Below are 56383 nucleotides of genomic sequence, written 5' to 3'. Positions count from 1 at the left end.
GGCCTGCCCGAGAACCTCGATTTCAACGGCGCCGAGGCGCACGGTGTCGGTGCCTATCAATTGACCCTGCGCGGCCGCTGGCGCGACAGCGCGGCCACCGCCTTCCTGCGCCCGGCACAAGGGCGGGACAACCTGACCGTGGCCACGCGCGCGTCGGTCACCGGGCTGGAGTTCGACGGCGACCGCGTCTGCGGGGTGCGCTATCGGCAGGGCGGCCAGGACCACACCGCCCACACCGACGGAGAGGTCATACTTTCGGCCGGGTCGGTCCAGACGCCGCAACTGCTGCAACTGGCAGGGATTGGCCCGGCAACGCTCCTGCGCGAACATGGCATCACCGTGCGCCACCACAGCCCCGAAGTGGGCGAGAACCTGCAAGACCATTTGCAGATGCGCACCATCGTCGAACTGTCAGACCACAGAGATTCGCTCAACGATCACGTGCGCAACCCAGTGAAGCTGGCGCAGATGGGACTCGACTGGTTGTTGCGCAGCCGGGGGCCACTGACGGTGGGTGCTGGACAGGTGGGCGGTGCACTTTGCACCAAATATGCCGAGGGCGACCGGCCTGACCTGCAGTTGTTCGTCATGCCGCTGTCAGTGGACAAACCCGGCACACCGCTGCATCGATATTCGGGGTTCACCACCTCACTCTGGCAGTGCCACCCGGAAAGTCGGGGGTCTATCCGCATTCGCGACACCGATCCGACCAGCGATCCGCTGATCCGGCCGAACTACCTGTCAACCCAGCGTGACCGTGACGTGATGGTTGAAGGCGTGCGTATCGTGCGCGACCTCTACCGGCAGGCGCCCTTCGCCAACCGATGGAAGGCGGAGGTCGTGCCGGGCGCGGAACACCAGAGCTACGACGACATCCTTGCCGCGATCCGGCAAATGTCGAGCACGGTTTACCATCTTGTCGGCACCTGTCGCATGGGCAGCGACGAGGCCTCGGTGGTGGATCCGGAATTGCGGGTCCGCGGCACCCGGGGACTGCGGGTGGTCGATGCCTCGATCATGCCAAAGATCACCTCGGCCAATACCAATGCGCCCACCTACATGATTGCAGAAAAGGCCGCCGCCATCATCCTTGGCGCCAGTATCGCCTGAGGCCATCATTAGTGGCGCTGACAGTCACCCCTGCGGGTAACGTGACAGCTCCTGAATTTGGCCTTGGTGTCCAGTCCCGGCATCTGATGGATCGGGTTAAAGATGAATTGTCCCAGCTCTGATATCCAGATCTTGCAGGGCTTTGATGATGTGCCCCCAAACGGCATCGATGCACCAAGGCGGATCTGCGATGATCCACCAAGGAGGACGGTCATTCCGGAGATTATCACGGTCGGGCTCGACCTGGCGAAGAATGTGTTCAGGTGCATGAGGCCGGCAAAGATGGCCGAATGATCTTACGCAAGACGCTGCGTCGGGGACAGGTTCAGGAGGTTTTTGACCGACTGCCGACTTGTCTCATGGCGATGGAGGCCTGCGGCGGCGCGGTAATGTCCGGCGATTGTGCATCGGTCTCTGCCAACGCATCCAGACTCTCAATAACCGCGACTGCGTGCGCGGCGTAAGCCCCGATCCAGCGCTTCTGAACGTCGTGGATCGGAAGGGCGTCGAGATGGTTCCAGCGTTCTCGTCCGCGCCGCTCGACGACCACCAGCCCGGTTTTTTCCAACACCGACAGATGCTGCATCACCGTGCAGCGGTCGAGATCCGTAAGCTTTTCGCACAGGGCGCCGGTGGTTTTCGGACCATCCTTGATCAGATCAAGAATCCGCCGCCGCGCCCGATGACCAAGCGCCTTGAACAGGGCGTCAAATGTATCTTCGATTGACATGTTGTATTTTTATAACATGATTAGATGAAAGCAAAGAGGATTCGCATCATGGAGTTGAAGTTCACCGTGGCGGGGCGCATCGCAAAACCGGTGGAAGAGGTCTTCGAGGCCGTAATCGCCCCCGACCGCCTGTCGAAATACTTCACCACCGGCGGGGCGCGGGGGCGGCTGGAAACCGGGGCCGAGGTGACTTGGGACTTCCACGATTTTCCCGGCGCCTTCCCTGTCTTGGTGCAAGAGGTCGTCCCGAACGAAAAGATCGTGCTGCAATGGGAGGCAGACACAAAAGCCGCCACCTGGACGACCGTCACCATGGAGTTCAGCCCGCTGGACGACGGGCGCACCTTGGTGCGGATCAGCGAATACGGCTGGCCCGAAACAGAGGCCGGCCTGACGTCCTGCCTCGGCAACTGCGAAGGCTGGACCGGGATGCTCTGCGCCATGAAAGCCTGGCTGGAGCACGGGATCAACCTGCGGGACGGTTTCTACAAGTAACCTGAGTGCCCCAAAAGGAGCTGCATGAAATGGAAGCTGGAAAGAACATTGCCATCAAGGTCCCCCGGCATCGCTGGGAGGACACCGTGGCCTTCTACCGCGATAAGGTGGGGTTACCGGTCACTCGAGAGTTAGACAACAGCACAGGGTTCGAGTTCGGCAGCCTGACCCTGTGGATTGACCGCGTCCCGCATCAGAGTCAGGTGGATGTGTGGATCGAACTGTTTGACGACGCCCCCGACGCCGCATTGTCGAGACTCGGCAGTCCCAACCGGGATGAGTTGGAGCCGCTAACCAATGTGACCGGGCACTGGACCTCGGATCCGGCCGGAACGGTGATCCTGTTACGCAAGGAGCAGACGGAATGAGCCATTGGATTGACGTCGCCACCTGACCTTGGATGATGCGGTGGCGTTCCACTGCTATCGCAAGCGCATGTCAGTAGGTTTCACACACTTGAGCTGGACCAGCTGGATCAGGTTGCCGCACGTATCGTCCAGCACAGCCATTCTGACATCGCCCGCATCAACCGGGGCCTGGGTGAAACTGACGCCGCTTTCTGTCAGACGATCATAAGTATCGGCCAGGTCGTCGACCTGAAAAGAAGCAGCGGGAATACCATCCGCAACAATCGCCGCCTGGTAAGGTTTCACAGCAGGATGATCGCTGGGTTCCAGAAGCAACTCGGTGCCAGTCGGCTGATCCGGCGACACGACCGTCAGCCAGCGGTTCTCGCCCAACGGAATGTCGTTCTTCAGCTGGAAGCCCAGCTTTCCGACGTAGAAATCGAGCGCGCGGGCCTGATCGTCGACAAAGACACTGGTGACATGGATTTTTATCATCGTTCGCTCCTAAAGAAACGGGGCCGGGGCCTGTCGCACGGCTGTGCGCAGCGGACCCGGCTCAAGCCTGTGGGTCTTGGTTCGCCCTGGCGCAAGGGGCAGCGATGCGGCAGGCTTATCTGCGATCTCGGGCGACGACAAGTCATCAACCTGCTGCCGCACCGTGAGCCGGCAACCGTCGAGGCATGGTTGAGCAGACGGCCCCGGATTTAGATCGTCGCCTGCGACCGCACTGGAGGTTGCAGAAGGGCCGTCGCGTGCGCCTTTCCGGATTCCGACCCAGGTCGTCGATCGCTGGCACCTGCTGGAAAATGCGAGCGCAGCCTTTCTGGCCCCAGTGCAGCGGAACATGCCCGCCAGCCGCAAGGCGCTCGATCCGAAGCTGCTGTCTGTCGCCGAAAGGTTGCAATCCGTGGGGGTTCGGCGGCGCCAGAAGAACAACCGCATGGTGCGTCGAATGACCGAGGAAGGTGTGCCGGTCCGGTGGATTGTCCGACAGACAGGACTTGGCCGAAAGCTCGTCCGCCAGATCCTGCGGGGCGAACGGAAGGATGTCTGCCGCATTCGCGAGAGCAACCGGACCCCATGGCTGCCGCGTTTGGATCGCGAATGGAAAGGTGGCTGCCGGAACAGTGCCGAACTCTGGCGGCGGTTGCTGGCAGAGGGGGCCCAGGCAGCCTCCGGGTCGTCAGCGAATGGGCAACACGCCCGCGCGCTGGTCGCCTCGCTCGACGAGGTCGAGGACAGCATGCTCGCATCCTTCGTCCGCGGCCTCCGCAACGACCTCGCCGCCGCCATGATCGTCCGGACAGGCAGAACGACCGGCTTAAGGCCCTCAAGCGCCAGATATATGCCCGTGCGAACATCGATCTGCTCAGCGCCCCACGCGTGCAAGCGTCATGACGGAAGAAACGAGAAACTATACCAAAATCAATCCAGACCCGATTTTCGGTGCCGATTGACAGCAGGTCGATCTTGTCGAATGCGGAAATGAGGATGCCCCCGGAATAGATCTGCAAATATCCTAATTATCTGCACTGCAAGCTAGGCCGTCCTACCCTATTGGCCCAGAAACTGCGTGATGTCGGCGCCGACCTGCTGTGGGATTTCCCAGAACATGTTGTGACCGTGGCCCGCATAGGTGCCGTATTTCGCATCGGGCAGGACCGTCTTGATATGGTCCTGGCTGGTGGCGTCGAACAGGCTGTCCTGATCGCCCCAAAGGATCATCGTCGGCGCCTTGATCCGACCTGCGATCCGGCTCCAGTCGGTCAGGCCAAGGCTGCGCAGCACACCCATCCAGGTTACCTCGGGCGCGGCGGCGCTTTCGGTCCGTTCGCGTTTCAGGAAACCCTCGTCCACCGGGGTCGGGTTCCAGTACCAGTTCATCATGAACTCGCCGTCCGGATCGATGGGGCGCTGCAGTGCGGGCACATTGTCCCACAGCCAGTCACCGGCCTCTTTCGGCAGATAAGCCGAGGTCGAGATCAGCACCAGTTCATCCACCTTCTCTGGATGATAGGCCGCAAGCGTCGCCGCGGTCATCGAGCCAAGCGAATGCCCCACGACATCGGCCTGTTCGATCCCCAGCGCCTCCATGAAGGCATTGACGTCGCTTGCAAGGCTGTCGATGCCATAACAGCAGATCGGCGCGTCGCTGTCGCCATGCCCACGCAGGTCCATCGCGATCAGGCGCCGCCCGTCCAGATGCGGCGCCAGCAAGGACCAGCTGCGCGAATTGTCCGTATAGCCGTGCAACAGCAGGATCGGCTGCCCATCGGGCGGACCCATCTCGACATAGCTGACCGTCAACCCGTCGTTCAGGGTGACCTGCCGTTTCGCATCGACCCAATTCTTCTGCGCGGGGATGGGCGCGATTTCCGCAAAGGACGGCGTGGCCGCTGCCATGAACATGGCTGCGATCGCGGGTATGAATTGACGATGCATGGATGCCCCCAAAGCCTGAGATTGATAAGTCGTTTCCCTATCACGAAGCCGGCGGGGCGCACAGCCTTGGCCGCACGCCGCCGCGCGAGGCGCGATTAGAACAGTTGCGATGGCAGCCACAACGCGATCTGCGGCACCGCGACAAGAAGCCCCAGCATGATCAGCATCAGCACCACATAGGGCGCCGACCCTGCCGCGATGCGGCCCATGGGTGCGCCTGTGATCGCCTTCAGGGTGAACAGGTTCATGCCCACTGGCGGGGTGATCATCGCCATTTCCAGATTGACGACCAGAAGCACACCATACCAGATCGGGTCGATGCCAAGATGGATCATCGCAGGCAGGATCACGGGCGCGGTGATCAGGATGATGGCCACGGATTCCAGGAACATCCCCAGGATCAGGATCATCGCCATCATCACCAGAACGAACCCCAGCGCGCCCATATCGGCGGCGACCAGCGTTTCGACCAATTGCTGGGGAACGCGCATCTTGGTCAGGACATGGCTGAACACCGTCGCCCCGGCAAGGATCATGAACAGCATCCCCGACATCCTTGCGGCATCCGCGGCCGAGTTCCAGATATCGCGCAATCCAATCGACCGATAGACGACCACGGTGATCGCCAGGGCCAGCCATGCGCCGCCGGCGGCGGCCTCGGTCGCGGTGAAGATCCCGGCATACATGCCACCCAGCACGAAAACAGGCATGAGGATCGCCCAGAACGATTTGCGCAGGGCGGCCGCCATCTCGGCCGGGCGGGCCATGCGTTCGCGCGTCATCTTGCCCGACATCGCAGTGCGGATCACCGCCCACAGGATGAAGATGCCGGCCAGGGTCGCGCCCGGAACGACGCCTGCCATGAACAACCCCCCGATCGAGGTGTCGGTCGTCACCCCGTACAGGATCATCGGCCCCGATGGCGGGATCAGGATACCCAGTGTGCCCCCTGCGGCCACGACGCCATAGGCAAGCCGTTCGTCATAGCCAAAGCGCAGCATCTGCGGAATCGCCACGGCGCCGATCGTCATTGCCGTCGCAACGGAAGACCCCGAAATGGCGGCAAAGACCGTGCAGGCCAGAATGGTCGCCACCGCCAGACCGCCCGGCAGGTGACGGGTGAAGGTATAGGCGGCATCATACAGGTCATCGACCACCCTGCCCCGGATCATGATATTCGCCATGAAGGCAAACAGCGGGATCGCGACCAGCAGATAGCGGTTCACCTCGTGAAAGATGATGTCCGCAACCGAACCGAAATTGCCCTGCGTGATCAGCAGCAAAGCCCCGCCATACAGCGTCAGCCCGGCAAAGATCGGAACGCCCGTGAACAACAGCACAAGCAATGTGCCCAGAATGGCAATGATGATCACGGGCGGGCTCCTTCGGTGCGAGATGTGGGTGCGCCCGACGCCCGGTGCCACTGCACAAATGTCTGCGCGAGCTGCAACGCGATGACGGGCAACAGCAGCGCACCGCCAAGCGGCAGCAGCAGTTGCAGCATCCACAGGGGCAGTTCCAGATAGCCATCGGTCAGGCTGTTGATCATCCTGGAAAACATGGCCGTGTGCCAGCCGTTGAAGATCAGCAGCAGCGCAACGGCCAGAACGGCAGTCAAACCCCAAAGCCGGATCACCAGCGCCAGCCTGCCCCGCGCCGCCGAGGTCAGGATGTCCACCTCGATATGGCCCCGATCCATCAGCACGCGCGGCGCGGCCAGCATGGTGATCGCGGTCAGTGACAGGGCGACAAGCTCATCGCCCCAGATGATCGGCGCATTCAGCAGATAGCGGGCGGCGACCGACAGGCCCAGCAGGCACAGATCCGCCAGAACCAGGGTGACGGCCAGGGCAAAGGCCACCTGCGTCAAAAGGCCGACGGCGCGTTCCGCCGCCATCAGCCAGCGGGGCGGATCAGCGCCGTCCAGCGCGTCGGCGGGATGCGGGGTGTGCCCTGCCATCAGTCGCTTTCCAGCAGCTTCAGCAGCGTTTCACCATCCTGCCCGCTTTCGTCGACAAAAGCGTCGCGCACCGCCGGCTGCATGACATCGCGTAGCTGCGCGACCTGATCATCGGTCAACACATGCACATCCATCCCGGCATCCGCCAGAACCTTGATCGCGGCCGGATCGATACCGTCATGGGTGATGATCGAACTGTCCACCGCCTTGTCGGCGGCACGCTGGATCCCGGCCCGCAGGTTTTCGGGCAGGCCATCCCACCAGGACGGGTTCACGACCAGATTGTCGAAGGCCAGAAACATCGGCGTCGCGGTGCCAAAGTCCTGAACCTCATAGAATTTCCGGCTGTAGGCGGCGGCAACCCCGGTGACGCCTGCATCAATCACGCCGGTCTGCAAGGCCTGATAGGTTTCCGAGCCGGGCATATTGACCGGCGTCGCGCCAAGCGCTTTCAGGCCCTCGTTGAACAGTGGCGTCAGACCGCGGATCTTGATGCCCTCGAAATCGGCGGGCGCTGCAAGCGGACCTTTGGCCGAGGTGAAGATCAGATCGTTGGTGTCCACCATCCAGGCGATGTTCTGGACGCCGACGGCGCGCATCTTGTCATCCAGCATGTCCGACGCCTGCGAGCCGATAAACGCCTGCTGCGCCTCGGGCGAGGTCATCAGATACGGGATCAGCGTCACCGCCATTTCCGGCACGGTGCCGCCCCATTGCAGGTTCAGGATGATCGCGGATTCGATCTCGCCCGAGGCGACGGCGGCGTGATGCTGGGTCGGGCCGAACAGCTGCGCCGCACCGAAGATCTGCACATCGACCTGACCGCCGGTCTCGGCCTCGACATCCTTTTCGAACTGCACCATGCGCAGGGCGGTATGATGCGTCGGCGGGAACTGATGGCTCAGCCGCATGGTGTAATCCTGCGCATTGGCCGTTCCGGCCAGCAGGACCAGCAGGGCGGGGCCTGACAGGGCTTTCAGCATGGTCATGTTCTCTCCTCCTCGAAATGACCGTGGTTTTTCTTGATCTTACGCGGGCTCGGACACGTTCGGCAGGCCGGCACGGGCCAGGGCACCGTGCACTTCCTCGTGTGGCAAGGCGCTTTCCAGAATTGCCCGTGCCGGTTTCAGCGCGGCGACATCGATGCCGGTGTCGAACCCCATGCTGTCGCACAGAAAGGCCATATCCTCGAACACCGCATTGCCGGTGGCGCCGGGCGCGAAGGGGCAACCGCCCAGCCCCGCAAGGCTGCCGTCCAGAACCCTGATTCCGTGATCCAGCGCCGCCGCGCAATTCGCCAGCGCCAGCCCGCGGGTATCGTGGAAATGCATGGCAACGGGCATATCAGCACCCAGCACGGCATTGATCGCATCGGCCAGCGCCGCCACCTGACGCGGCCCGCCGAAGCCGACCGTATCGGCAAGCGCGATCACATCGACCCCGGCCCGCGCGCAATCCTCGGCCAGCCGCAGAACGGCATCGGGATCGACCTGCCCTTCCAGCGAGCATCCAAAGGCCATCGCGATCCCGGCCATCAACACGGGCGGATCTTCGCGTTCGCGGCGCTGCGCGTCGATGCGCGTCAGCATCTGCACCGCTTCGGCGCGGCTGCGTCTGGTATTCGCCTGACTGTGGCTTTCCGTGGCCGACATCACGTACACGATCTCGTCGACATCCGTGTCCAGGGCGTCGGCAACACCGCGTTCATTCAGCGTCAGCGCCGAGGAATGGCAGCCCGGCACCGGGGCAACCGCCGCGATCAGATCGTGCAGATCCGCGAATTGCGGGAAATGTTTCTGTGACAGGAAAGAGCCCAGCTCGAAATGCCGCACCCCGGCGGCCTGTTCGGCCCGCAACCACGCCAGCTTTTGCGCGGTATCGGGAAAGCCCTTCGTCAGTTGCAAACCATCGCGCAAGCCGACCTCGCGCAGGACAACGCGGTTTTCGGGATAGATCTGGCGAACCTTCATCACGCGGCCTCTGATCTTGCACCCGACAAGGTCAGGATTTCATCGGCGTCAAAGCCAAGCTCGCCAAGGATCCGCGCATTGTCCTGACCGATCGCGGGCACATCCCCGCCACCCGCGATCATCGCGCCGTCGATCTCGAACGGCAGGCCCGGCGCCCGGAACGTCATGTCGCCATAGCCCGAACTGGTAAGGCCGCCGGGCCGCATGACATGGGCATCGTCATACATATCCGATGGTTTCGCGACCGGAGAGAACGGCAGGCCGGCGGCTTCGAATTCGGGGGCCAGATCGTCAAAGCGACGCGCGGCGATCTTTTCGGCGACCAGGGGAATGGTCCAGGCGCGCGCCTCGATCTGTGCCATGCGGGTCTGCAGGGCCGGATCATCCAGCAGCCGATCAAGGCCCAGCAGGCGGCAGATCGTCGCCCACTGACCTTCGGTGACGGCACCCACGAAGATCTGCCGACCATCGCGATCCTTGAAGATGTCATAGACCGGCCAGGAAAATTCGCGTTCGGGCATCGGTGGCGGATTGCGCCCCTCAAGCTCGAACTGAACCATGTGCTGCGCCACCAGAAGCAGGCAGTTTTCAAACAGACCCACGCGGATCTCGCGGCCGTGTCCGGCTTCGCGCCGTTCAAGAAGCGCCGCGACGACGGAAAATGCGGCGAACAGCCCGCCCATGATGTCATTGGCCGACGATCCCACGCGCAGCGGACGACCGGTCGGGCCGGTCATGTAGGCCAGCCCGCTCATCATCTGGACGACCTCGTCCAGCGCGGTGCGATCCTGATAGGGGCCCGACAGAAAGCCCTTGCAGGCCGCGAAGATCAGCCGTGGGAATTTGGCCCGCAGCGTTTCGGCATCGACGCCCGCCTTCACCAGCGCCGAGTCGCGGAAATTCTCGACAAAGACATCCGCGGTGGCCAGCAACCGTTCCAGCGCGGCGCGGCCCGCCTCGGTGCGCACATCGATGGTGACCGAACGCTTGCCGCGATTGAACAGCGGAAACATCGGCTTGCCCATCCCGGTCAGGTGGCGGGTCTTGTCGCCGCGCGGAGGCTCGACCTTGATCACCTCGGCACCCAGATAGCCCAGAAACATGCCGCATGAGGGGCCCATGATCATGTGGCTCATCTCGACCACCCGGATACCGGCAAGGGGCTGGAATTTGTCTGTCATGCTCGTCTCCTCCGTTGGCGACGACCATATGAGGCTTTCGTTTAACGATAAATTATAACGATTGATGGGATGATCTCGATAAATTAGAGATCAGGGATGGATCCGCGTCAGCTTCGCATCTTCAACGCCCTTTACGACACCGGCAGCATCACCGGCGCCAGCGATATCGAACGCTGCGCGCCTTCGGTGGTGGCCCATCACCTGGCCAATCTGGAACACCGGCTGGGGATGGCGCTGTTCGAAAGGTCGCGCCGGGGCGTCGTGCCAACAGCGGCCGGGCAGAAATTTCACCTTCACGCCGTGTCGATCCTGCGTGCGATCGACAGCGCCGAAAGCGATATGCGCGACACGGCGGATCATCTATCGGGACGCATCGTCCTGGGGCTGGCGTTTTCGGCGGTCACCGCCTTCGGCGTTGCGTTGATGCGGCGGGTCGCCGAGGAACATCCCGATCTGCAACTGGAAATGGCCGAAAGCGTATCGGGGGCGACCATAGATGCGCTGCTGGCGGCGGACACCGATCTTGCCGTTGCGTTCAACCCGCCCAGGGACAGCCGCCTGTCCCTGCAACCGCTTCTGGAAGAGGACATGATCTGCATCGGCCGCCACGATATCATCGGCGAGGCCGGAAAGCCGATCACGCTGGATGAGTTTCTGTCGCGCCGCTTCGTTCTGCCACGACGCGGCCCGCGCGGTCGGCCGATGGCGGATGATGTCGATGTGCAGAAGCGCTTGGAACACCATGCCAGCATGTTTTCCCAGAACGTCACCGCCGCCGTCATGTATGTGAATTCCGGTCTGGGCCTTGGTCTGGGCACGCAGGCCAACCTTCACTATGGCGCCTATGCGCCGGGCGTGGTGGGCCGGCCCATCGCGGATCGCACGATCACCAGAACCATGCATCTGTGCCTGCGCAACGACGCGCCGGTATCGCGGGCCATGGCCTATATGCGCGAAACCATCCTGACATGCGTCAGCGCGGAAATCGCCCTTGGTCGCTGGCCCTGCCGCCCTGCAATCTAGACCCCGCGGCGCCCGACGTCATCGCCCGATCAGATCGGGAACCGTGGCAGTCGGCAACGACAAGATCAATCCGGTAAACTGGGCGATTGCCAGCAACAGCTATGTGTCGCCACCGTTTCCCGCCCGACGCGATTCCCCATGTCGTCTGGCTGTATTTCCGATTTCCCTTGAACCTGCGAATGGTCGCAGACCTTCGGGCCAAGCGCGGTATCGCCGTATCCCATCAGATGGTGTGCGACTGGGGCGAAAAGTTTGGACGAAACATACTCGAAAAGCCGCATCGCAAAGCAATCGCCTTGCAATGCAGATATTTTACCGCTCGACGCTATTGGCGAGTGGCTGGGTGTCAATCAGGTCGTCATAGCTTGGCAGGACCGTGGACAACGAGCCCATCTCGAAGAACAGATTGGCGACCCCATCGAGGTAATTGGCGACCCCGCCCCCAAGCCAGTTTTCCGAAAGCTGCTGTTCAGCCGTCAGGAACGCAAAGTTGTCGATCACAGCACCCGCGCCTGTTTCATCCATGCCGGCATCATTGGCGATCAACGGCAACATCTGATCGCGCTTGTCGCCCGCGCTCCACATGTCGTTAACCTCCTCGGTCACGGCCATGAACTCGGCCAGAAGTTCCGGGTTCTGGGCCGCGAAACGAGAGGTTGTGGAAATCACATCCGAAGACAGAACGCCGATCTCTTCCTTTTCATCGCCCGTCAGCAGGACATTGCCATGTTCCAGCATCCGCGTCAGTGCGCCGCCCCAGCCGCAGGCCATGTCGACGCTGCCCTGTTCGAAGGCGGCGGCGCCTTCCGCGGGGGCCATGTCGACGACAGTCATGGTCCCGACATCGACGCCGAAATGTTCCATCTGTTGCAAGAAACCATAATGGGCGCCCGATCCGGCCGGCAAGGCCACGCGCAGGCCTTCCAGCTCGTTGGCGCTGTCCTTGTCGATTTCAAGCCGTGCGGCGACAACACAGTTCTCGTTTTCAGGGTAGGAAGCCGCGACGCCGATAATGCGAAGATCCTGCCCTGCCGAGGCGGCAGAGATAAAGGGCGGCACACCCTGACTGACCGCGATCTGGACATCGCCCGCCGCCATCGCCGCCGACATTGCCGTACCGGTGTCAAACGCCACCCAGTTCACCGGGACGCCCAGCCGCTCATCATAGATGCCTTCGGCCTTCGCGTATTGAAACGGCAGGGGCCACTCCATGAAATAGGCCACCGTCAGGGAATCCTGAGCGAAGGCCGCCTGCCCCCCGGCAAGCATGCAAAGGGTCAGAGGTGCGATTCCATAGGCAAGTTTCATAGGCATCTCCTGCTGGTCGGAGGCGGCAGCGTTGCGCGCCCCATTTGTTTATTTTTTGGTTCCCGACCGGGGTCGCGATCGGGACAAAGTTGGTATTGCGGGGTCCGTATTTCGTTTGTGACACCGATATCGATCAGGCGATCCGCGACCCTGAATGCTTGCCCTTTCGGTCACATCAGATCCGTCCTAGGAAAGCTTGCCAAAGCCGGATATCGCCAAGCAAATGATTCCGCCCCATGTTCAGGAAAACAGAACGCCGGCTTTATTTCTGATGAATGGCCGCTGTGATTACCTGCGCTTTGAGCGCGCGCGGGCCGGTGTGATGCCATATTCGCGGGCATAAAGCCGCGCAAAGATCGAACTGCTGGAAAAGCCCAGACTGATCGCGATATCCGCGATCGGCATGTTGGTCTGTTCAACGAGGGCGCGCCCGCGTTTAAGCCGCAAGGCGCGGTAAAACGCCTTGGGGCTGCAACCAAGCGCGGTCTGGAAGCGCCGCTCCATCTGCCTGACCGACACACCCGCAAGTCGGGCCAGTTCGGCGATGCTGAGGGGAACTTCGACATTCTCCTCCATCAGCTTGATCGCCTGTTCGAGCCGGGCATGGCGGAAGAACGCGATGTCGTTTTCGCTGCGCGGCTGGTCCATATCGGGGGCCCGGATCGCATGCATCAACAGGACCTGACTGACCGAATGCGCCAGACCCAGCGATTTCGGCGCGACGATGGCATTCAGGATCACATCGGCCGTCGCCATCATCCCCGCCGCGCTGATGATGCGGTTGCTGCGCGAGTAAAGCGGCAGCGACCGACCCGATTGCATGGTGACATCGCGCAGCAGCTGGTGATTTTCCCAATGCGTCGTCACATCGCGATTGTCCGGGTCCAGACGCTTCCATTCATGCGCCGCATCCGACAGCAGGATGACCTCTGTGCCGCGCCGCTCAAGTCGGCGGATCCATGGATGAAGCTTCTTGAAATCACGCTCGATATTTGCGCCACCAAGGACGACCAGATGATCGGGGCGCGGATCGTCCGGACCAGGCAGCCGCACCGCACGCACAAGGATGCCGCCAAGCCCCTCGACCAGCTCCGTGCCGCTGACGGTGCAGAGCCTCGTGTCGAAAACCATCTGCTTGTTCAGCCGGTTGGCAATCCGCAAAACGTCCTTGACCAGAGCCAGCTCTGTCGCAACGAACCCCGGCTGAACCAGAATTGTGACATCCACCCTGTCCATCGTCGCGCGATCACGAATGACAGGACAGGGACAGGGTGATCTTCATGTCGAAAGACGGGTATCGGCGCATGGTTGACCAACCTTGGCTGCAGGGTGACTGCCAAGGACAGTATTCAAGCGCGTGGCTTTTTCAATAGATCGCCGCACAAGAAGAATCCCGCCATGTCAGCGGCTTGCGTTACAGGTCGAGCGAAATCTTGCCTCGCGGGTGCGAACAGCAGGCAAGAATGTAACCGGCCTCGATATCCTCGGCCAGAATGCCGCCATTATGAACCATATGCACTTCGCCGGACAGTTTCCGGACCTTGCAGCTTCCGCAGACCCCGAAGGTGCAGCCCGAGGGGATGGTCACGCCCGCCGCGCGCGCGGCCAGCAGAACCGTTTCATCCGGGGCACAATCGTAATGGCGATCCGAACAGGCGAAATGGATTGCCGGGTCTTCGCCCTGATCGGCGTCTGCCAGCAGATCCACCGGCGCTTGCTGCTGCGGCGCGACAAAGCTTTCCTGATGATATCCCTGCATGTCAAAGCCGAATCCGGCCAAGGCCTCGCGCACGGATTGCATGAACGGCTCGGGACCGCAGCAATAAACCTGTCGCTCCAGAAAATCGGGGGCCATCAGCCCCAGCATCAGCTGGTTGAACCGCCCCTGATAGCCCGTCCACGGGCTGAAAGGATCGGGCCCGCTGACAACGAATTTCAGATCGAGCCCCGGCGCTCGGCTGGCCATTTCTTCCAGCCTCTGACGAAAGATCAGTTCCGAAGGACGCCGGGCGCAATTGATGAAGACGACATCCAGCGTGCGCCCGGAATCCCAAAGGTCCATCGTCATGGACATCATCGGGGTAACACCGACACCGGCCGAGATCAGCAGGAACTTTTCGGCCCTGCTGTCGGCCATCGTGAACTGGCCTGATGGACCCATGGCCTTGATCCGCATGCCCGGAGTCAGATTATGCATCATCCACCTTGTGCCGAAACTGTCGGTCTGCGCCTTGGCTGTGATCGAGATCAGGTTCGGGCGCGTGGGCGAGGACGAGATGGTATAGGTCCGGTGAACCGTCTCGGGCGGGACCGGAATTTCCAGCGTCAGGAACTGGCCCGCCCGGAAATCGAACATTCGCCCGGAAGGTGCGCGAAATGTGAAGCTGGTCACACCCGGCGCTTCGGGCACCACCGAGACGCATTCCAAGGGCTCTTCGTCGGTCCAGCAATCGGCGCCGGTTACGGGCGAAAGATAGGTCATGTCGCAAACTTCCTTTTGCCTCGGGACATGTCCGGCGCCATCGAGACGGCGCCGGAGCGAGCAGGCCTTGCCCTATTCAGCGGCCTGCAAGGCGGCAGGCAGGCGCGCGCTCAGCTTGGCACAATACCAATCGACAAAGGCATCGACGCTGACCTCGTGGGCGGGCGAATAAGGGCCGGGGACAAACGCAGGAGAATTCACGCCAAGCTGGTTATCCTCGACCACGCGGCGATCTTCGTCATTCGTCGCCTCCCAGACCTCGGTCAAATGCCGCAGGTCGTAATCGACACCTTCCTTGGCGTCCTTGTGCACCAGCCAGCTGGTCACCAGTTCGGTCTCGGTCGGGCTGACCGGGGTCACGCGGAAGGTCAGGCAGTGATCGGGCAGGAAATAGGCCCAGGTGCTGGGATAGTGGAATTTGTTGCACACGCCGGCATGATCCAGTGTCACATTGCCCAGACGTTTGCCGGGGACCGCGAAAGCGCCATCCATCGTGAAGCTTTTCGTGCCCGGCACCAACGGCATGCGCGACACGCGATATTGCCCGTCCTCGGGCACGCGAAACGCCGCCGGCAGCCCCGCCGCCTCGCATTCGGCGAAATGCGTCGCAATGTAGTCAGGCACCGCACCCTCGCCCAGAAACGAGACCCGCGGATCTTCGGGGAAGGTCCGGATCAGGCTGGGATGGTTCGCCGAACAATGATAGCACTCGCGGTTGTTTTCCCAGACCAGCTTCCAGTTGCCGTTTTCGATGATCCGCGATTCATGGGCGACGCGCGCATTCTCAAGATCATGGGGCACCAGATAGGGGCGAAGCACATCGGCAAAACTGTCAAAATCCGGGGCCTGATCGGCCAGACAGATATAGACCAGACCTGCAAGATTGCGGCAATGCACCTGATGCAATCCGTGATCTCCGGGGTTGAAATCGGCCCCCATGTCGCGCGCCCACAACAGCGATCCGTCCAGGTCATAGGTCCATTGATGATAAGGGCAGACCAGCTTGGGCGCGGTCCCTTTCGCCGCCTTGCAGATGATCGAGCCGCGATGGCGGCAGGTGTTGTGGAAGGCCCGGATTTCCTGATCTGCACCACGCACGATGACGATCTGATACTCGCCAACCTTATAGGTCACATAGCTGCCCGGTTTCGGCAGCTCGCAGGCAGGGGCGACGAACAGCCATTCCTGATAATAGAAAGCCTCCAGATCGTCCTTGTATATCTGCGGATCGGTATAGAATTCCCGCTCCAGGGCGTATCCCGGCTTGCGGCGGGCCAAGAGGTCACGGGTCATCTGATGCATGATCTTTCTCCTGCCGCAACGCGCGGCATACTGGCGTGACGGCGCCTTGGCCGGCACTGCTGGTGGAATTTCTCAAACCGCCGCCATCCTGATGCCGGGCCAGAATCGCACGCCCGTCTTCCAGATTCGAAGGGGCGAAACACTGTCGCAGGACAACAGGCCTGCCCGGACCGAAAGACATCGGCTTGCGATTCAAAGCCTAGCGGTCGGCGGTCTTGCCAATGGACCCGAATGCGACAAAGTTTGTCCTGAATTGGTCAACCGGCATCATCAAGTTACCGCCCGTTCGTCCGATCATCGCCAGCAGAACTTTTGCAAAAAAGGGCTGGCTACAAGTTCCAGAACCGTTTCGGTATATAACCCAAGGGAATACCGGGGATAGGTTTATCTATTTGACAAAATGGGTGGTTGGCTTGCCCGATAAGGTCAGTCACAGCCAACAGGGAACGCAATGACACACCTTACAAAAGCGGCAACAATAACCGCGACACTTCTGTCCGGATTTGCCTTGTCCGCACCAGCGCTGGCCCAGGACAAGGTTCTTAGGGTCGGCATCAACACGCCAGAAATCAAAACGCTTGATCCACACCGTGCTTCGGCTACGGCGGAAAAGGGGCCGATGTCATGGATCTTCAACGGGCTGGTGCGGTTTCCGCCGGGCAGCGCCGATCCGGATGCGCTAGAGCCCGACCTGGCCGAAAGCTGGACCGCCTCTGAAGACGGCACCGAATGGATCTTCACCTTGAAGCAGGGCATCTCGTTCCACGGCGACTGGGGGGTGCTGACAGCCGAGGATGTGGTCTATTCGCTGCAGCGTGCAAAGGACCCAGAACGGTCCAGCTTCGCTGCCGCCTATTCCGCCTTTGAAACGATCGAGGCGCTGGACGACCACACGGTGCGAATCGTACTGGCGCACCCGGTGCCCGGACTGCTGGGATTGGTATCGAACTACCACGGCGGCCAGATCATCAGCAAGGCTGCGGCGGAAGCCAGTGGCGATGATTTCAGCAAAGCGCCGGTGGGCACGGGCCCATTCGAATTCGAACGCTACGACACCCAGCAACAAGTGGTGTTTGTCGCACATGAAGAGTATTTTCGCGGCGCACCTAAAATCGATCAAATCGACTATCGCTTGATTCAGGCGGATGCCAGCCGTGAACTGGCCTTTGCCTCGGAAGAGCTGGACCTGATCTATGGCAAGCGTGAACAACGATGGGTTGGCCGCTGGCAGAACGAGGAAAACACCAAGGTCGATCTTTTCTGGCCGGCAGAGTTCCGCACGCTGCACCTGAATACCGCAATGGCGCCGCTGGATGATAAACGCGTGCGTCAAGCGGTGGCCCATGCGATCAACGTTGATGAGATCGTCGCTTTCGTCGGGGCTGATGTCGGACCGCGGGGATGTTCAGTGGTGCCTACTGGGTATCTGGGCGAGGACTGCAGCGCGGGGACCTATGAATATGATCCCGAAGCTGCCAAGGCATTGCTGACCGAGGCGGGCCATCCGGATGGCGTGACGATCAACGCTGTGGTGTCCAGCAACAACGCGCAGCTGCCAATCATGGAAGTGATCCAGGCGCAATTGGCGCAATCGGGCATCACGTTGGACATGCAAGTCGTCGACCACCCGACCTATCACGAAATGATCCGCGACGACCTGAGCGGTGCGACCTTTTATGGTGCTGCGAGATTCCCGGTTGCCGATAGCTACCTGACCGAGTTCTATCATTCGGATGCGATTGTCGGGACGCCGACCGCGATCACCAATTTCTCGCATTGCGATGTGGCGGATGCAGCCATTGACGCCGCCAAGGTCGAAGGTGATCCAGAGGTGCAGAAGGCACATTGGGCTGAAGCGCAGCGGCTGATCCATGAACAAGTCTGTTCGGTGCCGTTGTTCAATCTGCGCCAGGTCTGGCTGCGCAGTGCCGATGTCGACTACGGATATGAGTTGGAGGGTGAGATGAACCTTGCCCCCCGAATCACTGAGATGACCGATCTGACCAGATAAAGCTATGGTCGCGGGCAAAGGCGTCGGCCGTTGCCCGCACCTGATCCACGAATGTGGTAACAAGCTGCCTGTTACGTCCGTGGCGCAGCCGGCAAAGCTGGAAATCAAGATAGCTTTCCGGCACAAAGGGGCGCACTGCAACGCGCCCCTCGACCGTTTCGACATAGGCCGGATGCACCAACCCCACGCCTATGCCGGCGGCCACCAGTTCACAGACATTCTGCGCCGTTGTCGCCTCGGTCACGATCCGCGGGCGGCGGTCTTCGGCGTCAAATATACGTTCAAGCTGATGGCGCGTATAACTTGAGTGCATGAAGGCAACCAGCGGCGCATCCGCGAGGTCCGCGACACACAGATGATCCAGCGCGGTCAACGGGTGATCAAGCGGTATCATACAGACCATGGGCATGTTCAACAGCGGCTCGGCGCGAATATGCGGATCGTCGACCCGGCCGGCCACGATGCAGACATCCACCTTGCCCGAGCGCATCCAGTCAACCAGATAAGATGATGATCGCGCATGAAGCGAAATGAAAACATCCGGTTGAACGTCGGAAAAACTTCTGATCGCGCTGGAGATAAAGCGCCCCGACAACGCCGGCAGGACGCCAATGGTCAGCCGCCCGCGTTCCTCGTTGCGCAGGTTGTCGATGGCAAGCCCGATTTGGTCCAGTCCGGTAAAGATCCGGTCCACCTCTTCATAGAACCGTTGCCCCCGCTCGGTCGGCACCAGCAATCCGCGCCGACGCTCGAACAGTTCCAGCCCGGAATCGGCCTCTAGATTCGACAACAGCTTGCTTGCGGCGGGCTGTGACATGTGAAGCGTTTCGGCCGCCCGGCTGACCGTGCCGGTTTCGATCACCGCCTTGAAAACCTCGATCTGCCGCAGAGTGGGTTGCCGAAAGTTGCGCATGTTCGATACCTCATAACCTATAGGAATACCGATTATGTAAATCGGTCTTTGTTACGATACCGATGCAGGGGGTAACGTGGCAACAGCTCAATAGGAGGCAGAATGGCAGACTTCGATGCAATCGTGATCGGTGCGGGTACCGTCGGGGCTGCCATTGGCTATGGCCTTGGACAACGCAAATGGCGGGTGTTGGTGCTGGATGGCGCCGATACGGATTTCCGCGCAGCGCGCGCCAATTTCGGGCTGGTCTGGTCACAGGGCAAGGGCCGCGGAATGCCGGCCTATCAGGACCTGACCAAGCGCAGCAGTGATATGTGGCGCGAATTTCACCGTGAACTATGCGCCAGCGCCGGGGGGGCGCAGATTGACTATCAGCATGCTGGTGGGATTGCCTTTTGTCAGGGCGATGACGGTTTTGAAGAGCGAAAGGCCCTGATCGAGGCCCTGGATGATGAGTATCGGTCAGCATTCGCCGACGCCGGTGAACCGGATGTCGAAATGCTGAGCCGGGATCAGGTGCAAGATTTGATGCCGGATCTGCGGCTGGGCAACAGTGTTAGCGGCGCCAGTTTTGGCCGGCGCGACGGTCACGTGAACCCGCTGCAACTGCTGTCCGCACTCCACAAGGCGATTCAGGCACAGGGCAACGAAATCCGAGGGCGCACCACGGTCGATAAAATTCGTCCAAAGGCGGGCGGGTGCGAGGTGAGCAGCGGCGACCTGCGCTGGCAAGCAGGGCGCGTGATCATCGCGGCCGGCATCGCCAGTGGCGCGCTGGGGCGTTCATTGGGGCTGGATGTGCCGATCCGGGCACAGCGCGGGCAGGTGCTTGTGACCCAGCGGCTGGCGCCCGTTCTTCCCCTGCCATGCAGCGGGCTGCGACAAACGGCGGAAGGCACGATCATGATTGGCGCCACCAAGGAAGAGGTCGGCGCGGATGTGTCGGTCACCGCGCGGGCCTCGGCCTGGCTGTCGCGCAAGACGATCAAGATCGCGCCCGATCTGGCACGGGCGCAGCTGGTGCGGCATTGGTCGGGGCTGCGCATCATGACGCCGGACGGCCACCCCGTCTATGCCCAATCCGAGGAACACCCCGGTATCTTCGTGGCCAGTTGCCATTCCGGTGTCACGCTGGCTGCGGTTCACGCAGATGAACTGGCCGGACATATCGCGGCGGGTGCATTACCCGCAAGTTACAATCCATTTCATCACAGGCGTTTCGATGTTCAAACAGCTCACTGATCCTAAAGAACCGGGGTTTCAGGTCTTTGTCGATGGCATGGCAGTGTCGGCCCGCCCGGGTGATACGGTTGCGGCGGTGCTGCTGCGCACGCCGCCCCATCTGGCGCGCCACACCCCGGTCAGGGAAAGCCCACGGGCGCCTTTTTGTTTGATGGGCGTCTGTTTCGACTGTCTGGCGACAGTGGATGACCAAACATCGGTACAGACCTGTCTGGTCGAGGCCCGCCCGGGCATGCGGATCGAACGCCCGCGCGGCAAGCTGAAGGTGGCACAATGAAGACCGAACATGACATCCTGATCGTCGGCGCTGGTCCAGCGGGTATGGCGGCTGCCGTGCAGCTGGCAGATCTTGGATTCGCGCCGCTTGTGATTGATGAGCAGGCGATGCCCGGCGGACAGATATGGCGCGCCAGTGAAGGGCCGCGCAGCGACGCGGTTCGCCGCGCATTGGGCCCCGAATATGCCGAAGGCGCGGATCGCGTGGCGCGGTTCCGCTTATCCGGGGTGGATTACATGCCCGGCACACGGCTTTGGCATATCGAGCCGGGGTTCCAGGTTTTCATGTCGCGCGACGAGACGGCTTTCTCTCGCCGCTATCGCGCCGTGCTGCTGGCAACGGGCGCGCAGGAACGTCCGGTGCCGGTGCCGGGGTGGACACTTCCGGGTGTGATGACGGTTGGGGCGGCGCAGATCCTGCTGAAAACCTCGGCTCAGATACCAGAGGCGCCTGTCTGGATCGCGGGGTCAGGGCCTTTGCCGTTGCTCTACATGCGCCAGTTGTTGGCTCTGGGCGGACAGGTTGCCGGTTTTCTTGATACGACTCCCAAGGGTCAGGCGTCGCGCGTCCTGCCTCATGCGATGGCGGCACTCCGCGGGCGCGGCGACCTGATCAAGGGGGTTAAATGGCTGCGCCAGCTACGCGCGACTGGTTTGCCTTGGCTGCGCGGGGTGCGCGATGTGCAGGCGCTGGGACAGGACCGGATCGAGGCGGTTCGATATACCGCAGCCGATGGGCGGGTGCATGAGCAGTCTGCGCAGGTGCTGCTGCTGCATGAAGGGGTGGTTCCGTCGATCCACACCACGCTTGCGATGAATTGCGAACACGACTGGTCCGAAGCGCAGGGCTGTTTTATTCCGCGCACCGATGAACGTGGCATGACCAGTGTCGACGGGCTGTTTTTGGCCGGCGACGGTGCCGGTATTGGCGGGGCTTTGGCAGCGGAAGAGCGGGGCCGAATTGCCGCGCTTGGGATTGCCGGCAGGCTGGGGCAGGATGCACCGGCGGCGCATTTGCATGCTGCGCACGCCGGGCTTGCGCGGCGGCTGGCCTCGCGTCCAGTGATCGATGCGCTATATCCGCCGTCCGAGGCGCAGATTCCCGATGAGACTGTCATCTGCCGGTGCGAGGAACTGACCGCCGGCGACATCCGCGTCGCCGCCCGGTTGCATCGCGGCGGGCCGAACCAGGTCAAAGCCTATACGCGCTGTGGTATGGGGCCGTGCCAAGGGCGGCAGTGCGGCTACAGCGTCAATCGCATCCTCTCCGAAGAATACGGCCAGAGCCGCGCCGAAACTGGGTTTTTCCGCATCCGCCCACCGTTGAAGCCTGTGACGCTTGGTGAACTCGCGGCGCTGGAGGAAGGGCGCGAAGCACCATGAGCACGGCGGATGTTCTTGTTATTGGCGGTGGCCTGCACGGGCTGTCTTCAGCGCTGCATCTGGCACGGGACGGGGCGGATGTAACCGTGCTGGAAGGCGAGTTCGTCGGGCGGCATGCTTCGGGGGCATCGGCCGCCGGGGTGCGGACGCTGGGGCGCGATCCGCGGGAGATGCCGCTGGCGCTGCGATCGATGGAGATGTGGCACCAGATTGGCGATCTTGTTAGTGATGACTGCGGCTTTCATGCCCATGGGCAGCTAAGGGTGTTCGAAACCGAAGCGCAGATTGCTGCGGAAACTCGCCGCATCGCGGAATTGGAAGCGCACGGCCATACAAACGAGCAGATCATCGGGCAGGATACACTGCGCCAACTGGTCCCCGGGATCAATCCAAAGTTCATCGGCGCCGCCTATGCCGACAGGGATGGCGCGGCGGATCCGCACCGCACGCTGGTGGCCTTTCGCGCCGCAGCCGAGCGGGCCGGCGTGCGCATTGTCGAGGGCGCGCCGGTTTGCAGGCTGTCAGAGCAGCGCGGTGCATGGCGGGTTGAAACCGCGCAAGGCGCTTTCGCCGCACCCACAGTGATCAATGCAGCAGGGGCCTGGGGTGCGCGGGTCGCGGCCATGACCGGGGAAAGCATTCCCCTGTCGGCCAAGGCATCGATGATGATGGTCACGGAACGGCTGACCCAGACGATCCGCCCGGTGGTCAGCATCGTTGGCCGGTCTTTGTCATTCAAACAATCCTCTCAGGGCACACTGGTCTTGGGGGGCGGCATCCAGGGCCGCTATGATCTGGACAGCGGGCGCACGGCGATGGATTTCCATGCGCTGGCCCGTGGGGCCGCGGCGGCAGAAGAATTGATGCCCGCCGTCAAGGGCGCCCGCATTGCCCGGTGCTGGTCGGGTATCGAAGGCAAGACAAGTGATCTTCTGCCGGTCATCTGCCCCGGCAAGGCTGCGGGAATTTTTCACATTTTCGGCTTTTCGGGCCATGGATTCCAGCTTGTGCCTGCGGCCGGGGAAGCCATGGCCGGGATGGTGACAACGGGTGTGGTGCCCGAAATCTTCCTGCCGTTCAACGCCGAACGACTGACAACCAAAGGAGCCGCCGCATGATTCAATTTGTGATCCGGCGCATCCTGTTGGCGATACCGACGCTGTTGCTGATGCTGACCGTCGTATTCGTGCTGGTCCGGCTGGTGCCGGGCGATGCCGCGATTGCGATCCTCGGCGATCAGGCGAGTGCGGAATCGCTGGCGGCCATGCGCAGCCAGTTGGGATTGGATCAGCCGATCCACGTCCAATACCTCGACTTTCTTGCCAAGGCCGCCACGGGCGATTTCGGGCAATCCCTGTCTACCGGACGTGGCGTGTTGCAAGAGGTCGCCACCGTCCTTCCCTATACGCTGGAATTGACTGCGGCGGCATTGGTGATCGGGGCCATGGTGGGCATCCCACTGGGCACCTATGCCGCGCTGAACCGCAACCTCTGGCCGGATTACTTCAGCCGCGTGCTGTCTTTGGTCGGGCTTTCCTTTCCGGCTTTCGTCTCGGGTATCCTGATGCTGCTGGCCTTCGCGGTCCAACTGCGCTGGTTCCCGGTGATTGGCAGTGGTGGCGACGGTCTCTGGGATCATTTGCGCAACCTGGCACTGCCGGCGCTGAATCTGGGTCTGATCATGACGGCCTATATCACCCGCGTCACGCGATCATCGATGCTTGGCGTATTGAACGAGGATTACATCCGCACTGCGCGCGCCAAGGGCGTGCGACCCGGTCGCCTGATCCGCCGGCACGCGCTGCGCAATGCCCTGATACCCGTGGTCACGATCGTCGGGCTCTATTTCGGCACGCTGATCGGCAATTCGGTGCTGACCGAGATCGTGTTCTCGCGGCCCGGTCTTGGGCGGCTGATCCTGGGGGCGCTGAACGCCCGCGACTATACCTTGCTGCAAGGGTTGATGGTGGTCTTCGCGACCTTCGTGATCCTTGTGAACATGTTAACTGACATTGCCTATGGGCTGGTCGATCCGAGGGTGAAATACAACTGATGTCCGCTATTTCCGAAACCTCCGTTCGAGAAAGCGCCCTTTGGCTGGCGTTCCGTCGTAATCGCCTGTCATGGGTCGGGCTGGCGTTATTGACCGTCATCGTCTGCGCGGCGGTCTTTGCTCCGCTGCTGGCACCCTATGACCCATTGGAACAACACATCATTCACAGGCTGCAACCACCTTCGGCAGAGTTCTGGCTGGGAACCGATACCTACGGCCGTGATGTGCTGTCGCGGCTGATCTACGGCGCACGGGTGTCGCTGGTCGTGGGCTTTGTGGCGATCGTGATTGCGATGGTGGTGGGCTCGGCCATCGGCATTCTGTCTGGTTTCATCGGTGGTGTGTTCGACCGCGTGGTGATGAGTTTTCTCGACGTGATGCTGTCCTTTCCCACACTGCTGCTGGGCCTGATGATCGCTGCCATGCTGGGCGCAAGTTTCGAGAACCTGGTGATCGCTATCGCAATTACCGAAATCGCGCCCTTTGCCCGCGTTGCCCGTGCCCCGACGATTGCGCTGAAACAGCGCGATTTCATCGAGGCAGGCCGTGCCATGGGGTTTTCCAGACCTCGGCTGATGGGGCTGCATATCTTTCCCAACATGGTGTCCGAAGTGGTTGTCATGGGGTCGATGTGGATGGCAAGCGCCATTCGCACGGAAGCTTCGCTTAGCTTCATCGGTCTTGGCGTGCCGCCCCCGACACCCACCTGGGGCAGCATGATCCGAGAAGGGTTCGAAAATATCCTCGACAGCTGGTGGCTGGCCATCTTTCCCAGCCTTGCGATCCTGCTGACCGTGCTGGCGTTGAACATCCTTGGCGATGCCCTACGCGATGCAATCGATCCGAAGACCCGCGCTGAATGAGAGGAGCACGACCATGACAAGATACACGACTCCGATCCTTGATGTTCAGAACCTGCGGACCGAATTTCGTGGACGCGACGGCTGGCAATCGGCCGTGCATGATCTGTCGATGCAGATCCACGAAAACGAAACCCTTGCGGTCGTGGGGGAATCCGGATCCGGGAAATCGGTCACGGCGCTGTCGATCCTGCGGCTTCTGCCGCCCGGGGCTAGGATCGCCCGCGGCAGTATTCAGTTCGCCGGGCAGGATCTGACCAGGCTTGATGAAAGTGCCATGGCTGATATTCGCGGCAACCGCATCGCGATGATTTTTCAGGAACCGATGACCTCGCTCAACCCTACCATGACGGTCGGCGAGCAGATCGCGGAATCCCTGTCGATTCATCGCGGCATGTCCGGGCGCGCTGCGCGGGGCGAAGCGCTGGCGCTACTTGATCGGGTGCGCATCCCGTCAGCGAAGCGACGGCTGGGCGAGTTTCCGCACCAGTTTTCCGGCGGTATGCGCCAGCGGGTGATGATCGCTATCGCGCTGGCTTGTCGTCCGCGGCTGCTGATCGCGGACGAACCGACAACCGCGCTGGATGTGACCATTCAGGCGCAAATCCTGCATCTGATCAAGGAATTGCAGGACGAGGAAAAGATGGGCGTGCTGTTCATCACCCATGACATGGGCGTGGTGGCGGAAATCGCGGACCGGGCGCTGGTGATGCGCCAGGGTGATGTCGTCGAGACCGGCGATTGCGCGCGCATCTTTGCCGCGCCACAGCACTCCTATACAAAGACACTTCTATTCGCGGTGCCCAAGCTGGGGGCAATGGGCGGAGCCGATCGCCCGACCCCCTTTCCTGCAATGGATGAAGACGGGCAGGCGATCACCCCGTCCGTGCCCGAAATCGACACGGTCAAGCGCGACGAAGCGCCATTGTTGCAGGTAAGAAACCTTTCTACCCGGTTCGACATTCGTGGCGGTGTTTTCCGCACCGTGCGCGGGCGGGTTCATGCGGTGGAAAACGTGTCCTTCGATCTGCGCGCAGGTGAGACGCTGGCGCTGGTCGGCGAAAGCGGATGCGGCAAATCCACCACCGGGCGATCGATCCTGCATCTGGAAACACCTCGCGCGGGCGAGGTGCGAATTGCCGGGCAATCTCTGGCTGATCTCAGCGGCAAGCAGTTGCAGGCAGAACGCTGCCGGATGCAGATGATCTTTCAGGACCCTTTTGCCAGTCTCGATCCGCGTCAGACAGTAGGCGCGGCCATCGCCGAACCGCTATTGGTGCATGGCATGGCTGATGCCCAGGCGGCGCGTCAGCGCGTGGCCTCGCTTCTGGAGCAGGTGGGACTGCCTTCGGCGGTGGCCAATCGTTATCCGCACGAATTTTCAGGTGGACAACGGCAGCGCATCTGCATTGCCCGCGCGCTTGGGATGGAACCGCGGCTGATCGTGGCAGATGAAAGCGTGTCTGCGCTGGATGTCTCGATCAAGGCGCAGATCGTCAACCTGATGCTGGATCTTCAGGCGCGTCTTGGGCTGGCTTACCTGTTCATCAGCCATGATATGGCGGTGGTGGAACGGGTCAGTCACCGGGTCGCAGTGATGTATCTGGGCGAGATCGTCGAGATCGGGCCGCGCGCACAGGTCTTTGGCAATCCGCAGCATCCCTATACGCGCAAGCTGTTGTCGGCAGTGCCGGTGCCCGATCCGGCGCGGCGGCGTGTCCGTCAGCCGTTGTCAAACGACGAGATCCCCAGCCCGATCAGACCAGCGGACTTTGTCCCACCGGTTCGCCGTTATCATCAGGCGGGCGACGATCACATGGTGATGGATCACTGAGCAAGCGCCGCCGGGGTCGTCCCCGGCAGCGGACTTCACACCGCGGACCAGCCGTTTCGCAGGGCGGCGCGCAGCTTGTCGACAGAGGCAAAGGCAGGGGCGATTTCGGGCAGGATCGTGTTTTCCGCCGTGAAATCCCGGCCATATAGCGAAGAGAACACCGTGACACCGGCGCGGTGCAGCGGCACCTCCACTCCGGTCATCTCAGCCAAGCGGATGGTCGTCAGCAGGCCGTAAGGCACGTCCTCGGTAACGTAACGGGTATCCAGTGATTTCGGGCCATTTACGCCTTTTCGCGTGGCGACGATATTGCGCATCATTTCGGCCAGGGGGGCGATCTCGATCTTGCCAGGGACCGCGTAGGCTTGATGGATAGAACGCGCCTGCACGCCGAACGCATTGGCCAAGGCCAACCTCTCTCGATCCAGGTCTTCCAGGAATCGCGCCACTGCGGGGGTGATATGCGCCTGCTGCGGCCAGTCTTCGGCCAGTTCCATCCGGGTCAGGTTGAACATGGCGATACCGTAATGCACGGCCGGATTGAGATTGCCCAGATCGACGCCAATCATGTCAGAGACAAGCGCAAACCGGTCCCCGAACAATTCCTGACACAAAGCCAGTGCCTTGGCCCCGGCGGTGTCGGGAATGACCGCCATTTCGACCTTGGCCCGCAACAGCGACACCGACACATTGGCAGGTCCGGTTTGACGCCCGGTCGAGGCCGTGGTGTTCCAGACCACGATGGGACAGTCGATGCCCCGTTCGCTCAGGCGACGAGACAAATAGAGTGCGGCAAAACTGAGATGTGCGCTGATGATCAGCGTCTGCCCATCGCGCAGAATTGGCAGGATGCGATCAAGCACCGCGCGATAGCCATAGGCGGGCACCGCCAGGATCAGCACATCGGCTTCGGTGGCTTGCGCCTCGCTTGTGGCGACACCGACGGCAAAACTGCCGTCGAGCGCATTGCTGGCGGTCAGTTTCATGCCGCTCCGAAGTTCGCAAGCCCGCTTGCCAGAAGGTGACCAAACCGTCGGTTCATGCCCCCGTGACGCAAGAAAGGCCGCATAGGAATAAGCGACGCCCCCGGCGCCGAGGATGGAAACTTGCATGACTGCCCTATTCAAGTGATTGCCTGTCGGTCAAAGCAGCCCTGCCTTGCCAGATCAACGTCCTTTTTCGACGTCCGGTATAACTGCGGGTTATGACTTGGAACGCGTGCTCAGAGAGCAGCCTCTACCAAGGTGACGAGAAACACCCAGCCTCAAAGCCTGCTTCGGAAGATGACCATACTCAAGGCGTTGTCAGGTTGTTCAAGCTCGGTCTTCCTTTTGGGTGATTTCCTGCCACCTGGCGATCAGTTGCGCTACAACACCCTCGCTACGCCTCTCCGTCAGATGCTCTGGCCTCGCCAAAATGCACGCGATCGCTTTCATTTTGGCTTTGCTCTACTTTCACCCCGCAAAATGGAGACGATCGTTGGTATTTTCATGCAAGCACTCTATTGTTTGCCATATACAAACGATCGCGCGCATTTTGGAAGCTTGAACATGGTCAGCACTGTTGTCAGCGACCCGGCATCTCTCGGGAGAATCATTCGTCAGGTTCGTAAAGCATCGAAGATTACACAAGAAGATCTCGAACTGCAGACTGGCATATCACGCACCACAATCCGTGCAATCGAACAGGGCAAGGAGACAGCACATATCGGTCTGGTGCTTCAGCTATGCAGAGATCTCGGCATGACACTTCGCATTGGCGCGCCTACCGAGGAAAGCCGGTCGTGACCGCGCTGGATGTGTACCTTGAAGGGGTGGTCGAACCGATCGGCAAGCTGAAATCGGCACCAAATGAAGAAGTATCCTTCGTCTACACGACTTGCGATCTGCCGCACCCGATATCGGTCTCCCTTCCAGCAAGGGAAGAGCCTTTCGGTGATGTTGCTACCAGAGGTTTTTTCTCAAATCTCCTTTTCGAGAATGAGATGCGCAACCAAGTCATGGAAAAGCACGGGATCTCCGCGGGTGACATCATTGGGCTGCTTTACCATCTAGGGGCCGATTGTCCGGGCTCGATCAGTTGCGTTCCAGAGGGCGCCGGTCCGGTCAAACGCCCCGGACTATTGGCCGAAGACTACGAGCCACTGGTCGGCTCACCGCAGGTTCCTGAGGCCCTGTCTGAAGCCGAAGAGCCGCTAGATGTGTCGGATGATCTCGCTCGCATCATGACGTCGCTGCGCGACAATCGTCGGCTGCCGCCGGAGTCTGAAGACCCCTCGCCGTTGGCTGGCGTGCAGGGGAAGATTGCCGTGACCCGCCTTCACGATGGCCGACTAGCGCTCCCCGGGAAGAAGAGCGGGGCACCGACCACGCATATCCTGAAGGTTCCAAGGGCGAATCAAATGCAATCGGTCCGACAAGAACACCACGCAACCCGTCTGATGGCCCGCATCCAAAAGCATGAAACCGTTCGGACCTGTATCATCGGCGAGGGGGACCTTCAGGGCCTGTTGGTCGAGCGATTTGACCGGCGTACCGAGGATGGAAAAGTCTACCGTGTCCATCAGGAGGACTTTTGTCAGGCGCTCGGGTTGGGGCACATCTTGAAGTACGAGAGAAATGGAGAGCCGGGCAGGATCTTCGATGCCCATGCCATCGGTCGCCTCATGGACGCCACCTTACAACCGGGAAAGGCGCGGATTGCGTTCTTCGAGATCACACTGGCGAACATGCTGCTGGGGAACTCGGACAATCACGCGAAGAACCACGCCCTGCTCTATACCGGTCAAAAACCCGTATTGGCCCCGGCATACGACATTGATCCTGTCTTGCTCAACGACAGTGTCACGCACGAAATGTCCTTTCGCATTGGCTGCGCCCGTATGGCTGATGATGTCGGGGCGGAGGATCTCGACCTGTTTCTGAAAGCAATCGGTGCCAAAGGGTTCGTGCGCCCGCTTGCGCGGCGCTGCACCGAAATTATCGAAACAGCCATTGCACATGCCGAGAATCTCCCGCCGCCTTCAGCAAAGCAACTGTCCGCTGTGATCCGGCAGCAGGCTCATCACCTTTCAGCCAATGCAGGTTTCGAGATCGATGTGCCAGAATTTGACAATATGCCCGTGAACCGGCCCGGAGCGGCAGACTAAACCATGAGGGCTTTCGGTTGCTCTTCCTTCCCGTCGGGTGAACCGTCATAGACCACACCGGACGGCGCGGTGCCGGACCATGGACGCTGATCACGGACATAGATTCTATGCCCCCTTGCCGAGCCCTTCGTCCCGGCAGGAGCGATCCAGAACCCGGATTGGCGTATCATCGACATGAAGCACATCACTGGCCATGATTTAGGCCTCGATCCGATCGGCCAGAGGCGCAGGACCTGCCTTTCCCCCGCCGATCCCTCGCTCATGAGGAGAGTCTGCGGGTTTGGTTCTGGCAATTGTCGCTCTCGCGCTTGCTTTGGCGTTCTGTTCCCCAGCGAAGAGCGCGGCCTGACGTTGTTGTAATCCTAGCGCCACAGCGCCAGCTTGCGGCGGGCATCGTTCAGGGAATCGAACAGTTCTTCATTGAGAAACGCGTCTCGCTCCCGGGTAACGCGCTCGCCTGGAATACTGTTATCTTCCGCGAGACACCAAAGCTGTCAGCCAGAAAGTCCAGAAACCAGCGCTGGTTGAGCTGTGTGGCTTCGGGCGAAGACCTGAGCCGGTGCCAATCGGTCACGCCCGATTGGGATGTCACGCTCATTCACCTTGCCTGTCTTGTCATATGCGGCGAGAGGGCGAAGATTTCCGCCACTCCTGTCGCAGAAGATAGCCCGACGCCAGGGCCAGGCCGAGCGCCATCGTGAACCATGTCAGCGCATAGGACAGGTGGCTGTTGCGGAACTGAACCACGGTCAATCCGCCACGCGGCAGATCGGCGGATCCGTCATCGGCGTGGTCGATGAAATAGGGCGCGGCACGGTCCAGCCCGCGCGATTGTGCCAGCGCGGCGGTGTCGCGGGAATACCAACGGTCATTGACCGGATCGTTCGACCGCAGAAACGCGCCATCTGGCTGGGACATGCGCAGTAGCCCGGTGACCTGCTGGTCGCCTTGCGGCTGGCTGCGGTCGGCGGGGTCGCGGGCATCCTGCGGCACGAAGCCGCGATTGACCCAGACCATCCATCCCTGCGGTGTTTCCAGCGGCGTCATCACCCAGAAGCCTGCGCCGAACTGGGTGACGGCCTGCGCCAGCGCCTCGTCCTGAAACCGGTACTGACCGGTCAGGGTGACGCGGCGGTATTCGTCATCGGCGGCCAGTTTCGCCCAGTCCTGCGGGGCCGGGGCATCCTGGACGGGACCGGCCAGCCGCGCCTCGGTCCGGGCGATCAGGTCGGTCTTCCAATGCAAGCGCTGAACCTGCCAGACGCCCAGACCAGTCAGGATCAGGACAAGGCAGGCCGCCACGACGCCAAGGGCGACCAGCCCCGCCCGAGAGCGGGGCCGATCCGTCACGATTGCACACCAGAAGGCAGCAGGTCGTGGTTCATCTGCGGCATCATGTTGGTGTTCAGGTGGAACATCACCCAAAGCGACCCCGCGATCATGATCACCACGATCACCACCGTGAACAGGGTCGAGATCAGGGTCCAGCCCTCTTCTGAATGGCTGTTCATGTGCAGGAAATAGACCATGTGGACCAGAACCTGCACGATGGCGCAGCCGATCACCACCAACGCGGTCAGCGCGCGGCTGTCGAAACCGCCGCCCATCACCACCGCGAAGGGAATCGCGGTCAGGATCACCGACAGGACGAAGCCGGTCACATAGCCGCGAAAGCTGCCGTGGTCGTGGCTGTCATGGTCATGCGAACGTGCCGACATCAGATCATCCCCATCAGATAGACAAGCGTGAACACCCCGATCCAGATCACGTCGAGGAAGTGCCAGAACAGCGACAGGCAGGACAGCCGCCGCTTGTTCGCCGGGATCAGCCCCTTGCGGTTGACCTGCACCATCAGCGTCACCAGCCAGATCGAGCCGAAGGCGACGTGCAGGCCATGGGTGCCGACCAGCGCGAAGAAGGACGACAGGAAGGCCGATCGTTGCGGGCCGGCGCCCAGATGGATCAGGTGGTGGAATTCGTACAGTTCGACCGCCAGGAACAGCAGGCCGAAAACCAGCGTGATCCCCAGCCAGCGCAGCGTGCCGCGCTGATCGTCGCGGGCCATGCACAGCATCGCGAAACCATAGGTGATCGAGGAAAACAGCAGGAAGGCCGTGTTCAGCGCCACCAGTTCCAGATCGAACAGTTCCTTGGGGCCGGGACCCGCGGCATAGCTGCCATGAAGGACCCCGAAGGTCGCGAACAGAACCGCGAACATCAGGCAGTCGCTCATCAGATAGACCCAGAAGCCTATGTTGGTCGATGCGCCATCCTCGTGGTGATGCGGCTCGACCTCCCAATAGGCGGCGGGCTGAGTGCTGGGCGTGCTCATGGATCAGGCTCCCTGTGCCATCTGCCGGGCATGCGCCTCTTCGGTCAGGCGCACCTCTTCGGCGGGGACATAGTAATCCCGGTCATAGTTGAAGGTGTGGTAGATCGCGTAGCCGACAAGTGCGATGAAGGACAGCGCCGCCAGCCACCACACATACCAGATCAGGGCCATGCCGCAGACCGTGGACAGACCCGCAAGAATGACCCCGGCGCCGGTATAGCGCGGCATGTGGATCGGCAGGTATTTCCCCCGACCTCGGGCGGCACCGGCGTCCTTCATGTCGGCATAGGCATCAAGACCGTGCACGACCGGCGTGAAGGCAAAGTTGTAATGCGCCGGCGGCGACGAGGTGGCCCATTCCAGCGTGCGCCCGTTCCACGGATCTCCGGTCAGGTCGCGGTTCTCGTTGCGTTTCCAGATCGAGACGCCGAACTGCACGAACATGGCCGCGATACCGATGGCGATCATAACGGCGCCGAGGCCCGCGATGATGAACCAGATTTGCAGGCTGGGGTCGTCAAAGACCCGCATCCGGCGCGTCACGCCCATCAGGCCAAGGACATAAAGCGGCATGAAGGCAACCCAGAAGCCGACGACCCAGAACCAGAAGCTGACCTTGCCCCAGAACTGGTTCAGCTGGAACCCGAAGGCCTTGGGCCACCAGAAGTTGATCGCCGCAAAGCTGCCGAACAGCACGCCGCCGATGATCACGTTATGGAAATGCGCGATCAGGAACAGCGAGTTGTGCAGAACGAAATCCGCGGGCGGCACGGCCAGCAGAACCCCTGTCATCCCGCCGACGGTAAAGGTCAGCATGAAGGCGATGGTCCACATCATCGGCAGTTCGAACCGGACGCGGCCCTGATACATCGTGAACAGCCAGTTGAAGATCTTGGCGCCCGTCGGGATCGAGATGATCATCGTCGTGATCCCGAAGAACGAGTTCACCGACGCGCCCGACCCCATGGTAAAGAAGTGGTGCAGCCAGACCAGATAGGACAGGACCGTGATGCAGACGGTCGCGTAGACCATCGAGGTATAGCCGAACAGCCGCTTGCCCGAGAAGGTCGAGGTGACCTCGGAAAACACGCCGAACAGCGGCAGGATCAGGATATAGACCTCGGGGTGGCCCCAGATCCAGATGAGGTTGATATACATCATCGGATTGCCACCAAGGTCATTGGTGAAGAAATTCGTGCCGACATAGCGGTCCAGCGTCAGCAGTACCAGCGTCGCGGTCAGGACCGGGAACGAGGCGACAATCAGGATGTTGGTGCAGAACGAGGTCCAGGTGAAGATCGGCATCTTCATCATGGTCATGCCCGGCGCACGCATCTTCAGGATCGTCACCAGCAGGTTGATCCCCGACAGGGTCGTGCCGACCCCCGCGACCTGAAGGCCCCAGATATAGTAATCGACGCCGACATAGGGGCTTTTGTGCAGGCCCGACAGTGGCGGAAAGGCCAGCCAGCCGGTCTGCGCGAATTCACCCAGAAACAGCGAGGCCATGACGATGATCGCGCCACCTGCCGTCATCCAGAACGAGAAGTTGTTCAGGAACGGAAAGGACACGTCACGCGCGCCGATCTGCAGGGGCACCAGATAGTTCATGATCCCGGTGACGAAGGGCATCGCCACGAAGAAGATCATGATCACGCCGTGGGCGGTGAAGATCTGGTCATAGTGATGCGCGTTCAGATAGCCCTCGGACCCGCCGAAGGCCAGGGCCTGCTGCAATCGCATCATGATCGCGTCGGCAAAGCCGCGCACCAACATGATCAGGCCAAGGACCATGTACATGATCCCGATCTTCTTGTGGTCCACCGAGGTGAACCATTCGTGCCACAGATAGCCCCACAGGCGGTATTTGGTCAGCGCCCAGACCAGCGCCGCGCCGCCGATGGCGACGACGACGAAGGTGGCCCAGACGATCGGATCCTTGGGGATCGCGTCCAGGGTCAGGCGACCAAACAGGAAAGTGGTCTCGACATTGGCAGGTACGGCCATCGCGAATTTCCGTTCAAAGTTTCTGTTCGGAGGCGCCGCTTGCCCGGGCGTCTCGGATAGTGGGTTTTTGCAGGCGTTGGAACAGCGTCGTCGGGACCGGCAGCGCGCGGCTTTGCATGATCTCGCGGCCCCGGCGTTCGACCGGCTCGTCCGTGCCCAGGTCGGCGAACATCGCGGCGGCCTCGGCCGGGTTGCAGATGCTGACCACGTTGAAGGGCGTGTGACCCAGAACCGGTTTGGTGCCGCGGCGGGCATGCTTGTCATCGGTGACCGGCTGAATGTTCAGCATGCCTTCCCGACCCAGTCCGCCCTGATCGTCGATAGCCATCATCTCGGCCATGCACATCTTGTTTTCCTCGACGCACATGTTCACTGCGCGGTCGAACAGTTCGGGATCGACGCGGGCATAGCGACGCGGGGGCACATTCTCGCTGGGGGTTTCCAGTTGCAGATATTCCTCGCGGGTCAGGGCGGTGTCCCCGTCGCGGGCTTTCTGCACCCATTCCTCGAACCCGGCCTCGTCGGTGGCATGCGCCTTGAAGCGCATCCCCGAAAAGCCCGCCCCCGAGTAATGCGAGGCCAGCCCCTGATATTCGCCCTCGTTGTTGAAGACGCCGTGCAGCTTGGTTTCCATGCCGGGCATCGCATAGATCATCCCGGCCATGGCCGGGATGTAGAAGGCGTTCATCACCGAAGACGCGGTCAGGCTGAATTCGACCTCGCGGTTGATCGGCACGGCCAGTTCGTTGACCGTCGCGATCCCCTGTTCGGGATAGATGAACAGCCATTTCCAATCCAGCGCGACGACCTCGACCTTCAAGGGTTCGTGATCCTCGGCGATGTCCTGTGATTCACTCAGGCGGTCCAGCGGGCGGTAAGGATCAAGAAGATGTGTTCCCACCCAGGTCAGCGCGCCAAGGCAGATGATGATCAGCAGCGGCGCCGCCCAGATCACCAGTTCGAACTTGGTCGAGTGGTCCCAGTTCGGCCTGTAGGCCGCGTCGCGGTTCGAGGCGCGGTATTTCCACGCAAACCAGACCGTCAGCGCCATGACCGGGATAATGATGATCAACATCAATCCGGTAGAGGCGATCAGAAGGTCTTTCTGACGCTCGGCAATGTCGCCGGCCGGGGCCAGAACGACGGGCTTGCAAGCGCCCAGGAAAAGAAAAGAGGATGCCAGCGCGATCGCGGCGGGCATTTTTGGCATGTTACGCATGGTTCCCGTGTCCCTGTGTGTAATGACACGCACTGTTCGCTATGGAATGGGTCGGTTCCCTAAACCGGGTTGCCCTTTCCCGGTATTAGACAATTTGCCACAGACATTATGTCACACGCTTGCTGTATTGCTCTATCATGGTCGCGGGCGCATACGGTCGCGCCAATTCCACCCGACCGACCGTGACCGTCATCGGCCGATGAAGGAGTCAGCACGAGATGCAGCAGCCCACCACGACCCATTCCGATAAGATGCCCCCCGAGGCCGATCCCTCGGAGCACACGATCTCGCCCTCGGACATCGCCGTCGGCGTCATCATCGGGCGCACGTCCGAATTTTTCGATTTCTTCGTCTTTGCAATCGCGACGGTGATCGTCTTCCCGCTGCGCTATTTCCCGTTTCTGGATCCGCTTAACGCGACGCTGTGGTCCTTTGCGATCTTCTCGCTGGCCTTTGTCGCGCGGCCCTTCGGCACCGCGATCTTCACATTGATCGACCGCCGCTATGGCAAGGGCGTCAAGATGACGCTGGCGCTGCTGCTGCTGGGCACTTCGACCGTGGCGATGGGGCTGGTGCCATCCTATGACAGCATCGGGGATTATGCGATCCTGGTCCTGTGCCTGCTGCGGATCGGTCAGGGCCTTGCGCTTGGCGGCGCATGGGATGGCCTGCCGTCGCTGTTGGCGCTGAGCGCGCCCGAAGATCGCCGCCGGTTCTATGTCATGGTGCCGCAACTGGGCGCGCCGCTTGGCCTGATCGTGGCCAGCCTGTTGTTCGCCTATCTGGTTCAGAATCTGTCCGAGGCCGATTTCCTTGACTGGGGCTGGCGCTATCCGTTCTTCGTGGCCTTCGCGATCAACGTCGTGGCGCTGTTCGCGCGGCTGCGGATCGTGGTGACGCCGGAATATGCCCGCATGTTCCAGCAACGCGAGCTGGAGCCGACGAAGCTGCGCGATGTGGCCAAGATCGACGGCAAAACCATCCTTGTCGGTGCCTTCGTGCCGTTGGCCAGCTTTGCGCTGTTCCATATGGTGACGGTGTTTCCGCTGTCCTGGGTGTTCCTGTACACCGATGAAAGCCTGACCCAGTTCCTGGTGATCGAGGCCGTCGCCGCCGCCTTTGGCCTTGCCGCGATCGTGCTATCGGGCGTGCTGGCCGACCTGATCGGGCATCGCAAGCTGCTGTTCCGGGGCGCGATCGCGATTGCCGTCTTCAGCATCTTTGCGCCGCTTCTGCTGGCGGGCCGCGGTTTTGGCGAAGCGGTCTACATGATCGGCGGCTTCATCATCCTGGGCATCAGCTTTGGCCAGTCTTCGGGCGCCGTCGCGTCGCTGTTTGAAAGCCGCTATCGCTATACCGGTTCGGCGGTGGTGTCCGATCTGGCATGGCTGTTCGGCGCAGGCTTCGCGCCGCTGGCCGCATTGGCGCTGTCGGCCAATCTGGGGTTGTTCGCTGCCGGGCTGTATCTGCTGTCTGGCGCGATCTGCACCATTCTTGCACTGCATTTCGCGCGCAAGCTGGAATTCGGGAAGTCGCTGTAATCACATAGACAAGAGATCATCCGGGGGCGCAATCGACAAATGCCGCCCCCGTTTCGTTCGACTAGGAAAACGTCCTACGGGCCGCATCTGTCCAGGGCAATTCCAACGCCGCCAAGTTCCGCATCAGCGATACCGGTTTCGCGGTGCCGATCAGCACCGAAGCCACGCCAGAGTGATGCCGCGCGAATTGCAACGCCGCCGCAGGCAGGGGCAGGCCTACACCATGCGCCTGTTCCTGCAATCGGGCCACTTCTTGCAGCACATCGTCGGGCGCCTGGCCGTAATCATAGCTGGCACCTGCGACCGGACCGGTTGCCAGAATACCAGAATTGAAAACCCCGCCCAGAATCAGGCTGGTGCCCATCGCATGACATCGAGGCACCAATTCATCCTCGGCCGACCGATCAAGCAAGGTCAGGCGACCGGCCAGCAAGATCGCGTCCAGCGGACGATGCGTCATGATGTCCAGACACACCTGATTTTCATTCACACCCAGCCCGAACGCGCCGATCGCCCCCCGATCTTTCAGATGCTGCAACCGGTCAAGCCCGCTGTCCAAAAGGTCGGACATATGCGCCCTGTTCTCGGTGCCATGTGTATAACAGCCAATGTCATGCACATAGAGGATGTCGATAAAATCGGTTTGCAGCCGCTGGCAGCTTTGCGCGAAGGCCGCTTCGATTCCATCACCAGAATAATCATAGCGCACATCATTGGGCAACGGCGCGACAAAGCCGTCGGCCTCGGCCATTTCATCCCCCGGTGACAGCAGGCGCCCCACCTTGGTCGACAGCACATATTGATCACGTGACTTGGTGGACAGGAACTGTCCCAGCCGCGCCTCGGCCAGACCGCGGCCATAATGCGGGGCGGTGTCAAAATAGCGAATGCCGCCACCCCATGCCGCCGCCAGAACCTCGGCGGCATCTGCATCCGAAATCTGGCGGTAGAGATTGCCGATGCCAGAACATCCAAAAGCGATATCGGTGACAGCGACCCCGGTATTTCCGATCCGGTTTATGTTCATCCGGTGCTCCGCATGGTCTGGACCGTATTTCTCAGGCGCGGCATCGGAGCTGTGCAGCCCTTTTGCGCAGCCCAGTCGATAAATGCCCCGATCCGGCGTGAAACCTTTTCGCGATGATTCTGGGCAATGTCCTGCAGCTGATGGGCAAGAAACGGATTTGCGAACCGATCCAGCACGTCGCGCACATACAGTTCAGCCTCTTCGCGCGTATCTGCCGCCGCAAATCCCGGCACGACCTCGTTCCGATACAGCGACTGCAAGTCCTGGAGAATGTCGGGGGAGTCCATCAAATCCCGAACGGTTGCAGCGCCCGCCCTGCCCCGGCTGATCCAACCATCCACCAGATAACTATGCCCGAGGTTCAACAAGAACAATTTGCGCGTTTCGACCGGTTCGAGCGACGGCACGACCTTGATTGCCGGATGCGTGCACGGCAACAGCAAACCCTTGCAATCTTCGATAGCCCACAGTGCATATGGTTCGGCCACCGCGCCGGCGGGCTCGATTGGTTCGGACACGATCCGGTCCACCAACGAATTGACGAATGTCACGTCACTGGCAATCCATTGTGCGAATTCTGCCGATCTTGCGTTGGCCAGCGTCATCACCAAATCGCGCAGGGTATCGCCATTCCGGGCAACCAGTTCGGTCGGCATCACCTGTATCGGGCGGGGGTTTCGCTGATATCTTGCATATAGCAATTGGGTCAGCTTGGCCGGATAAGACATCGCCTGATCAAACACAGCGCCCTTGTCGGCAGGTGACGGACGAAATCCGGCATCCGAAGTGTTGGACAGAATGATCTGCGCCTCTTCGACCGCGATCCGGCAAATCTCTGCCCAGTCGCTTGCCGAAGAAAATGCACGCGTGATTGAACGGACGCGCCGTGTCTCATCCACGATCCGGCCGCCCTGTCTTCCACGAATATGCACCGGATACCCCCCAGTCGCCGCCAGCGCATTCAAACGCCCCGCCCTTTGGGCGTTGCCGCTGCTTTGCACGACCGCAATCCCCCCCAGAGGATCCGTAGCTTCGGACAGGAACAGATCCACATGGGCCTGCAGGAAACGGCTGGTGCCGAATTGGATGATCGGTGTTGTTGACATCAGCTCCTCCTCTTCGTATTGGTTTTTTATGATTAAATACTGAAAGTCAACCGTTGAGGCATACCCCCGTGATGAAAGTCGATTCCCATCAGCATTATTGGCAGATCGACCGGGGTGATTATCGCTGGATGGATGACGATGTGGCCGCAATCCGCCGCGATTTCGGCCCCAGGGATCTGGCACCATTGCGCAAGACCGCGGGAATAGACGGAACGGTGGTCGTACAGGCCGCAGACAGCATCGAAGAAACCTCGTTCCTGCTGGATCTTGCGGCCCGAACTCCGTCAATCATGGGCGTTGTCGGCTGGGTCGACCTGGCCGATGACAGCGCCATCCATCACGTGCATCACTTCGCACAAGACCCATTGTTCAAGGGCGTGCGTCCGATGTTGCAGGACATCGCGTCGACCGACTGGATCCTGCAACCGCAGGTGCTGAACAATCTTGAACAGGTGGCCCGCATGGGATTGCGGCTGGACGCGCTCGTGACCCCCCGGCACCTGCCGGTGATCGCGGAACTGGCACGCCGGCTTGCACATCTGCCGATTGTCATCGACCATTGTGCCAAACCGGAATTCCTGACGCCATTCGGCACGGTCAGTGCCGCCTGGCATGACGGGATCGCCGAGATTTCCCGCCACCCCATGACAATGTGCAAGCTTTCAGGTCTGGCCACAGAGTTCGGGACGGGCTGGTCATCCAGGAATCTGGCCACCGTCGCAGGCCATGTCCTTGACTGCTTTGGCCCGTCGCGCGTCATGTGGGGCAGCGACTGGCCGGTCCTGAACCTGCAGGGCAGTTACCAAGACTGGTATGAATGCGCGCAACAGTTGACCGCGCATCTTGATGCCGACCAACGTGACGACCTGTTCGGCGGAACAGCCATCCGCTTTTACGGCCTGACACCCCCTTCCCCCGCTCAGAGGACATAGTGATGAAACGCATGGGCATGGTCATCGGCATCGATCCCCGACATATCCCCGAATACAAACGGCTTCACGCCGAAGTCTGGCCCAAGGTGCTGGCGCGGCTGCGCAAATCGAACATCACCAATTATTCGATCTTTCTGCGCCAGCCGGAAAATCTGATGTTCAGCTATTGGGAATATACCGGGTCCGATTTCGCCGCCGACAATGCCGCAATCGCCGCCGACCCGATCACCCAGGATTGGTGGAAGATTTGCGGGCCGATGCAGGTTCCCCTGATAACGCGCCAGCAAGGCGAATGGTGGGCCGGCATGGAAGAGGTGTTTCACCTCGACTGAACCTGAGCGCGCGACATAGAATATCCGCAAGACACGGGACCAAACCCGATCCATCACAGCCGAGGCATTGCAGCATCATGACACAATCCGTTCCCGCCACCCGTCGTCTAAGTGCAGGATCGGCGCCGCTATTGACCCTGCCCGGCGTGGCGCTTGAACGCCTTTTCGATGGCGGCAAATGGTGTGAAGGTCCGGTTTATTTTCCCGCCAGCGACAGCGTTGTGTTTTCGGACATTCCCAACAACAGGTTGATGCAGTGGATTCCCGGGCTGGGATGCCGCGTTCTGAACGAAAACAGTGACTTTGCCAATGGTGGCACCCGCGATGCCCAGGGCAGGTTGATCAGTTGTCGCCACCTCAGCCACAGCGTCGTGCGCATCGAACATGACGGCAGCCAGACGACACTTGCATCGCATTACAAGGGTGCCGCACTGAATTCACCGAATGATCTGGTTGTGGCGGCTGACGGGGCTATCTGGTTCACCGACCCGTCCTATGGGATCCTCAGCGATTACGAGGGAAAGCGCCGCGATTCCGAAATCGGCGGCTGTTTCGTGTATCGCATCGCGCCCGGTGACATCGGTCATCCGCAAATGGTCTGTGACAGCTTGCTGATGCCGAACGGTTTGGCGTTTTCCCCCGATGAAAGCAAACTTTACGTCGCCGATTCAAGCCGGTCTCATTTCAGCGACGGCCATCATGACATTTTTGTCTTTGATGTTATTGACGGCTGCCGCCTCGGCCCGAAACAGCATTTCTTCCGTATCGATCACGGGGTTCCCGATGGCCTGCGGATCGACGAGCTTGGCAATCTATGGTGCTCATCCGCGCGGGGCATCGAGGTCATCTCACCCTTGGCAGAGCATCTTGACCACATTCCCGTTCCGGAACCGGTTGCCAATCTGACATTTGGCGGTGCCCATAACGCGACCCTGTTCATTACCGCCAGCACGTCGCTATATTCGATCACGGTCGGCGTTCGCGGCGCGAATGCCCGGATGCCAGCGCCCTGAAGGCTGCCCCCCGGGATGGGCGCGCCAAGAACATCTTGCGCGGATGTATCGTATATGCGTAATGAAGTCTTGTCGGTTTCCATGAAGGAATGAAAAGGGAATCCGCCGCCGTATATTCGGCGAACCGGAACTGCCCCCGCAACTGTAGACGGCGAGCGCCTTGCTTATCCGCCACTGTGGCCTTGTGCCATGGGAAGGCAGCCAGGCGCCGCGACCCGTCAGTCAGGAGACCTGCCGACACGAAACAGTAACGCAGCCTGGACGGGGTGTCCGGGGAGGTGTCGATTGGTGATGTCCCGAAGGTGTGCCCGTGCGGTCACCTTGATCATAGCATGTCTTCCCGCCTGTGCTGCGGGTATCCGGTCATGCGCTCGGGTTGCCTCTGCTTATGCCCCGATCTCATCACATATCGGAGAAATTCAATGTCCCTCAGATCGTTGAGCATCGCCTCTGTCGGCGCGATAGCCTTTGCGCTGCCTGCGCTGGCCGAGACGACTTATCCGCTGAGGCTGGCCAATTGCGGCGCCCAGACCACGATCAACGCAGAGCCACGGGGGACCGTGACCGTCGGACAGGCCGCGACCGAAATCCTGTATTCCCTGGGCCTTGGCGACAAGGTGCTGGGCACGTCGCTCTGGTTCACCGATGTTCTGCCCGAATTCGCGGAAATGAATTCCGGTGTCGCGCGCCTTGCCGATAATGACCCAAGCTTTGAAAGCATCCTCGCCAAACGGCCCGACCTGGTCACCGCGCAATATGAAGGACATATCGGCCCGCAAGGCATCGTCGCCACACGTGAACAATTCACCGATCTGGAGATCCCCGTTTATACCTTGCCTGCCGACTGCATCGGCAAGGACAATTCCACCGGTGTCGATGGCACACGCCTGGACCTGTACAAGATGGACAGCATCTACCAGAGCATCACCGAATTGGCCCGGATTTTCAACGTTTCGGAACGTGGCGAGGCGCTGGTCAGCGAGTTGAAGGCGCGCGAAGCGGCAGCCATCGACAAGGCAGCCGGCCTTGATCTGCCCGAAGGAACCTCGGCGGTGTTCTGGTTTTCTTCGGCCGAAATGGACATCGACCCCTATGTCGCGGGCCAGGGCGGCGCCCCCGCCTATATGATGAATGCCCTTGGCCTGGATAACGTCATCGAAAGCAACGAGGAATGGCCCACCGTCAGCTGGGAATCCATCGCGCGCGCCAACCCCTCGGTGATCGTCGCGGCCCGCATGGATCGCCGTCGCTATTTTGCCGATGACATCGAGCAGAAGCTGAAATTCCTGAAGACCGACCCGGTCGCCAGCCAGATGGATGCCGTCAGGAACAACCGCATCGTCATTCTCGACGCACATGGCATGGATCCATCGATCCGCAATGTCGCTGCGCTGGAAGCCCTGGCGGATGCTCTTGCCGGGTTCGACCTGAAATGACCCATATGACCGTGCCCGCCACGCGCCCGGCGGTGCCTGCCATAATCTGGCCCGTGGCAGGGGCGGTCATTCTTGTGCTTGCCGTCCTTGGCGGGGTCGCCATTGGTGAAACGGCGCTGCCCTTTGATCTGGTGCTGAAGGTTCTGGCCAACAACCTGCTGGGCGCGTCGCATCAGGTGAACGCCATCGATGCCGGCATTCTCTGGAGCTATCGCCTGCCACGGGTGCTGGTCGCGGCGGCCTGCGGGGCGGGTCTTGCCCTGTCCGGGGTCGTGCTGCAATCGCTGGTGCGCAACGCCCTGGCCGATCCCTATCTGCTGGGTGTGTCGGCGGGGGCAGGCACGGGTGCTGTGGCGGTCACGATTCTGGGGCTTGGCGGAGGTGTGATCGGCATGTCCGTCGGTGCATTTATCGGGGCCGCATCATCATTCGCCATGGTCGTGATTCTGGCACGGGTCGCAGGCGGTGGATCCGCACAACTGGTCCTGGCTGGAATAGCGGGATCGCAATTGTTCAACGCGCTGACATCGTTCCTGATCACCAGATCCGCCAATGCCGAACAAGCCCGGGGCATCATGTACTGGCTGCTTGGAAACCTGTCGGGTGTGCGTTGGCCCGATACAGCTTTGGCAATTCCGGCTGCTGCAATCGGGCTGCTCGCCTGCGTCTGGCACGCCCGGGCCATGGACGCCTTTTCATTCGGCGCTTCGGCGGCTGCCTCACTGGGTGTTTCCGTGCGCAAGGTGCAGGTCGTTCTGATCGGCGCGACAACGCTGATGACCGCCACGATGGTCAGCCTTGTCGGCTCGATCGGCTTTGTCGGATTGGTCATTCCCCACGCGATGCGCTTTGTTGTCGGTCCGCGTCACGGGCGTCTGGTCCTGGCATCCGCGCTGGCAGGGGCAGTATTCCTGATCGCCGCCGACATCATTTCACGCATCCTGATTCCCGGACGGGTCGTCCCGATCGGTGTGGTCACCGCCCTGATAGGCGCACCTGGTTTTGCAATGATCCTTGTCCGAAACCGGAGGCAGGCATGAAATTGCGCGCCCAATCTCTTGGTTGGACCAGCGGTCGCAAAACCGTTGTCGATGATGTCTCACTTGAAATCGGGTCGGGTGAAACCTTCGGCATTGTCGGACCGAACGGATCGGGAAAATCCACCTTGCTGCGATTGCTGACCGGTCTGTTGCCGCGTGCATCCGGACAGGTCTACCTGGACGATAGCCCGCTGACACAGCTGAGTCGTCGCGCCATCGCGCAACGCGTCGCCTTTGTCGAACAGATGGCCGACACCACCGAGGCATTGCGCGTCCGCGATGCGGTCGAACTGGGACGCACGCCCTGGCTGTCTGCGCTGGCGCCTTTCGGTCCCGAGGACCGACGCATCGTCAATGACGCCCTTGTCGCGACCGATCTGGTTCATCTGACCGATCGTACCTGGTCAACCCTGTCGGGGGGTGAACGCCAGCGCGCCCACATTGCCCGTGCCGTGGCGCAACAACCCGGACTGCTGATCCTCGATGAACCGACCAACCATTTGGACATCCACCATCAACTGTCCCTCTTGCGGCTGGTCAGCCGCCTGTCCGTCACGGTCGTCATGGCCCTGCATGACCTCAATCAGGCGCTGCGCTGTGACAGGCTGGGCATCATGGAGCAAGGCCGGCTTGTCGCCTGCGGTTCCCCCGCCCAGGTGCTGACGCCGCAGCGCATCGCGGCCATTTTCCGCGTCCATGTCACGCCCCTGCACGATCCTTTGGACAACACCACCCTTTTCCGTTTCCACGCCTTCGAGGATACGCCACGACACCCGTTTTCTGTGCGTTGAACGTCAGCCTTCTTGCCACGCCGCTTCTGGCCGACGTCCATGACGCATCTTGACGCGTTGTTACACCGGAAATTCAGCCTTCAGGCAGCCTCGGTACGTTTCAAGGCCTGATGCTCGTCCTCGACCAGACCGATCTTCCAATAGCCCGAGATATAGCAATCGCCCCGATCCAGCCCGCGCTCGACCAGCAGATGCTTACGCAGGGTTGCAATCGCGCCATGTTCGCCCGCGATACAGATCTGGACCCGCCCTTCCGGCCAGTCCATCGACGTGATGTTGTGCAACATCGCACCCGATGAATTATGCGGCTGCGGATGCAAAAGCCAGTTGATCGCGACTCCAGCCGGGGCATCGATCAGCTGTTGATCCTCGGGTGACGTGATCTCGAAGAACGCGACGCCCTTTGCGTCCCGTGGCATGGCTTCCAGCACGGCCGCCGCCATCGGCAGCGCGGACATGTCTGCCGCCAGCACATAAAAATCGGCTTCGAAATGCTGGACTTTGACCGGCCCCGGACCATTGAAGGCCAGAAAGGCACCGGGTTTTGCGGCACGTGCCCATGCGGAAGCAGGGCCGTTGTCGCCATGATCGACGAAATCGATGACCAGCTCTTGCCGGTCAGGCCAATGGTGACGCACGGTATAGGTGCGCCGGATCGGTGCTGGCCCCTCGGAAAGCCGGTTCAGAAATGCCGCCCGATCCTCATTGATTTCCGGCAACATCAACTTGCAATTGGCGCTTTCGCGACCTTCGGGCAACCCTTCCAGTTCAGGGCCGCCAAAGGTGACGCGGATCATGTTCGGGGTAATATGACGCGCCTCGGTAACGGTCAGAAGGCGCGGTGCCGGTCTTGCCTGTTTCATTGTCTTCTCCTTTTTGTTTTCCCGACAGTGAGTTGCGAAATGTCGGTGCCATTATTCAGTGCTGTTGCGGGGGTGTTTCACCTGCCACTGCGCAACGCGAAGCCCGGTCATGCCAAGGCTGCGCAATGGGGCAGCAGGAAGGGTCGCGGCCCTTCGGGCGCGACGCCAACCCGCAATTTGCAGCCATAGACTTTGGACAGGGTGGCGTCCGTCATCACCAGATCCGGCGGGCCGGCGGCGGCAATTCGCCCTGCCGACATAATCGCGACATGATCGGCATGCAGCGCGGTCAGGTTCAGGTCATGCATCACGGCAATGACGCCACCGCCGGCGCGCGCGTATCGGGTAACGATATCCATCACCTCAAGCTGGTGGGCGATATCCAGTGCCGCGACCGGTTCATCCAGAAACAGCCAGCGCGGACCGTCCTGCCCGACCGGCGCCCAGACCTGCACCAGAACACGAGCCAGATGCGCGCGCTGCTGCTCTCCGCCGGACAATTCCTGAAAGAAACGCCCCTCATAGCCGGCAAGGCCGACCTCGGCCAAGGCGCGTGAGGGCAGGCTGGGGTCCTGGCCGTGGCCACCGCTCATCAGACCCATGCGCACGACTTCAAGCACGGTAAAGGGAAACGCCAACGTGGCCATCTGGGGCAGCACGGCGCGACGCGCCGCAAGTTGCCACCCCGGAGCAGTCGCGATGTCCAACCCCTCGACCATGACCTGCCCCAAACAGGGAACTTCATCCGTAATGGCGCGCAGCAAGGTGGTCTTGCCGGACCCGTTGGGGCCGACGATGGCTGTTACCGACCCTGCCTCGGCGTTCAGATCGACGCCATGCGGGACCTGCTTGCGCCCCAGCGAAACGCGAATATCCCGGGCCGTCAGTGTCACAGGTCAACAAGCCCCCGACGCCGAAGCAGAATCCACAGAAAGACCGGCGCGCCCAGCACCGCCGTCACGATGCCGATCGGCAAATCGGCTGGCGCGATGATCACTCGGCTGACAAGATCGGCAATCAACAGAAGTGACGCCCCCAGCAGCGCCGAGTTCAACAGCAGCGTTTCATGATCCGGTCCCGTCGCAAGGCGCAGCAAATGCGGCACGACAATTCCGACAAAGCCGATGCCGCCGGACACCGCCACGGCCGCACCCGTTGCCAGCGCGACCGTCATGATCGCGCCATTCTTCAGCCGCTGCACATTGATGCCGATATGATGTGCGGTCGCTTCCCCCATGGCGAGGCCATTCAGGCCGCGCCCCAGATACAGGGTCGCCAGAATGGACAGGCCAATCATCGGACCAGCCACCAGCACCTTGGACCAGGTCGCCCCTGCCAGAGATCCAAGCCCCCAGAAGGTCAGGTCACGCAATTGCCGGTCATCGGCCATATAGACCAGAATGCCCGACACCGCACCCGCCAGCGCCCCAAGTGCGATGCCAGCCAACAGCATCGTCGCGACCGAGGTGCGCCCTGCGCGCGTCGAAACGCGATACAATATGATCGTCGACAGCCAGCCACCGAGGAAAGCCGCGACCGGAACCGTCCAGTTGCCCACCAGCGTGATCAGAGCCGAGGGCAGAAAAGCCCCAAGAACAATGGCCATGATCGCCCCAAGGCCGGCTCCCGCGCTGACGCCGACCAGTCCGGGATCGGCCAGCGGATTGCGAAACAGCCCCTGCATCACCGCGCCCGACACCGCCAGAGACGCGCCGACCAGCACCCCCATGACCAGCCGGGGCAGACGGATGTCCAACATGACAACCCGATCGGTGACGCTGACCGGATCACCTGCAAGCAGGGCCGTCAGCACCCGCCAAAGCGATGTCCCCGATGCGCCTGTGGCCAGGCTGCAAATGCACACCACGACCAGCAATCCCGCCAACCAGACATGCGCGCGCCGAGCCGTCCGGTGCCGATCGACAATCGGTGGCATGGCAGGAATTGCGCCGATCTCAGCCCGCGCCATTCAGGGCCTCGGCCAGATCGCGGATTGCGGTCGCTGTGCGCGGGCCAAAGCCCAATAGTGTCAGCCCGTCCATGCGCACCACGTTTCGGGTCTGTGCAACCGGGGTCGTGACAAGCGCGGGCATGGCGAACAATTCGTCATTGGCGGCGGCATGATCGCCGCCCCGATCCATCATCAGGATGACCTGCGGCGCGGCGGCGGTCACGGCCTCGTCCGACATTTGCTTGTAGCCGCTGAATTCGCTCACCGCGTTCTGGCCGCCGGCAAGTTCGATGATCGCATCGGCGGCGGTGTCGGTCCCCGCAGCGGTAATACGGCCGCCTTGCGTCGACAGGATGAACAGGACGCGGGGCGCGGGGCTGCCATCCCGCGCGCCGACCGATCCGCGTGCCTCGTCAAGCTCGGTTGCGACCCGCGCGGCAAGCTCGTCGGCCCGATCGGACAGACCAAGTGCCGCGCCGACAAGGTGGATCTTATCCAACACGCCATCGGCCGTGGTAGTGTCCGGGATGATCACCAGCGGCACCCCCGCCGAGGCGAGGATGTCCATGGTTTCAGGCGGTCCCGCCCCTTCTTCGGTCAGGATCAGGTCCGGTTCGACGGACAACACACCTTCGGGCGACAAGGCGCGCATATAGCCCACATCAGGCAGCTCTTCGGCCTTTGGCGGCCATGTCGAGGTCGCGTCGCGCCCAGCCAGTCGATCTTCGGCCCCCAGCGCATAGACGATTTCGGTCAGCGAGCCGCCCACCGATACCACGCGCGCCGAGTCCGGATAGGATTGCGCATTGGTCGCACCCGTCGCAACCGAAAGCAGCGCGAGGAAGGCGGATGACAGAAGCGCGCCCGCGCGTCGGGGGGGCAAGAGGCTCATGGTGTGCCGTTCCCTTCTGGAAGGCCCGATCAGGCCGGGGTTTCTGTCTGGGCACCTTGCAGTGCCTCGACGATCCGGCCCCATTCGACGCGGCTGTCCCGTCCGTCCTTACCAACCCCGAATGCCTGCAGGATCAGCTGCCCATCGGCATCGAACGCTTCGACCGAGACAGCAGGCCCGCGCTGGGTCGGCTTTTCGACCGCCCAGACCTCGGCGATGTGATCGCGGCGCAAATGCAGGTTGAAGCCAGGGTCCATGACGTTCTGCCATGGCCCCATCGGTCTCAGCGTGTCGATGCGGCCAGTATGGATCTGGATGCAGCCACAATTGCCGACAAAGACCATGATCTCGATCCCGGCATCCCGAACTGCGTGCAACATCGTATCCACCGCTTCCGGGGCCAAAGCCCGTACGAAGGGCGCACCCGCATCGCGATAGGCACCCAAGCGGTTCATCTTCAACTTGGACACAAGACGCTGGAACTGATGGGTATCGGTCATCTTGCGCCATTCGGCGCGAAGGATGTCAAGCTTGTCAGGGTTGCGGCGCGCGCCATCCAGCGCCACGCGTGGCTCGGTCTCGATCTGCTCGGATTGATCCGCGATCAACAGGCCGCTTTTTGCCGCCTGCCACGCGGACAGGTCGGAACCGTCGCGCAGAAAGATCTTGTGCACCGCGTCACCGGCACCGTCGAATATCTGCATCGAACGGCGCATCCCGCCCTCGGTTTCGGTTTCAACAAGGAACCCGTGCCGCCAATGGCCTGGAAATATCCGCAGATCTATCGCCTCGGACAGCACCATCGCCGCATGCTTGCCCGGGTGATAGTCGCCATAGCGCCCGACCTTTTCATGCACCGCAGACAGGTTGCGGGTCAGCGCCATGACGTCGCCAAATCCTTCGGCGGCGGGCATGGTGCGGTCGGGATCGGGATCGATGCGCCATGCACGTCTGGGGCCGGACTGGCCGACATGCGCTGCCACCAAAGCCGCCTCGGAAACACCCAGCGCATCGGCAAGATCGCGGTCGCGCATCTTCGGGTTGTCGGCGCGGCGTTGCCGGATCAGCTCGGGCGTGATGAGAGAAGATGCATCCATGTAATCATCCCGTTCGCAATCAAGGATTCTGGCAATTTCCAGAGCCTCTAATATCTGACTATTTTAGTCAGGACAAGGCCTGTTCATCAGGCAAGAGGCATCTGCCCGGCCCGGTTCGAACGCGCCACCGGGATCCTCGGGCAGCAAGACCATGCTTCCATCGATGCCCAGATCGCGCAGCTGCCAAGGCACGCCACCGCCGAATTGCAGATGTCCCATGCCGATGATCCCGATCGCCAGCCGTTGCGGATCGTTTGCGATCATGCTTGCCAGGCGGGTCGCGAAGGCGCGGTCCCAGACCTCTTGCGCGGCGACGAACCCGGAAAATGCAGGGTCATCCGCAGATTGCGCGCTGCGGTCCGGTCTTGCACCGCCGGTCAGGTCGAAAATGAAACGGCGATAGGCCGCAGGAGATGGTGCCGGTCGCGTCAGGTTTTCCTTCAAAGCGGCATCGACACCGTCCCAACCCGATTTTCGCACGGCGCGGACCAGTTCCCGGCGGACATTCAGCCCTTTCATCGGAATGCCCATATCCCGGCAGAAACGGAACAGCGGCAGGTACAGCTCGGCGGGAAAGCCCCAGACATCGGCCCAGCCTGCGCGGGTCAGAAACTCGGCTTCAGAGATCCCGCCCGCGACCCATTCTTCCAGCACCGGATCGACGCGGGCGGGAAACATCTCGAAGCCAAGCGAGACGGGGCGATGCGCCGCCAGTCCTGCGGCCACATGCATTTGCCAGCGGTGATGATCGGCGCGATCGTGACGCTCGCCCAGCAGCACGACCTGCTGCTGGGCGGCGCGCGCGATCAGAGCGGTGTGGTCCAGCTGGCTTCCGGCGCTATCAATCCACTGTGGGGTCATTGGAAACACTCTGATTTCAGTTCCAGCGCGGTGATGGCACCGTCATGATGCAATCCCTTGCGGCTGTGGGTTGCCGCCTGCCATCCGGCCAATGTCCCGCCTTTCAGATGCAAATGAAAGTCCGGTGTCATCACGTTCAGGAACCCCATGGCCGGCTTGACGGCATCGATCCGCCCTTGCCAGCTTTGGCACAGCGTTCCGTTGTCAAACAGGATTTCCACCTGTGCCCCGGCATTGACTGCCAGATCAAAGGGCGGGCAGGCGGGATCTGCGGGATCGAATTCGGGTTTGTCCTGCCCGCTGGCATTCCGGGCATCAGTTGCCGCAAGCGGCTGGCGGGAAATATCGGACAGGGGCATCTCGAACGGACCCTCCCCCTCCATCCCGACAATCGAGAAGGCCGTGCCGCCGTCAGCGGTCATGAATTCAAGCCGCGGGAAAACCTTTCCACCCATCACCGAACCGGTGTCCAGCACGATCGAGGCGACATTGCCGGTCCTGATGCGCGCATCGTGACATTGCCCGCTCAGACAGACGGCACCTTCGCGGGTCTGGACCTGTTCGACGGGGCCGATACGCTCATGCGTAACGCCGTCATGACGACCGATCACCATCAGCCTGCCCATATCCGGCAGACGGTCGAGCAAGGCATCGGGGGTGATCCCTGTCAGGGTTTCGCGGCGGGGCTTGTGTTCTGTGTCACTCATGCGGAACGTTCCTGTGAATTTGGCGTATCAAGATGCAGGACATGGTCGGGAACTAATCCGGCGGGTTTGCGATGTGCGGTGATGATGAGCGTGGTTGCAGGCAATTCCTGACGAAGCCATGTCAGCAGATCGGCCTCGGATGCCGGGTCCAGCGCGGCGGTCGCCTCGTCGAGGATCAGCCAGTCAGGGTTGTTCAACACAGCGCGGGCCAGTCCAATCCGCTGGCGTTCGCCCATGGACAGGCCGCTGACCCCGCCGTGATCGGTCAGGCGATGCGCCAGCCCGACGCGGCGCAGCACTGCCTGAACACGCACCATTCCAAGCGCTTCGGGGCGATGCGGATAGCAGATCGCGGCGCACAGATCGTCATCCATCACCGGTGCGCCCGAGGGCAGCAACAGAAACCGTCCGGCGGGGCGCAGGATCTGGCCCTTGCCCCAGCCCCACAGGCCGGTGATGGCGCAGAGCAGCGTTGTCTTGCCGCGACCGGAGGCCCCGTCGATCAGCATGGTCTGCCCGGGATGCAGAACGATATCCGGGGTTGGTTGCAGCACCCGGCCATTCGGGGTGACAAGGCGCAACCCGCGAACGCGCAATGCCCCGTCATCGGACAAGCCACGCTGGATCTTTTGCAGTGCGGGTGCCGTCGGGTTGGGTGCCGCGGTCTGGCGCAGCAAGCCGTCAAGGCGTTCGCAAACCGCGACGAATTTGGCCAGCTTGCGATATTCGAACACGAACCAGCTAAGCGTCGTGCTGACATTGGAAAACGCGCTGGCCAGCTGCATCAGACCGCCCAAGGTCACAGTGCCCGCGAAATAGGCCGGCAGCGCGAAAAAGGTCGGAATGCGCAGGACCGTCTGATGGTAGGGCCGCGTGAACAGGCCCAGCACCAATTCCGCGCGCATGACGCTGCGCCAGTTGCGGGCCACGGCCGCAAAGCGTTCATCCAGCCGCCGGGTTTCGGCGGCCTCGCCATCGGATTGCGCGATCTGGTCGGCATTGTCGCGCAGACGCACCAATGCGTGGCGGAAATCGGCCTCGACCTTTTCCTGCAGGAAGTATTTCTGCTTCAGGGGGCGTCCCAGCAGATGCGTTACCAATGTCGACAGCGCGACATAGATCGGCGCAAGCCAGACCATGTATCGTTGAATCTCGATCTGGGTGCCGAACAGATTGAACTGCAGGACGAATGAAGCCGCCGACCACAGCACCGCGAAATAGGAAAACAGCGCCACGACACTGGTGATCAGGTCGATGGTGAATTCCAGCAGAAGCTCGACGAAACTGCGGCAATCCTCGGAAATGCGCTGGTCCGGGTTTTCGATGGGCTGGTCGCTATAGCCCGGACGCAGGGTCCAGAAGGCGCGCGTGCGCACCCATTGGTTCAATGCGATATTGGTCAACCTTGCCCGCCACCTGATCAACAGCAACTTGCGCAGCCAGTCGGCGGCCAGCCATGATGCCGCCATCGCCCCGACGATCGCGAAGAAAATGCCGATCTGGTGCAAGGCTTCGGCACCGTCCATGTTTTCCAGCGCGTCATAGAAGGACTTGTTCCAGGCGATCATCCGCACCGAAAGCCAAACACCCAGAAATCCAAGGGCCAGAACCAGCGCGAACAGCGCCAGTCCCGTCCAGCAGCCCGGCCCCGAGATCGCGACACGGGCCAGTCGAAAGGCCCGCATCAGGGTCATGCGCAGTCCGCCAGTCGACATCAGAAGGTCAGATCCAGCGATGCCGTAAAGACGCGGCCCGGACCGGTTTGCAGTTCGATCGGGTTCGATCGTGCGACTGCGTCTGATGCGGTGGTGCTGTAAGTCGCGGCCGAGGCTTCGAAATAGCGTTTGTCGAACAGGTTCTTGATGCCCAGGTTCAGGATCGCGTTGTCGGCAACCTGCCAATGCGCGAAGGCGTCGATCAGGCCATAACCGGCGGGTTTGTATTTATCCTCGGATTCCACATATTTGACCGAGGACGCAAAGACACCGACGAGGTCCAGCGTCAGCCCTTCATGCGGGGTATCCCAGCTGAGTGCGATGGTCCCGCTCAGGGGCGGCAGGGTTGCCGGGGTCTTTTCGGCTTCGGCCGAGGCCCGTTGGTCGCCCTTTTGCCACGACGCGGCACCGGTCAGGCGCAGGCGGTCATTGATTTCATAGGCACCTTCGAATTCCAGCCCCCAGACCTGCAATTCGGACAGGTTGCGATAGGTGTAAATGCTGGTTCCCGGCGGGTTGTAGAAGCTTTGGATGAAGTTGTCGTAATCGGCATTGAATGCGGTGACGGCGAAATATCCCTGCGCGGTTTCGCGGCGCACCCCGAACTCGATGCTCTGCACCTCTTCGGGTTCCAGTCCAGGCGCGGGGGTCAGGTCGAAGAACGTGCCGGGCACCGACGTGTAAAGCTGCTGTGCCGTGGGCATCTTGAAGCCTTCGCCATAATGGCCCCAGACCTGCCAGCCATCGCCAAAGCGATACAGCGCGGCAAGGCTTTTCAGCAGTTTTTCATCTTCGCGCACGCGCGGCTCGGCGCCTTCGACGACCTGATAATCGGCATTGGGGCGCGGATCGATCTTGTAGGTCGCATAGCGAAGACCCGGCGTGATCTCTAGCGCGCCATCCATCAGCAGGATCTGGTCCTGCACATACAGATCCGCCCGTCGCGTGTCGGCATTGGCGAAATTGAATCCACCGGCGCGTGTCTCGGTGGTTGTGCCGGTCGTCAGGTTGTTCACCACATCCCGGCGGCTGTAATCGGTGCTGGTGTGATCGCCGTCAAAGCCCCAGGTCACCACATGGTTGGCCGCGCCAGTCGAGAAACGTGACGTGGCCTGGATGTCCAGCTCGACGAAATCCTCGTCATAGCCAAGATAATCGCGGGTCACCAATTGCTCGCCCAGGGCCGAGGTGCTCCATTTTTCACCGGTGCGGTCATAGCCGTTCGGCGTAATCGCAAGCGTCGTGATGACCTCATCGACCCAACGGCTTTGCGGAGACCAAGTATGCTCCAGCGCGAAACGCTGGCGATACATATCCAGTTCGCGGTCGTAATTATTATTGATCACACCGGTCGGCAAACCGGTAAAGCTGGAATAGACGGGACCAAGCGCGTTGTCGTAATCCACCTCGGTGGTGCGATCGAGCCGTTCATAGGTCAGTTCCAGACGGTGCTCGGCGTCCGGCGACCAGACCGCCTTGGCCAACAGATGCGTGGCCGCGATGTCGGACGGGTCCAGTTCGCCGCAAGGGGTCGCCCCGAAATCGATATTGCGCGGACAGCCATAGATGCCGCCATCATTGCGCGCATTTGACAGCTCGGCCTCATGCGACTGCGATTGTGACAGGCCGACCATGACGGACCAGTCACGCCCGAACTGTCGGGCAAAGGCACCTGCGATCGAGCTGCCGTCATTCAAGCTATCGTAGGCCGTGCGTGCCATGCCACCGCTGTCGCGCCCCAGAAGCAGATCTTCAGGATCGATGGTCTCGATCGCGACGACCCCGCCAAGCGCATCCGCGCCCCAAAGAACCGAAGCCGGACCCTTGGCGATCTCGACCTGCTTGGTGAAGGCAAAGTCCAGATAGTCACGCGTTCCATCGGTGATGCGCTCGGGCACCCTCGATCCGTCGACCTGCATCTGGACGCGATTGCCGCCGACGCCCCGGATGGTAAAGCCGCCGAAACTGTTGAACGGATCGGTTGCGGTCGTCTGGCGGTTTACCTCGACGCCGGGGGTATAGCGGACCAGTTCCTGCATGTCGTCCAGGCCGCGGGCGTCGATCTCTTCGCCATCGATGACCGAGATCGACGCAGGAGCCTCGCGGGTGCTTGTGCCCTGACGATCTGCAAGCAAGGTGATCGGATCAAGCGCGACCGCGCCGGACTCGGATGATGGCGATTGCGCCTGCTGGGCCAGGGCCGGCGTGCAGGCCAGCATCAGGGCCAGCGCTGTCGACCCACGTAGGGGGACGGGTGCAAGTCGTGGGAAGGTCATAGCAATTGCCTTTCAAGCTGGTGACTTGCTGGCAAATGCTGGCCTCACGTGATTGCGAGGGAATAGTGATTCCTTATGGTTTTTGTCAACTAAAAGACGTGCTGCCTGTCCAAAAGTGCAGGCAACAACCTCGGCGTCCCCGAAGCGGGTTTCATTTCGCGGTCGGCATCATGCGGAACATCTTGCCGACATTCTGCATGACGCCTGACACAGGGTTAAGGATGGTCTGCCGCTGGCAGAGCCGTATCTATTCAGACCGGCACGATCTTTCCCGGCAGCGAATTGACAAACATCGTGTCCTCGGGCCGGAAATGGATGACCGAACGGATGGCTTCACCCGCATGCAGCAAATCGAAGGCGGTGTTGATCTGGTCATGCGTCATGTTGTGGGTGATATAGGGATCAACATCGAAATCGCCGCGCAACCACTCATCGACCATTCCGGGCAACTGGCTGCGCCCCAGAACCCCACCAAAAGCTGATCCGCGCCAGACCCGTCCCGTCACCAACTGAAACGGACGGGTGGAAATTTCCTCGCCCGCGCCGGCCACGCCGATCACGGTGCATTCGCCCCAACCCTTGTGGCAACATTCCAGCGCCGAGCGCATCACATCCACATTCCCGATGCATTCGAAACTGTAATCCACCCCGCCATCGGTCATGTCGATGATGACCTGATGGATCGGCTCGGCGAAATCCTTGGGATTGATGCAATCATGCGCGCCAAGGCTTTTGGCCAGCAGGAATTTTGACGGGTTCGTGTCGATGCCGATGATCCGCTTGGCCCCGATCATCTTCGCGCCCTGAATGACCGCCATGCCGACCGCGCCCAGCCCAAAGACGGCGACGGTCGAGCCGGGCTCGACCTTGGCGGTGTTGCGGACCGCGCCCATGCCGGTCGGCACCGCGCAGCCCATCACGCTGGCCTTGGCCAAGGGCGCCTCTTTCGAGATCCTGGCGACGGCGATTTCCGGCAGGACAGTGTATTCGCTGAAGGTGCTGGTGCCCATATAGTGATGGATCATCTTGCCCTTGTAGGAAAACCGCGACGTGCCGTCCGGCATGACGCCCTGCCCCTGCGTCTTGCGGATCGTCTGGCACAGATTGGTCTTGCCTGACTTAATATAGGGGCAGTTCGGATCCTCAGGCGTGTAAAGCGGGATCACATGGTCGCC

General features: G+C 61.3%; 53 protein-coding genes, 5 pseudogenes and 1 riboswitch (2 of these 59 only partly in view). Of the genes and pseudogenes, 25 read left to right on the top strand and 33 right to left on the bottom strand.

Annotation, left to right across the window (positions count from 1 at the left end; genetic code table 11):
* A protein-coding gene (locus tag PAF17_RS09400) for a GMC family oxidoreductase (RefSeq protein WP_271888848.1) crosses the window boundary here: on the top strand, nt 1-1110 show its 3' portion. 495 nt of this gene lie to the left of the window's left edge; only the last 1110 of its 1605 coding nucleotides appear in the window; the start codon falls outside the window, past its left edge; the stop codon is at nt 1108-1110.
* A 213-nt stretch (nt 1111-1323) separates the two neighbouring features.
* Nucleotides 1324-1496: pseudogene (locus PAF17_RS09395) on the top strand (IS110 family transposase); the annotation flags it as partial.
* On the opposite strand, the gene PAF17_RS09390 reads toward PAF17_RS09395, so the two are convergent.
* Entirely contained in the window at nt 1436-1840 is a 405-nt protein-coding gene (locus PAF17_RS09390) for an ArsR/SmtB family transcription factor (RefSeq protein WP_271888847.1), read from the bottom strand. The pseudogene PAF17_RS09395 and the gene PAF17_RS09390 overlap by 61 nt on opposite strands.
* Nucleotides 1841-1888: 48 nt before the next feature.
* On the opposite strand from PAF17_RS09390, the gene PAF17_RS09385 reads away from it, so the two are divergent.
* Nucleotides 1889-2335 carry an SRPBCC family protein gene (locus tag PAF17_RS09385; protein WP_271888846.1) on the top strand — a complete coding sequence of 149 codons (447 nt, stop codon included), beginning with the start codon at nt 1889-1891 and terminating at the stop codon, nt 2333-2335.
* A 29-nt stretch (nt 2336-2364) separates the two neighbouring features.
* Nucleotides 2365-2703 carry a hypothetical protein gene (locus PAF17_RS09380; protein ID WP_271888845.1) on the top strand — a complete coding sequence of 113 codons (339 nt, stop codon included), beginning with the start codon at nt 2365-2367 and terminating at the stop codon, nt 2701-2703.
* A 54-nt stretch (nt 2704-2757) separates the two neighbouring features.
* On the opposite strand, the gene PAF17_RS09375 is transcribed toward PAF17_RS09380, so the two are convergent.
* Nucleotides 2758-3177: a VOC family protein gene (locus PAF17_RS09375; RefSeq protein WP_271888844.1), complete on the bottom strand. Its 420-nt coding sequence runs from the start codon at nt 3175-3177 to the stop codon at nt 2758-2760.
* Between the two features lie 87 nt (nt 3178-3264).
* Between PAF17_RS09375 and PAF17_RS20230 the strand changes: the two are divergent.
* Nucleotides 3265-4080: pseudogene (locus PAF17_RS20230) on the top strand (transposase); the annotation flags it as partial.
* Nucleotides 4081-4236: 156 nt separating this feature from the next.
* Here PAF17_RS20230 and PAF17_RS09370 read toward each other — a convergent pair.
* The 6 genes from PAF17_RS09370 to PAF17_RS09345 all read right to left on the bottom strand — a co-directional run bounded on the left by PAF17_RS09370 (nt 4237) and on the right by PAF17_RS09345 (nt 10235).
* Entirely contained in the window at nt 4237-5124 is an 888-nt protein-coding gene (locus PAF17_RS09370; RefSeq protein ID WP_271888843.1) for an alpha/beta fold hydrolase, read from the bottom strand.
* Between the two features lie 95 nt (nt 5125-5219).
* Nucleotides 5220-6497, bottom strand: coding sequence for a TRAP transporter large permease (locus tag PAF17_RS09365; protein ID WP_271888842.1), 1278 nt, complete (start codon nt 6495-6497; stop codon nt 5220-5222).
* A complete protein-coding gene (locus PAF17_RS09360; protein ID WP_271888841.1) occupies nt 6494-7084 on the bottom strand; it encodes a TRAP transporter small permease in 591 nt (196 codons plus the stop codon). The genes PAF17_RS09365 and PAF17_RS09360 overlap by 4 nt, the downstream gene beginning before the upstream one ends.
* Entirely contained in the window at nt 7084-8073 is a 990-nt protein-coding gene (locus PAF17_RS09355; protein ID WP_271888840.1) for a TRAP transporter substrate-binding protein, read from the bottom strand. Before PAF17_RS09355 ends, PAF17_RS09360 begins: the two co-directional genes overlap by 1 nt.
* A 39-nt stretch (nt 8074-8112) precedes the next feature.
* Nucleotides 8113-9054 (bottom strand): hydroxymethylglutaryl-CoA lyase, encoded by a 942-nt coding sequence (locus PAF17_RS09350; protein ID WP_271888839.1) that lies wholly within the window; start codon nt 9052-9054, stop codon nt 8113-8115.
* Nucleotides 9054-10235 carry a CaiB/BaiF CoA transferase family protein gene (locus tag PAF17_RS09345; protein ID WP_271888838.1) on the bottom strand — a complete coding sequence of 394 codons (1182 nt, stop codon included), beginning with the start codon at nt 10233-10235 and terminating at the stop codon, nt 9054-9056. Before PAF17_RS09345 ends, PAF17_RS09350 begins: the two co-directional genes overlap by 1 nt.
* Before the next feature lie 96 nt (nt 10236-10331).
* On the opposite strand from PAF17_RS09345, the gene PAF17_RS09340 reads away from it, so the two are divergent.
* Nucleotides 10332-11258, top strand: coding sequence for a LysR family transcriptional regulator (locus PAF17_RS09340; protein WP_271888837.1), 927 nt, complete (start codon nt 10332-10334; stop codon nt 11256-11258).
* A gap of 101 nt (nt 11259-11359) precedes the next feature.
* Nucleotides 11360-11518, top strand: a pseudogene (locus PAF17_RS09335) (IS6 family transposase); the annotation flags it as partial.
* A 52-nt stretch (nt 11519-11570) separates the two neighbouring features.
* On the opposite strand, the gene PAF17_RS09330 reads toward PAF17_RS09335, so the two are convergent.
* The 4 genes from PAF17_RS09330 to PAF17_RS09315 form a co-directional block, all read right to left on the bottom strand.
* Nucleotides 11571-12566, bottom strand: a complete 996-nt coding sequence (locus PAF17_RS09330) for a taurine ABC transporter substrate-binding protein (protein WP_271888836.1) — start codon at nt 12564-12566, stop codon at nt 11571-11573.
* Between the two features lie 288 nt (nt 12567-12854).
* Nucleotides 12855-13802 carry a GlxA family transcriptional regulator gene (locus PAF17_RS09325; RefSeq protein WP_271888835.1) on the bottom strand — a complete coding sequence of 316 codons (948 nt, stop codon included), beginning with the start codon at nt 13800-13802 and terminating at the stop codon, nt 12855-12857.
* A gap of 178 nt (nt 13803-13980) precedes the next feature.
* Nucleotides 13981-15048 (bottom strand): hybrid-cluster NAD(P)-dependent oxidoreductase, encoded by a 1068-nt coding sequence (locus tag PAF17_RS09320; protein WP_271888834.1) that lies wholly within the window; start codon nt 15046-15048, stop codon nt 13981-13983.
* A 72-nt stretch (nt 15049-15120) separates the two neighbouring features.
* On the bottom strand, nt 15121-16350 hold the full coding sequence (locus PAF17_RS09315) for an aromatic ring-hydroxylating oxygenase subunit alpha (protein ID WP_271888833.1): 1230 nt from the start codon (nt 16348-16350) through the stop codon (nt 15121-15123).
* On the opposite strand from PAF17_RS09315, the gene PAF17_RS09310 reads away from it, so the two are divergent.
* Nucleotides 16349-16732, top strand: coding sequence for a hypothetical protein (locus tag PAF17_RS09310; protein ID WP_271888832.1), 384 nt, complete (start codon nt 16349-16351; stop codon nt 16730-16732). The two genes, PAF17_RS09315 and PAF17_RS09310, sit on opposite strands and share 2 nt — an antisense overlap.
* A gap of 69 nt (nt 16733-16801) precedes the next feature.
* Nucleotides 16802-18361, top strand: coding sequence for an ABC transporter substrate-binding protein (locus PAF17_RS09305; protein WP_271888831.1), 1560 nt, complete (start codon nt 16802-16804; stop codon nt 18359-18361).
* On the opposite strand, the gene PAF17_RS09300 is transcribed toward PAF17_RS09305, so the two are convergent.
* On the bottom strand, nt 18333-19274 hold the full coding sequence (locus PAF17_RS09300) for a LysR family transcriptional regulator (protein WP_271888830.1): 942 nt from the start codon (nt 19272-19274) through the stop codon (nt 18333-18335). The two genes, PAF17_RS09305 and PAF17_RS09300, sit on opposite strands and share 29 nt — an antisense overlap.
* 102 nt (nt 19275-19376) lie before the next feature.
* Between PAF17_RS09300 and PAF17_RS09295 the strand changes: the two genes are divergently transcribed.
* The 7 genes from PAF17_RS09295 to PAF17_RS09265 are packed head-to-tail and all read left to right on the top strand — an operon-like array spanning nt 19377 to nt 26922.
* Nucleotides 19377-20516, top strand: a complete 1140-nt coding sequence (locus PAF17_RS09295) for an NAD(P)/FAD-dependent oxidoreductase (protein ID WP_271888829.1) — start codon at nt 19377-19379, stop codon at nt 20514-20516.
* The gene (locus PAF17_RS09290; RefSeq protein ID WP_271888828.1) at nt 20497-20793 is read left to right on the top strand and encodes a (2Fe-2S)-binding protein; all 297 of its coding nucleotides are present in this window, start codon (nt 20497-20499) and stop codon (nt 20791-20793) included. The genes PAF17_RS09295 and PAF17_RS09290 overlap by 20 nt, the downstream gene beginning before the upstream one ends.
* Nucleotides 20790-22175, top strand: a complete 1386-nt coding sequence (locus tag PAF17_RS09285) for an FAD/NAD(P)-dependent oxidoreductase (protein WP_271888827.1) — start codon at nt 20790-20792, stop codon at nt 22173-22175. Before PAF17_RS09290 ends, PAF17_RS09285 begins: the two co-directional genes overlap by 4 nt.
* Nucleotides 22172-23293: an NAD(P)/FAD-dependent oxidoreductase gene (locus PAF17_RS09280; protein ID WP_271888826.1), complete on the top strand. Its 1122-nt coding sequence runs from the start codon at nt 22172-22174 to the stop codon at nt 23291-23293. Before PAF17_RS09285 ends, PAF17_RS09280 begins: the two co-directional genes overlap by 4 nt.
* Nucleotides 23290-24228 (top strand): ABC transporter permease, encoded by a 939-nt coding sequence (locus PAF17_RS09275; RefSeq protein ID WP_271888825.1) that lies wholly within the window; start codon nt 23290-23292, stop codon nt 24226-24228. Before PAF17_RS09280 ends, PAF17_RS09275 begins: the two co-directional genes overlap by 4 nt.
* A complete protein-coding gene (locus tag PAF17_RS09270) occupies nt 24228-25091 on the top strand; it encodes an ABC transporter permease (protein ID WP_271888824.1) in 864 nt (287 codons plus the stop codon). Before PAF17_RS09275 ends, PAF17_RS09270 begins: the two co-directional genes overlap by 1 nt.
* 13 nt (nt 25092-25104) lie before the next feature.
* Entirely contained in the window at nt 25105-26922 is a 1818-nt protein-coding gene (locus PAF17_RS09265; protein ID WP_271888823.1) for an ABC transporter ATP-binding protein, read from the top strand.
* 35 nt (nt 26923-26957) lie between these two features.
* Here the strand turns inward: PAF17_RS09265 and PAF17_RS09260 are convergent, their stop codons facing one another.
* Complete coding sequence (locus PAF17_RS09260) at nt 26958-28034, bottom strand: NAD/NADP octopine/nopaline dehydrogenase family protein (RefSeq protein WP_271888822.1); 1077 nt, start codon at nt 28032-28034, stop codon at nt 26958-26960.
* A 171-nt stretch (nt 28035-28205) separates the two neighbouring features.
* On the opposite strand from PAF17_RS09260, the gene PAF17_RS09255 reads away from it, so the two are divergent.
* The gene (locus tag PAF17_RS09255; protein ID WP_271888821.1) at nt 28206-28709 is read left to right on the top strand and encodes a helix-turn-helix domain-containing protein; all 504 of its coding nucleotides are present in this window, start codon (nt 28206-28208) and stop codon (nt 28707-28709) included.
* A complete protein-coding gene (locus PAF17_RS09250; RefSeq protein WP_271888820.1) occupies nt 28706-30070 on the top strand; it encodes a HipA domain-containing protein in 1365 nt (454 codons plus the stop codon). The genes PAF17_RS09255 and PAF17_RS09250 overlap by 4 nt, the downstream gene beginning before the upstream one ends.
* Before the next feature lie 20 nt (nt 30071-30090).
* On the opposite strand, the pseudogene PAF17_RS09245 reads toward PAF17_RS09250, so the two are convergent.
* The 7 genes and pseudogenes from PAF17_RS09245 to cyoA form a co-directional block, all read right to left on the bottom strand.
* Nucleotides 30091-30298: pseudogene (locus tag PAF17_RS09245) on the bottom strand (IS66 family transposase); the annotation flags it as partial.
* 74 nt (nt 30299-30372) lie between these two features.
* Nucleotides 30373-30507: pseudogene (locus PAF17_RS09240) on the bottom strand (integrase core domain-containing protein); the annotation flags it as partial.
* A gap of 178 nt (nt 30508-30685) precedes the next feature.
* Nucleotides 30686-31420 (bottom strand): SURF1 family protein, encoded by a 735-nt coding sequence (locus PAF17_RS09235; protein WP_271888819.1) that lies wholly within the window; start codon nt 31418-31420, stop codon nt 30686-30688.
* Nucleotides 31417-31788 (bottom strand): cytochrome o ubiquinol oxidase subunit IV, encoded by a 372-nt coding sequence (cyoD, locus tag PAF17_RS09230; RefSeq protein ID WP_271888818.1) that lies wholly within the window; start codon nt 31786-31788, stop codon nt 31417-31419. Before cyoD ends, PAF17_RS09235 begins: the two co-directional genes overlap by 4 nt.
* Nucleotides 31788-32402: a cytochrome o ubiquinol oxidase subunit III gene (cyoC, locus tag PAF17_RS09225; RefSeq protein ID WP_090735959.1), complete on the bottom strand. Its 615-nt coding sequence runs from the start codon at nt 32400-32402 to the stop codon at nt 31788-31790. Before cyoC ends, cyoD begins: the two co-directional genes overlap by 1 nt.
* Before the next feature lie 3 nt (nt 32403-32405).
* Nucleotides 32406-34409 carry a cytochrome o ubiquinol oxidase subunit I gene (gene cyoB / locus PAF17_RS09220; protein WP_271888817.1) on the bottom strand — a complete coding sequence of 668 codons (2004 nt, stop codon included), beginning with the start codon at nt 34407-34409 and terminating at the stop codon, nt 32406-32408.
* A gap of 13 nt (nt 34410-34422) precedes the next feature.
* On the bottom strand, nt 34423-35628 hold the full coding sequence (gene cyoA, locus PAF17_RS09215; protein ID WP_271888816.1) for a ubiquinol oxidase subunit II: 1206 nt from the start codon (nt 35626-35628) through the stop codon (nt 34423-34425).
* A 218-nt stretch (nt 35629-35846) separates the two neighbouring features.
* Here cyoA and PAF17_RS09210 point away from each other — a divergent pair, with 218 nt between their 5' ends.
* Nucleotides 35847-37169 (top strand): MFS transporter, encoded by a 1323-nt coding sequence (locus PAF17_RS09210; RefSeq protein WP_271888815.1) that lies wholly within the window; start codon nt 35847-35849, stop codon nt 37167-37169.
* A gap of 61 nt (nt 37170-37230) precedes the next feature.
* On the opposite strand, the gene PAF17_RS09205 is transcribed toward PAF17_RS09210, so the two are convergent.
* Nucleotides 37231-38196 (bottom strand): aldo/keto reductase, encoded by a 966-nt coding sequence (locus PAF17_RS09205; protein WP_271888814.1) that lies wholly within the window; start codon nt 38194-38196, stop codon nt 37231-37233.
* Complete coding sequence (locus tag PAF17_RS09200) at nt 38193-39302, bottom strand: mannitol dehydrogenase family protein (RefSeq protein ID WP_271888813.1); 1110 nt, start codon at nt 39300-39302, stop codon at nt 38193-38195. The genes PAF17_RS09205 and PAF17_RS09200 overlap by 4 nt, the downstream gene beginning before the upstream one ends.
* A 71-nt stretch (nt 39303-39373) precedes the next feature.
* Between PAF17_RS09200 and PAF17_RS09195 the strand changes: the two genes are divergently transcribed.
* The 6 genes from PAF17_RS09195 to PAF17_RS09170 all read left to right on the top strand — a co-directional run bounded on the left by PAF17_RS09195 (nt 39374) and on the right by PAF17_RS09170 (nt 44846).
* Entirely contained in the window at nt 39374-40234 is an 861-nt protein-coding gene (locus tag PAF17_RS09195; protein ID WP_271888812.1) for an amidohydrolase family protein, read from the top strand.
* Between the two features lie 2 nt (nt 40235-40236).
* On the top strand, nt 40237-40566 hold the full coding sequence (locus PAF17_RS09190; RefSeq protein WP_271888811.1) for an L-rhamnose mutarotase: 330 nt from the start codon (nt 40237-40239) through the stop codon (nt 40564-40566).
* A 77-nt stretch (nt 40567-40643) separates the two neighbouring features.
* The gene (locus PAF17_RS09185) at nt 40644-41579 is read left to right on the top strand and encodes an SMP-30/gluconolactonase/LRE family protein (RefSeq protein ID WP_271888810.1); all 936 of its coding nucleotides are present in this window, start codon (nt 40644-40646) and stop codon (nt 41577-41579) included.
* A gap of 56 nt (nt 41580-41635) precedes the next feature.
* A riboswitch (cobalamin riboswitch) is annotated at nt 41636-41832 on the top strand.
* A 169-nt stretch (nt 41833-42001) separates the two neighbouring features.
* Nucleotides 42002-43015, top strand: coding sequence for an ABC transporter substrate-binding protein (locus PAF17_RS09180; protein ID WP_271888809.1), 1014 nt, complete (start codon nt 42002-42004; stop codon nt 43013-43015).
* 5 nt (nt 43016-43020) lie between these two features.
* The gene (locus tag PAF17_RS09175) at nt 43021-44055 is read left to right on the top strand and encodes a FecCD family ABC transporter permease (RefSeq protein ID WP_271888905.1); all 1035 of its coding nucleotides are present in this window, start codon (nt 43021-43023) and stop codon (nt 44053-44055) included.
* Nucleotides 44052-44846, top strand: a complete 795-nt coding sequence (locus PAF17_RS09170; protein ID WP_271888808.1) for an ABC transporter ATP-binding protein — start codon at nt 44052-44054, stop codon at nt 44844-44846. Before PAF17_RS09175 ends, PAF17_RS09170 begins: the two co-directional genes overlap by 4 nt.
* An 80-nt stretch (nt 44847-44926) precedes the next feature.
* On the opposite strand, the gene PAF17_RS09165 is transcribed toward PAF17_RS09170, so the two are convergent.
* The 10 genes from PAF17_RS09165 to PAF17_RS09120 all read right to left on the bottom strand — a co-directional run.
* Nucleotides 44927-45709 carry a siderophore-interacting protein gene (locus PAF17_RS09165; protein ID WP_271888807.1) on the bottom strand — a complete coding sequence of 261 codons (783 nt, stop codon included), beginning with the start codon at nt 45707-45709 and terminating at the stop codon, nt 44927-44929.
* A gap of 107 nt (nt 45710-45816) precedes the next feature.
* Nucleotides 45817-46602, bottom strand: a complete 786-nt coding sequence (locus PAF17_RS09160) for a heme ABC transporter ATP-binding protein (RefSeq protein ID WP_271888806.1) — start codon at nt 46600-46602, stop codon at nt 45817-45819.
* Complete coding sequence (locus PAF17_RS09155; protein WP_271888805.1) at nt 46599-47678, bottom strand: FecCD family ABC transporter permease; 1080 nt, start codon at nt 47676-47678, stop codon at nt 46599-46601. Before PAF17_RS09155 ends, PAF17_RS09160 begins: the two co-directional genes overlap by 4 nt.
* Entirely contained in the window at nt 47665-48552 is an 888-nt protein-coding gene (locus PAF17_RS09150) for a heme/hemin ABC transporter substrate-binding protein (RefSeq protein WP_271888804.1), read from the bottom strand. Before PAF17_RS09150 ends, PAF17_RS09155 begins: the two co-directional genes overlap by 14 nt.
* 29 nt (nt 48553-48581) lie before the next feature.
* Nucleotides 48582-49649: a hemin-degrading factor gene (locus PAF17_RS09145; RefSeq protein ID WP_271888803.1), complete on the bottom strand. Its 1068-nt coding sequence runs from the start codon at nt 49647-49649 to the stop codon at nt 48582-48584.
* Between the two features lie 63 nt (nt 49650-49712).
* On the bottom strand, nt 49713-50510 hold the full coding sequence (locus tag PAF17_RS09140) for a ChaN family lipoprotein (RefSeq protein ID WP_271888802.1): 798 nt from the start codon (nt 50508-50510) through the stop codon (nt 49713-49715).
* On the bottom strand, nt 50507-51217 hold the full coding sequence (locus PAF17_RS09135; RefSeq protein ID WP_271888801.1) for a ChuX/HutX family heme-like substrate-binding protein: 711 nt from the start codon (nt 51215-51217) through the stop codon (nt 50507-50509). Before PAF17_RS09135 ends, PAF17_RS09140 begins: the two co-directional genes overlap by 4 nt.
* Nucleotides 51214-52932: an ABC transporter ATP-binding protein/permease gene (locus PAF17_RS09130; RefSeq protein WP_271888800.1), complete on the bottom strand. Its 1719-nt coding sequence runs from the start codon at nt 52930-52932 to the stop codon at nt 51214-51216. Before PAF17_RS09130 ends, PAF17_RS09135 begins: the two co-directional genes overlap by 4 nt.
* The gene (locus tag PAF17_RS09125; protein ID WP_271888799.1) at nt 52932-55208 is read right to left on the bottom strand and encodes a TonB-dependent hemoglobin/transferrin/lactoferrin family receptor; all 2277 of its coding nucleotides are present in this window, start codon (nt 55206-55208) and stop codon (nt 52932-52934) included. Before PAF17_RS09125 ends, PAF17_RS09130 begins: the two co-directional genes overlap by 1 nt.
* Before the next feature lie 251 nt (nt 55209-55459).
* Nucleotides 55460-56383: the 3' portion of an S-(hydroxymethyl)glutathione dehydrogenase/class III alcohol dehydrogenase gene (locus PAF17_RS09120; RefSeq protein WP_271888798.1), read on the bottom strand. 240 nt of this gene lie beyond the right edge of the window; 924 of the gene's 1164 nt are visible here — the last part of the coding sequence; its start codon lies beyond the right edge, outside the window — the gene reads right to left on this strand; the stop codon is at nt 55460-55462.

This window comes from Paracoccus onchidii (assembly GCF_028294535.1).
In the GTDB taxonomy this organism is placed as follows: Bacteria; Pseudomonadota; Alphaproteobacteria; order Rhodobacterales; family Rhodobacteraceae; genus Paracoccus; species Paracoccus onchidii.
The sequence above is the reverse complement of the archived record's forward strand: the minus strand, read 5'-3'. Positions and strand labels throughout refer to the sequence as shown.

Bases quoted from the DNA above. Each gene is read 5' to 3' on its own strand.
- PAF17_RS09205 (WP_271888814.1), bottom strand. From the start codon at position 38,196: ATGAACATAAACCGGATCGGAAATACCGGGGTCGCTGTCACCGATATC.
- PAF17_RS09265 (WP_271888823.1), top strand. From the start codon at position 25,105: ATGACAAGATACACGACTCCGATCCTTGATGTTCAGAACCTGCGGACC.
- PAF17_RS09190 (WP_271888811.1), top strand. From the start codon at position 40,237: ATGAAACGCATGGGCATGGTCATCGGCATCGATCCCCGACATATCCCC.
- PAF17_RS09280 (WP_271888826.1), top strand. From the start codon at position 22,172: ATGAGCACGGCGGATGTTCTTGTTATTGGCGGTGGCCTGCACGGGCTG.
- PAF17_RS09130 (WP_271888800.1), bottom strand. From the start codon at position 52,932: ATGTCGACTGGCGGACTGCGCATGACCCTGATGCGGGCCTTTCGACTG.
- PAF17_RS09270 (WP_271888824.1), top strand. From the start codon at position 24,228: ATGTCCGCTATTTCCGAAACCTCCGTTCGAGAAAGCGCCCTTTGGCTG.
- cyoD (WP_271888818.1), bottom strand. From the start codon at position 31,788: ATGTCGGCACGTTCGCATGACCATGACAGCCACGACCACGGCAGCTTT.
- PAF17_RS09125 (WP_271888799.1), bottom strand. From the start codon at position 55,208: ATGACCTTCCCACGACTTGCACCCGTCCCCCTACGTGGGTCGACAGCG.
- PAF17_RS09295 (WP_271888829.1), top strand. From the start codon at position 19,377: ATGGCAGACTTCGATGCAATCGTGATCGGTGCGGGTACCGTCGGGGCT.
- PAF17_RS09355 (WP_271888840.1), bottom strand. From the start codon at position 8,073: ATGACCATGCTGAAAGCCCTGTCAGGCCCCGCCCTGCTGGTCCTGCTG.
- PAF17_RS09360 (WP_271888841.1), bottom strand. From the start codon at position 7,084: ATGGCAGGGCACACCCCGCATCCCGCCGACGCGCTGGACGGCGCTGAT.
- PAF17_RS09200 (WP_271888813.1), bottom strand. From the start codon at position 39,302: ATGTCAACAACACCGATCATCCAATTCGGCACCAGCCGTTTCCTGCAG.
- PAF17_RS09350 (WP_271888839.1), bottom strand. From the start codon at position 9,054: ATGAAGGTTCGCCAGATCTATCCCGAAAACCGCGTTGTCCTGCGCGAG.
- PAF17_RS09305 (WP_271888831.1), top strand. From the start codon at position 16,802: ATGACACACCTTACAAAAGCGGCAACAATAACCGCGACACTTCTGTCC.
- PAF17_RS09140 (WP_271888802.1), bottom strand. From the start codon at position 50,510: ATGACCCCACAGTGGATTGATAGCGCCGGAAGCCAGCTGGACCACACC.
- PAF17_RS09325 (WP_271888835.1), bottom strand. From the start codon at position 13,802: ATGGACAGGGTGGATGTCACAATTCTGGTTCAGCCGGGGTTCGTTGCG.
- PAF17_RS09135 (WP_271888801.1), bottom strand. From the start codon at position 51,217: ATGAGTGACACAGAACACAAGCCCCGCCGCGAAACCCTGACAGGGATC.
- cyoB (WP_271888817.1), bottom strand. From the start codon at position 34,409: ATGGCCGTACCTGCCAATGTCGAGACCACTTTCCTGTTTGGTCGCCTG.
- PAF17_RS09170 (WP_271888808.1), top strand. From the start codon at position 44,052: ATGAAATTGCGCGCCCAATCTCTTGGTTGGACCAGCGGTCGCAAAACC.
- PAF17_RS09385 (WP_271888846.1), top strand. From the start codon at position 1,889: ATGGAGTTGAAGTTCACCGTGGCGGGGCGCATCGCAAAACCGGTGGAA.
- PAF17_RS09310 (WP_271888832.1), top strand. From the start codon at position 16,349: ATGATCTTTCTCCTGCCGCAACGCGCGGCATACTGGCGTGACGGCGCC.
- PAF17_RS09375 (WP_271888844.1), bottom strand. From the start codon at position 3,177: ATGATAAAAATCCATGTCACCAGTGTCTTTGTCGACGATCAGGCCCGC.
- PAF17_RS09195 (WP_271888812.1), top strand. From the start codon at position 39,374: ATGAAAGTCGATTCCCATCAGCATTATTGGCAGATCGACCGGGGTGAT.
- PAF17_RS09255 (WP_271888821.1), top strand. From the start codon at position 28,206: ATGACCATACTCAAGGCGTTGTCAGGTTGTTCAAGCTCGGTCTTCCTT.
- PAF17_RS09165 (WP_271888807.1), bottom strand. From the start codon at position 45,709: ATGAAACAGGCAAGACCGGCACCGCGCCTTCTGACCGTTACCGAGGCG.
- PAF17_RS09285 (WP_271888827.1), top strand. From the start codon at position 20,790: ATGAAGACCGAACATGACATCCTGATCGTCGGCGCTGGTCCAGCGGGT.
- cyoA (WP_271888816.1), bottom strand. From the start codon at position 35,628: ATGCGTAACATGCCAAAAATGCCCGCCGCGATCGCGCTGGCATCCTCT.
- PAF17_RS09340 (WP_271888837.1), top strand. From the start codon at position 10,332: ATGGATCCGCGTCAGCTTCGCATCTTCAACGCCCTTTACGACACCGGC.
- PAF17_RS09320 (WP_271888834.1), bottom strand. From the start codon at position 15,048: ATGACCTATCTTTCGCCCGTAACCGGCGCCGATTGCTGGACCGACGAA.
- PAF17_RS09145 (WP_271888803.1), bottom strand. From the start codon at position 49,649: ATGGATGCATCTTCTCTCATCACGCCCGAGCTGATCCGGCAACGCCGC.
- PAF17_RS09275 (WP_271888825.1), top strand. From the start codon at position 23,290: ATGATTCAATTTGTGATCCGGCGCATCCTGTTGGCGATACCGACGCTG.
- PAF17_RS09290 (WP_271888828.1), top strand. From the start codon at position 20,497: ATGTTCAAACAGCTCACTGATCCTAAAGAACCGGGGTTTCAGGTCTTT.
- cyoC (WP_090735959.1), bottom strand. From the start codon at position 32,402: ATGAGCACGCCCAGCACTCAGCCCGCCGCCTATTGGGAGGTCGAGCCG.
- PAF17_RS09150 (WP_271888804.1), bottom strand. From the start codon at position 48,552: ATGAGCCTCTTGCCCCCCCGACGCGCGGGCGCGCTTCTGTCATCCGCC.
- PAF17_RS09185 (WP_271888810.1), top strand. From the start codon at position 40,644: ATGACACAATCCGTTCCCGCCACCCGTCGTCTAAGTGCAGGATCGGCG.
- PAF17_RS09370 (WP_271888843.1), bottom strand. From the start codon at position 5,124: ATGCATCGTCAATTCATACCCGCGATCGCAGCCATGTTCATGGCAGCG.
- PAF17_RS09260 (WP_271888822.1), bottom strand. From the start codon at position 28,034: ATGCAAGTTTCCATCCTCGGCGCCGGGGGCGTCGCTTATTCCTATGCG.
- PAF17_RS09345 (WP_271888838.1), bottom strand. From the start codon at position 10,235: ATGACAGACAAATTCCAGCCCCTTGCCGGTATCCGGGTGGTCGAGATG.
- PAF17_RS09155 (WP_271888805.1), bottom strand. From the start codon at position 47,678: ATGGCGCGGGCTGAGATCGGCGCAATTCCTGCCATGCCACCGATTGTC.
- PAF17_RS09175 (WP_271888905.1), top strand. From the start codon at position 43,021: ATGACCGTGCCCGCCACGCGCCCGGCGGTGCCTGCCATAATCTGGCCC.
- PAF17_RS09210 (WP_271888815.1), top strand. From the start codon at position 35,847: ATGCAGCAGCCCACCACGACCCATTCCGATAAGATGCCCCCCGAGGCC.
- PAF17_RS09390 (WP_271888847.1), bottom strand. From the start codon at position 1,840: ATGTCAATCGAAGATACATTTGACGCCCTGTTCAAGGCGCTTGGTCAT.
- PAF17_RS09315 (WP_271888833.1), bottom strand. From the start codon at position 16,350: ATGCATCAGATGACCCGTGACCTCTTGGCCCGCCGCAAGCCGGGATAC.
- PAF17_RS09330 (WP_271888836.1), bottom strand. From the start codon at position 12,566: ATGAAACTTGCCTATGGAATCGCACCTCTGACCCTTTGCATGCTTGCC.
- PAF17_RS09300 (WP_271888830.1), bottom strand. From the start codon at position 19,274: ATGCGCAACTTTCGGCAACCCACTCTGCGGCAGATCGAGGTTTTCAAG.
- PAF17_RS09180 (WP_271888809.1), top strand. From the start codon at position 42,002: ATGTCCCTCAGATCGTTGAGCATCGCCTCTGTCGGCGCGATAGCCTTT.
- PAF17_RS09380 (WP_271888845.1), top strand. From the start codon at position 2,365: ATGGAAGCTGGAAAGAACATTGCCATCAAGGTCCCCCGGCATCGCTGG.